The 52,053-nt window shown below is 72.8% G+C and carries 50 protein-coding genes and 1 pseudogene; 22 read left to right on the top strand and 29 right to left on the bottom strand.

Going from position 1 to position 52,053, the window contains the following annotated elements; translation table 11 throughout:
- Positions 1 to 1,233 (top strand): molybdopterin-dependent oxidoreductase (locus tag GJQ66_RS10815; RefSeq protein ID WP_155049381.1); only part of this gene is annotated, 1,233 nt, incomplete at its 5' end.
- 9 nt (positions 1,234 to 1,242) lie between these two features.
- On the opposite strand, the gene hemB is transcribed toward GJQ66_RS10815, so the two are convergent.
- The 10 genes from hemB to GJQ66_RS10765 form a co-directional block, all read right to left on the bottom strand.
- A complete protein-coding gene (gene hemB / locus GJQ66_RS10810) occupies positions 1,243 to 2,226 on the bottom strand; it encodes a porphobilinogen synthase (RefSeq protein ID WP_155049380.1) in 984 nt (327 codons plus the stop codon).
- A complete protein-coding gene (locus GJQ66_RS10805) occupies positions 2,223 to 3,071 on the bottom strand; it encodes a uroporphyrinogen-III synthase (RefSeq protein WP_155049379.1) in 849 nt (282 codons plus the stop codon). Before GJQ66_RS10805 ends, hemB begins: the two co-directional genes overlap by 4 nt.
- Entirely contained in the window at positions 3,068 to 4,105 is a 1,038-nt protein-coding gene (gene hemC / locus GJQ66_RS10800) for a hydroxymethylbilane synthase (RefSeq protein WP_155049378.1), read from the bottom strand. The genes GJQ66_RS10805 and hemC overlap by 4 nt, the downstream gene beginning before the upstream one ends.
- A 6-nt stretch (positions 4,106 to 4,111) precedes the next feature.
- The gene (gene hemQ / locus GJQ66_RS10795; RefSeq protein WP_230379530.1) at positions 4,112 to 4,789 is read right to left on the bottom strand and encodes a hydrogen peroxide-dependent heme synthase; all 678 of its coding nucleotides are present in this window, start codon (positions 4,787 to 4,789) and stop codon (positions 4,112 to 4,114) included.
- 57 nt (positions 4,790 to 4,846) lie between these two features.
- Positions 4,847 to 5,113, bottom strand: coding sequence for a hypothetical protein (locus GJQ66_RS10790; protein WP_155049377.1), 267 nt, complete (start codon positions 5,111 to 5,113; stop codon positions 4,847 to 4,849).
- The gene (locus GJQ66_RS10785) at positions 5,103 to 5,522 is read right to left on the bottom strand and encodes a phage holin family protein (protein ID WP_155049376.1); all 420 of its coding nucleotides are present in this window, start codon (positions 5,520 to 5,522) and stop codon (positions 5,103 to 5,105) included. Before GJQ66_RS10785 ends, GJQ66_RS10790 begins: the two co-directional genes overlap by 11 nt.
- A complete protein-coding gene (locus tag GJQ66_RS10780) occupies positions 5,522 to 5,839 on the bottom strand; it encodes a hypothetical protein (RefSeq protein ID WP_155049375.1) in 318 nt (105 codons plus the stop codon). The genes GJQ66_RS10785 and GJQ66_RS10780 overlap by 1 nt, the downstream gene beginning before the upstream one ends.
- 80 nt (positions 5,840 to 5,919) lie before the next feature.
- A complete protein-coding gene (locus tag GJQ66_RS10775) occupies positions 5,920 to 7,398 on the bottom strand; it encodes an NAD(P)/FAD-dependent oxidoreductase (protein WP_155049374.1) in 1,479 nt (492 codons plus the stop codon).
- On the bottom strand, positions 7,398 to 8,435 hold the full coding sequence (gene hemE / locus GJQ66_RS10770) for a uroporphyrinogen decarboxylase (RefSeq protein ID WP_155049373.1): 1,038 nt from the start codon (positions 8,433 to 8,435) through the stop codon (positions 7,398 to 7,400). The genes GJQ66_RS10775 and hemE overlap by 1 nt, the downstream gene beginning before the upstream one ends.
- Before the next feature lie 39 nt (positions 8,436 to 8,474).
- Positions 8,475 to 9,572, bottom strand: a complete 1,098-nt coding sequence (locus GJQ66_RS10765; RefSeq protein WP_155049372.1) for an AI-2E family transporter — start codon at positions 9,570 to 9,572, stop codon at positions 8,475 to 8,477.
- Positions 9,573 to 9,690: 118 nt separating this feature from the next.
- Between GJQ66_RS10765 and GJQ66_RS10760 the strand changes: the two genes are divergently transcribed.
- The gene (locus tag GJQ66_RS10760; protein ID WP_368732890.1) at positions 9,691 to 10,977 is read left to right on the top strand and encodes a glutamyl-tRNA reductase; all 1,287 of its coding nucleotides are present in this window, start codon (positions 9,691 to 9,693) and stop codon (positions 10,975 to 10,977) included.
- A 32-nt stretch (positions 10,978 to 11,009) separates the two neighbouring features.
- Positions 11,010 to 11,585, top strand: a complete 576-nt coding sequence (locus GJQ66_RS10755) for a molybdenum cofactor guanylyltransferase (RefSeq protein WP_155049371.1) — start codon at positions 11,010 to 11,012, stop codon at positions 11,583 to 11,585.
- 20 nt (positions 11,586 to 11,605) lie between these two features.
- On the opposite strand, the gene GJQ66_RS14775 is transcribed toward GJQ66_RS10755, so the two are convergent.
- Positions 11,606 to 11,779 carry a DUF86 domain-containing protein gene (locus tag GJQ66_RS14775; RefSeq protein ID WP_368732889.1) on the bottom strand — a complete coding sequence of 58 codons (174 nt, stop codon included), beginning with the start codon at positions 11,777 to 11,779 and terminating at the stop codon, positions 11,606 to 11,608.
- A gap of 8 nt (positions 11,780 to 11,787) precedes the next feature.
- Positions 11,788 to 11,955 carry a hypothetical protein gene (locus tag GJQ66_RS14770; RefSeq protein ID WP_230379529.1) on the bottom strand — a complete coding sequence of 56 codons (168 nt, stop codon included), beginning with the start codon at positions 11,953 to 11,955 and terminating at the stop codon, positions 11,788 to 11,790.
- Between the two features lie 63 nt (positions 11,956 to 12,018).
- Between GJQ66_RS14770 and GJQ66_RS10745 the strand changes: the two genes are divergently transcribed.
- The gene (locus tag GJQ66_RS10745) at positions 12,019 to 12,594 is read left to right on the top strand and encodes an HhH-GPD-type base excision DNA repair protein (RefSeq protein WP_155049370.1); all 576 of its coding nucleotides are present in this window, start codon (positions 12,019 to 12,021) and stop codon (positions 12,592 to 12,594) included.
- 78 nt (positions 12,595 to 12,672) lie between these two features.
- Here GJQ66_RS10745 and GJQ66_RS10740 read toward each other — a convergent pair whose 3' ends face one another.
- The 4 genes from GJQ66_RS10740 to GJQ66_RS10725 all read right to left on the bottom strand — a co-directional run bounded on the left by GJQ66_RS10740 (position 12,673) and on the right by GJQ66_RS10725 (position 18,157).
- Positions 12,673 to 14,058 (bottom strand): glycine--tRNA ligase, encoded by a 1,386-nt coding sequence (locus GJQ66_RS10740; RefSeq protein ID WP_368732888.1) that lies wholly within the window; start codon positions 14,056 to 14,058, stop codon positions 12,673 to 12,675.
- Positions 14,059 to 14,163: 105 nt separating this feature from the next.
- The gene (locus tag GJQ66_RS10735; RefSeq protein WP_155049368.1) at positions 14,164 to 15,537 is read right to left on the bottom strand and encodes an LLM class flavin-dependent oxidoreductase; all 1,374 of its coding nucleotides are present in this window, start codon (positions 15,535 to 15,537) and stop codon (positions 14,164 to 14,166) included.
- A 20-nt stretch (positions 15,538 to 15,557) separates the two neighbouring features.
- Positions 15,558 to 16,883: an MFS transporter gene (locus tag GJQ66_RS10730; RefSeq protein WP_155049367.1), complete on the bottom strand. Its 1,326-nt coding sequence runs from the start codon at positions 16,881 to 16,883 to the stop codon at positions 15,558 to 15,560.
- Positions 16,880 to 18,157, bottom strand: coding sequence for an acyl-CoA dehydrogenase family protein (locus tag GJQ66_RS10725; RefSeq protein ID WP_155049366.1), 1,278 nt, complete (start codon positions 18,155 to 18,157; stop codon positions 16,880 to 16,882). The genes GJQ66_RS10730 and GJQ66_RS10725 overlap by 4 nt, the downstream gene beginning before the upstream one ends.
- Before the next feature lie 204 nt (positions 18,158 to 18,361).
- Here GJQ66_RS10725 and GJQ66_RS10720 point away from each other — a divergent pair, with 204 nt between their 5' ends.
- A complete protein-coding gene (locus GJQ66_RS10720) occupies positions 18,362 to 19,789 on the top strand; it encodes an MFS transporter (protein WP_368732887.1) in 1,428 nt (475 codons plus the stop codon).
- A gap of 4 nt (positions 19,790 to 19,793) precedes the next feature.
- Here the strand turns inward: GJQ66_RS10720 and GJQ66_RS10715 are convergent, their stop codons facing one another.
- Complete coding sequence (locus GJQ66_RS10715) at positions 19,794 to 20,474, bottom strand: GNAT family N-acetyltransferase (protein WP_155049365.1); 681 nt, start codon at positions 20,472 to 20,474, stop codon at positions 19,794 to 19,796.
- Between the two features lie 93 nt (positions 20,475 to 20,567).
- Between GJQ66_RS10715 and GJQ66_RS10710 the strand changes: the two genes are divergently transcribed.
- Both GJQ66_RS10710 and GJQ66_RS10705 read left to right on the top strand, forming a co-directional pair.
- Entirely contained in the window at positions 20,568 to 21,200 is a 633-nt protein-coding gene (locus tag GJQ66_RS10710) for a Pr6Pr family membrane protein (protein ID WP_155049364.1), read from the top strand.
- 115 nt (positions 21,201 to 21,315) lie between these two features.
- Positions 21,316 to 21,603 carry a WXG100 family type VII secretion target gene (locus GJQ66_RS10705; protein WP_196215849.1) on the top strand — a complete coding sequence of 96 codons (288 nt, stop codon included), beginning with the start codon at positions 21,316 to 21,318 and terminating at the stop codon, positions 21,601 to 21,603.
- A 68-nt stretch (positions 21,604 to 21,671) separates the two neighbouring features.
- Here GJQ66_RS10705 and GJQ66_RS15310 read toward each other — a convergent pair whose 3' ends face one another.
- From GJQ66_RS15310 to GJQ66_RS10690, 3 genes are read right to left on the bottom strand one after another with little or no spacing between them, the layout of a single operon-like run.
- On the bottom strand, positions 21,672 to 23,099 hold the full coding sequence (locus tag GJQ66_RS15310; RefSeq protein ID WP_155049363.1) for an FAD-dependent oxidoreductase: 1,428 nt from the start codon (positions 23,097 to 23,099) through the stop codon (positions 21,672 to 21,674).
- A 36-nt stretch (positions 23,100 to 23,135) separates the two neighbouring features.
- Entirely contained in the window at positions 23,136 to 23,888 is a 753-nt protein-coding gene (locus tag GJQ66_RS10695; RefSeq protein WP_155049362.1) for a M56 family metallopeptidase, read from the bottom strand.
- Between the two features lie 32 nt (positions 23,889 to 23,920).
- Entirely contained in the window at positions 23,921 to 24,280 is a 360-nt protein-coding gene (locus GJQ66_RS10690) for a BlaI/MecI/CopY family transcriptional regulator (RefSeq protein ID WP_368732886.1), read from the bottom strand.
- A gap of 279 nt (positions 24,281 to 24,559) precedes the next feature.
- On the opposite strand from GJQ66_RS10690, the gene GJQ66_RS10685 reads away from it, so the two are divergent.
- From GJQ66_RS10685 to purU, 4 genes are all read left to right on the top strand, one after another.
- Positions 24,560 to 26,143: a cytochrome ubiquinol oxidase subunit I gene (locus GJQ66_RS10685; RefSeq protein WP_368732885.1), complete on the top strand. Its 1,584-nt coding sequence runs from the start codon at positions 24,560 to 24,562 to the stop codon at positions 26,141 to 26,143.
- Positions 26,144 to 26,167: 24 nt separating this feature from the next.
- On the top strand, positions 26,168 to 27,205 hold the full coding sequence (gene cydB, locus GJQ66_RS10680) for a cytochrome d ubiquinol oxidase subunit II (protein WP_155049360.1): 1,038 nt from the start codon (positions 26,168 to 26,170) through the stop codon (positions 27,203 to 27,205).
- Between the two features lie 107 nt (positions 27,206 to 27,312).
- The gene (cydC, locus tag GJQ66_RS10675) at positions 27,313 to 30,957 is read left to right on the top strand and encodes a thiol reductant ABC exporter subunit CydC (protein ID WP_155049359.1); all 3,645 of its coding nucleotides are present in this window, start codon (positions 27,313 to 27,315) and stop codon (positions 30,955 to 30,957) included.
- Between the two features lie 35 nt (positions 30,958 to 30,992).
- Positions 30,993 to 31,871, top strand: a complete 879-nt coding sequence (purU, locus tag GJQ66_RS10670; RefSeq protein WP_368732884.1) for a formyltetrahydrofolate deformylase — start codon at positions 30,993 to 30,995, stop codon at positions 31,869 to 31,871.
- Positions 31,872 to 31,926: 55 nt separating this feature from the next.
- On the opposite strand, the gene GJQ66_RS10665 is transcribed toward purU, so the two are convergent.
- The gene (locus tag GJQ66_RS10665) at positions 31,927 to 33,888 is read right to left on the bottom strand and encodes a M13 family metallopeptidase (protein ID WP_196215863.1); all 1,962 of its coding nucleotides are present in this window, start codon (positions 33,886 to 33,888) and stop codon (positions 31,927 to 31,929) included.
- A gap of 74 nt (positions 33,889 to 33,962) precedes the next feature.
- Between GJQ66_RS10665 and GJQ66_RS10660 the strand changes: the two genes are divergently transcribed.
- On the top strand, positions 33,963 to 35,285 hold the full coding sequence (locus tag GJQ66_RS10660) for an MATE family efflux transporter (RefSeq protein WP_155049356.1): 1,323 nt from the start codon (positions 33,963 to 33,965) through the stop codon (positions 35,283 to 35,285).
- Positions 35,286 to 35,298: 13 nt separating this feature from the next.
- Here the strand turns inward: GJQ66_RS10660 and GJQ66_RS10655 are convergent, their stop codons facing one another.
- On the bottom strand, positions 35,299 to 35,931 hold the full coding sequence (locus GJQ66_RS10655; protein ID WP_368732883.1) for a TrmH family RNA methyltransferase: 633 nt from the start codon (positions 35,929 to 35,931) through the stop codon (positions 35,299 to 35,301).
- Positions 35,932 to 36,001: 70 nt separating this feature from the next.
- Between GJQ66_RS10655 and GJQ66_RS10650 the strand changes: the two genes are divergently transcribed.
- Positions 36,002 to 37,246, top strand: a complete 1,245-nt coding sequence (locus tag GJQ66_RS10650; RefSeq protein ID WP_155049355.1) for an Nramp family divalent metal transporter — start codon at positions 36,002 to 36,004, stop codon at positions 37,244 to 37,246.
- On the opposite strand, the gene GJQ66_RS10645 is transcribed toward GJQ66_RS10650, so the two are convergent.
- Both GJQ66_RS10645 and GJQ66_RS10640 read right to left on the bottom strand, forming a co-directional pair.
- Positions 37,236 to 37,871 (bottom strand): metal-dependent transcriptional regulator, encoded by a 636-nt coding sequence (locus GJQ66_RS10645; protein WP_155049354.1) that lies wholly within the window; start codon positions 37,869 to 37,871, stop codon positions 37,236 to 37,238. The two genes, GJQ66_RS10650 and GJQ66_RS10645, sit on opposite strands and share 11 nt — an antisense overlap.
- 23 nt (positions 37,872 to 37,894) lie before the next feature.
- The gene (locus GJQ66_RS10640; protein ID WP_368732882.1) at positions 37,895 to 38,881 is read right to left on the bottom strand and encodes an SDR family NAD(P)-dependent oxidoreductase; all 987 of its coding nucleotides are present in this window, start codon (positions 38,879 to 38,881) and stop codon (positions 37,895 to 37,897) included.
- Between the two features lie 116 nt (positions 38,882 to 38,997).
- Here GJQ66_RS10640 and GJQ66_RS10635 point away from each other — a divergent pair, with 116 nt between their 5' ends.
- A complete protein-coding gene (locus GJQ66_RS10635) occupies positions 38,998 to 39,786 on the top strand; it encodes an HAD-IIA family hydrolase (protein WP_155049353.1) in 789 nt (262 codons plus the stop codon).
- Positions 39,779 to 39,913, top strand: coding sequence for a hypothetical protein (locus tag GJQ66_RS15200; protein WP_268866083.1), 135 nt, complete (start codon positions 39,779 to 39,781; stop codon positions 39,911 to 39,913). The genes GJQ66_RS10635 and GJQ66_RS15200 overlap by 8 nt, the downstream gene beginning before the upstream one ends.
- Positions 39,914 to 39,921: 8 nt before the next feature.
- Here the strand turns inward: GJQ66_RS15200 and GJQ66_RS10630 are convergent, their stop codons facing one another.
- On the bottom strand, positions 39,922 to 40,839 hold the full coding sequence (locus GJQ66_RS10630) for an ROK family protein (RefSeq protein WP_155049352.1): 918 nt from the start codon (positions 40,837 to 40,839) through the stop codon (positions 39,922 to 39,924).
- Between the two features lie 53 nt (positions 40,840 to 40,892).
- Positions 40,893 to 41,471: an orotate phosphoribosyltransferase gene (pyrE, locus tag GJQ66_RS10625; protein WP_155049351.1), complete on the bottom strand. Its 579-nt coding sequence runs from the start codon at positions 41,469 to 41,471 to the stop codon at positions 40,893 to 40,895.
- Between the two features lie 167 nt (positions 41,472 to 41,638).
- Here pyrE and GJQ66_RS10620 point away from each other — a divergent pair, with 167 nt between their 5' ends.
- Together GJQ66_RS10620 and GJQ66_RS10615 are read left to right on the top strand one after the other, a co-directional pair.
- Positions 41,639 to 41,788: a hypothetical protein gene (locus tag GJQ66_RS10620; RefSeq protein WP_155049350.1), complete on the top strand. Its 150-nt coding sequence runs from the start codon at positions 41,639 to 41,641 to the stop codon at positions 41,786 to 41,788.
- A gap of 31 nt (positions 41,789 to 41,819) precedes the next feature.
- A complete protein-coding gene (locus GJQ66_RS10615) occupies positions 41,820 to 42,662 on the top strand; it encodes an exodeoxyribonuclease III (protein WP_155049349.1) in 843 nt (280 codons plus the stop codon).
- Here the strand turns inward: GJQ66_RS10615 and GJQ66_RS10610 are convergent.
- Together GJQ66_RS10610 and GJQ66_RS10605 are read right to left on the bottom strand one after the other, a co-directional pair.
- A complete protein-coding gene (locus GJQ66_RS10610; protein ID WP_155049348.1) occupies positions 42,659 to 43,303 on the bottom strand; it encodes a response regulator transcription factor in 645 nt (214 codons plus the stop codon). The two genes, GJQ66_RS10615 and GJQ66_RS10610, sit on opposite strands and share 4 nt — an antisense overlap.
- Entirely contained in the window at positions 43,300 to 44,598 is a 1,299-nt protein-coding gene (locus tag GJQ66_RS10605) for a sensor histidine kinase (RefSeq protein ID WP_155049347.1), read from the bottom strand. Before GJQ66_RS10605 ends, GJQ66_RS10610 begins: the two co-directional genes overlap by 4 nt.
- A 130-nt stretch (positions 44,599 to 44,728) precedes the next feature.
- Between GJQ66_RS10605 and GJQ66_RS10600 the strand changes: the two genes are divergently transcribed.
- The 3 genes from GJQ66_RS10600 (at position 44,729) to GJQ66_RS10590 (ending at position 47,080) form a co-directional block, all read left to right on the top strand.
- Positions 44,729 to 44,932, top strand: coding sequence for a hypothetical protein (locus tag GJQ66_RS10600; protein WP_155049346.1), 204 nt, complete (start codon positions 44,729 to 44,731; stop codon positions 44,930 to 44,932).
- A 175-nt stretch (positions 44,933 to 45,107) separates the two neighbouring features.
- Positions 45,108 to 45,992 (top strand): ABC transporter ATP-binding protein, encoded by an 885-nt coding sequence (locus GJQ66_RS10595; protein WP_155049345.1) that lies wholly within the window; start codon positions 45,108 to 45,110, stop codon positions 45,990 to 45,992.
- Positions 45,989 to 47,080: an ABC transporter permease gene (locus GJQ66_RS10590; RefSeq protein WP_155049344.1), complete on the top strand. Its 1,092-nt coding sequence runs from the start codon at positions 45,989 to 45,991 to the stop codon at positions 47,078 to 47,080. Before GJQ66_RS10595 ends, GJQ66_RS10590 begins: the two co-directional genes overlap by 4 nt.
- 57 nt (positions 47,081 to 47,137) lie before the next feature.
- Here GJQ66_RS10590 and GJQ66_RS10585 read toward each other — a convergent pair.
- Positions 47,138 to 48,014 (bottom strand): annotated as a pseudogene (locus tag GJQ66_RS10585) (sugar-binding transcriptional regulator); the annotation flags it as partial.
- Positions 48,015 to 48,241: 227 nt separating this feature from the next.
- On the opposite strand from GJQ66_RS10585, the gene GJQ66_RS10580 reads away from it, so the two are divergent.
- Both GJQ66_RS10580 and GJQ66_RS10575 read left to right on the top strand, forming a co-directional pair.
- Complete coding sequence (locus GJQ66_RS10580) at positions 48,242 to 49,960, top strand: glycerol-3-phosphate dehydrogenase/oxidase (RefSeq protein WP_155049343.1); 1,719 nt, start codon at positions 48,242 to 48,244, stop codon at positions 49,958 to 49,960.
- Between the two features lie 80 nt (positions 49,961 to 50,040).
- A complete protein-coding gene (locus GJQ66_RS10575) occupies positions 50,041 to 51,885 on the top strand; it encodes a S9 family peptidase (protein ID WP_196215862.1) in 1,845 nt (614 codons plus the stop codon).
- Positions 51,886 to 52,053 lie beyond the last annotated feature (168 nt).

Genomic DNA, 52,053 nt, shown 5'->3' with positions numbered 1-52,053 from the left:
GCGGCCGCCGTCACCCGGCCCGGCGCGCCCGCGTGGGCGTGGGTGCCGGGCACCGTCGGCACGATCGTCGGCGCGGTCGTGCTCATGCTGCTCATCGCGCGCCTGCGCGCGTGGCGGGCTGCCCCCACCGTTCCCGAGGATCCGGCCGCGCCGCGCGGGCTCGACCGCCGCGCGTTCTTCCGGGCCACCGCCGTCGCCGGCGCCGCGGCGGTGCTCGTCGGGGTCGGCGCGCGCCTCGTGGACGCGGCGACCTCGAGCGCCGAGGCGCTGCGATCCGAGCTCCGTCTGCCGTCCCCCGGGCGCACGGTCGAGGTCCCCGCCGGCGCGGACTTCGAGATCGAGGGGCTCGCGCCCATCGTCACCCCCAACGCCGATTTCTACCGCGTCGACACGGCGCTCGTCGTGCCGACCGTCGACCCCGCGACCTGGACGCTCCGCATCACGGGCCGGGTCGAGGAGGAGGTCGAGATCACGTTGCAGGACCTGTTCGACATGGGCCTCGACGAGTACGGCGTGACCCTCACCTGCGTCTCGAACCCGCTCGGCGGCGACCTCGTCGGCAACGCGATCTGGCTCGGGGTTCCGGTGCGCGACGTGCTGGCCCTCGCACGCCCCCACGCCGACGCCGACATGGTGCTCTCGCGGAGCGTCGACGGCTTCACGACGTCGACGCCCCTCGGCTCGCTCACCGACGACGGGATCGACGCCATCATCGCCGTCGGCATGAACGGCGAACCGCTCCCGCCCGAGCACGGCTTCCCCGTTCGCATGGTGGTCCCGGGCCTGTACGGCTACGTCTCCGCCACGAAGTGGCTGACCGAGCTGAAGGTCACCACCTTCGCCGAGGACGAGGCCTACTGGACCCCGCGCGGGTATTCCGCGAAGGCGCCGATCAAGTTCTCGTCCCGCATCGACACGCCGCGCACGGACACCCCGGTCACCGCGGGGCGCGTGCCGATCGCGGGAATGGCCTGGGCGCAGACCGTCGGCATCGAGCGCGTGGAGGTCTCGGTCGACGACGGCGCGTGGCAGGAGGCCGAGCTGTCGAACCCCATCAACGACGACTCGTGGGTGCAGTGGCGCCTGGAGTGGGATGCCTCCCCCGGCACCCACTACGTCGCCGTCCGCGCGATCAACCGTGACGGCGAGACGCAGATCGAGGAGAGCGCCCCGATCTATCCGAACGGATCCTCCGGCTGGCAGCGCCTCCTCGTCACCGTGAACGAGGGGTGAGCGCGAGCCTCAGAGCCCGGAGCGGATCCAGCCCGCCGCCTCCACGGCCCAGTAGGTAAGGATCGCGTCGGCGCCCGCCCGGCGAATCGCCATCAGCGAGTCGAGGATCGTGGCCCGGCGGTCGATCCAGCCCTTGCCGGCCGCGGCCTCGACCATCGAGTACTCCCCCGACACCTGGTAGGCCCACACCGGCACGTCCACGGCCTGGCGCACGTCCGCGAGCACGTCGAGGTATGGCAGCGCGGGCTTAACCATGACGACGTCGGCGCCCTCCTCGACGTCCAGGAGCGCCTCCACAAGGCCCTCCCGCGCGTTGGGCGGATCCATCTGGTACGTGCGCCGGTCGCCCGTCAGCTGCGAGTCCACGGCCTCGCGGAACGGCCCGTAGAACGCGCCCGCGTACTTGGCGGAGTAGGCGAGGATCAGGGTGTCCGTGAAGCCCTCGGCGTCGAGCGCCTCGCGCACCGCCTCGACCTGGCCGTCCATCATGCCGGACAGCCCGAGCAGGTGCGACCCGGCGCGGGCCTGGGCGAGGCCCATCGCGCGGTAGCGCTCGAGCGTGCGGTCGTTGTCGACGGTTCCGCCGGGCGTGAGGACGCCGCAGTGGCCGTGGTCGGTGAACTCGTCGAGGCACAGGTCGGTCTGCACGACGAGCGCGTCGCCGACCTCCTCCGCGACCGCGGCGGTCGCGACGTTGAGGATTCCCTCCGGGTCATCCGCGCCGGAACCGACCGCGTCGCGCACGGCCGGCACGCCGAAGAGCATCAGCCCGCCGATCCCGGCCTCGGCGGCCTCGGCGGCCGCGCGGCGCAGGGAATCGAGGGTGTGCTGCTCCTGGCCGGGCATGGACGTGATGGGCTGGGGCTCCGCGATGCCCTCCCGCACGAACATCGGCAGGACGAGCTGAGACGGCACGAGGTGCGTCTCGGCCATGAGGCGGCGCACGGCCGCCGAGGACCGCAGGCGGCGCGGGCGGCGGGCGGGAAAGCTCATGAGGCGTGCCCCCGCCGGGTCGCGGCCACGTCGAAGGTCCCCGTCTCGGGCACCGCCATCGCCTCGGGCGTCGGCGGCGGCACCGGCAGGTCGGCGAGCGCGTCGATGAGGGATCCGACCGAACGCCGCGGCGCGACGACCTGGATCGGCAGGCCCGCCTCGTTCGCGTCCTGCGCCGTGCGCGGGCCGATCGCCGCGATCACGGTCTGGTCGGGAATCTCGGGGAACTGCTCGCGCACCTGCTGGGCGACGGATCCGCTCGTCACGAGGATCGCGTTGACCCGGCCGTTCAGCACGTCTCGCGAGGCGCGCTCCGTCGCGGGCACGCCGACCGTGCGGTACGCCACGACGCTGTGCACGTCGTGCCCGGCGGCGCGCAGGCGGTCGCTCAGGACGGGCTTGGCGATCTCGCTGCGGAGCGTCAGGACGCGGCGCGGCTCGGTCTCGAGCGCGATCATCTGGTCGGCGAGGCCCGCGGCCGAGTTGTCGCGCTCCGGCACGAGGTCGACGGGGTACCCGACGGCCTTGAGCGCGGCCGCTGTCGTTTCGCCGACCGCGGCAATGCGCGTGGACGCCGGGACCTTCGCGCCGTAGGCGTGGAGGACGTCGACGGTCGTCGCGCTCGTGACCGTCACCCACGCGAAGCGGCCCTCCGCCAGCTCGGCGAGCGCGGCCTCCAGCGGGGCCGGGTCGGCAGCCGGGGCGAAGTTGATCAGCGGCGAGACGACGGGAATCGCGCCCTGCGCGCGCAGGCTCGCGGCGACGCTATCGCCCCAGGGGCCGCCCCGCGGCACGAGCACGCGCCATCCGGTCAGGGGCTTGTCGGTCTTGGTCTCGTTGATCATGAGGTGGGGGATGCCTCTCTCGTCACGATGTCGGCTGCCCCGTTGTCCAGCAGCCGACGCGCGAGGTCGCTTCCGATCTCACGGGCGCGCCCCGAAAGGGCCGCGCTGTCGACAGCTGCTCCGCTGCCACGCCCCCGAATATACTCCTCGATCAGGCGCGCAAAACCCGGGATGCGCAGGCCGTTGTCGACGCTCACGTCGCCGGCCTGATCCGCGGCGTACACGCTCGCGCGGATCCGCACGTCCTCGCCCGTCACGGCCACGTGGACGCCGACGGGTGCGTGGCACCCGGCCTCGATGCCGCCGAGCGCCTCGCGCTCGACCGTCACCGCGAAGCGCGTGACCGGGTCGTCCAGCTCGGACACCCAGGCGCGCAGCTGCGGATCCGCGTCCTGCCGGATCTCGACGGCGAGCGCCGCCTGGCCGGCGGCCGTCGGCCAGCGCGCGAGCCCGCGCGGCTCGATGTGGAGGCCGTCGGCGGTGGGAACGGACGCGCCGCCGGCGTCGACGCGGCCGAGGCCGGCGGCGGCGAGGATCACGGCGTCGAGGTCGCCGTCGCGCACGCGGCCCATGCGGGAGTCGATGTTGCCCCGCAGGTCGTGGGTCGCCACCCGCGGGTTCGCCCGGACGACCTGCGCGATGCGGCGGGGGGACCCCGTGCCGACCCGCGCGCCCTCGGGGAGCGCGTCGAGCGGCATGCCGTCGCGCGTGATGACGACGTCGCGCGCGTCGGCGCGGGCCGGGAGCGCCTGGATCACGAGGCCGGGCGCGGGCGCGACGGGCAGGTCCTTGAGCGAGTGCACGAGCACGTCGCACTCGCCGGCGGCCAGCGCCTCGCGGAGCCGGGTGGCGAACACGCCCGTGCCGCCCAGCGAGGCGAGCGAGGCGCGGTTGGTGTCGCCCTCCGAAGTGATCTGCACGAGCTCGACGGGCCGGCCGGAGACGCGCTCGAGTGCCCGGGCAATCATGCCCGACTGGGCCATCGCGAGGCGGCTGCGGCGCGTGCCGAGGCGCAGGGGGATCGTGGTGCTCATGGCGACCTACCTGAGGACCTCGGGGACCTCCTCGAGAGGGATCCGCCGGCCCGTGTAGAACGGCACCTCCTCGCGCACGTGTCGCCGCGCCTCGGTGTAGCGCAGCTCGCGCATCATGTCGACGAGCTCGGTCAGCTCGTCCGATTCCATCGGCAGCATCCACTCGTAGTCGCCGAGCGCGAACGACGCCATGGTGTTCGCCACGACACCGCGGAAGGCGGCACCCTTGCGGCCGTGGTCGGCGAGCATCGCTCGGCGCTCGCCGTCGTCCAGGAGGTACCACTCGTAGCTGCGCACGAACGGATACACGACGAGCCAGCGGCGGGCGTGCTCGCCGCGCAGGTAGCCCGGGACGTGGGCCTTGTTGAACTCCGCGTCGCGGTGCACGGCCATGCCGCTCCACGTCGGCAGGAGGTGCGAGAGCAGGCCGGTGCGGCGCAGCTCACGGGTCGCGCGCTGCAGGTCCTCCGGCACCTTGCCGTGCAGCCAGATCATGAGGTCGGCGTCGGCGCGCATGGCGCTGGCGTCGTAGAAGCCGCGCACCGTGACGCCGGTCTCCGCCAGCGCGTCGATCACGCGCTGCGCGCCGGCGGTGTCTTCCTCGGCGAGGGGGCGGTGCGGGTCACGCCGCCACACGGTCCAAAGGCTGTATTCGTCACCCGTGGGAGCAGAGATCTCGGACATGCCTCCCATCATGCTCCCCCGACGGCTGGGAGAGTAATCGCGCAGGCGCTGGAAGCGTCAGCGCGACGCGATGCGGGCGATCGCCCAGACGGCGGTCCCGATCGCGGTCGCCCCGACGACGAGGGCGGCGAGCGCCGCCGCCGGCTTCTCGTCGGCGACCGCGCGCGCCTTCGTCACCGCGCGATCCGCGGCCTCGCTGATGCGCCGCGGGTAGTTCGCCTTGATCTCGATCGCGGCGAGCGCCGCCTGCAGCTCGACGCGCGCGAGCTGCACGGGGTCGTGGATCCCGCTCGGGACGATCGTCGACTTCTGCTCAGAACTCATCCGCGAACTCCTTCACGATGGCGGCGTCGGCCTTCGCGGCCGCGCCCGGGCTCTCGAGCCGCTTGATCGCCCGGACGTGGACGAGGTAGGCGTACGCGGCACAGGCGACGATCATGACCACGCCGATGCCGAGGACGATCAGCGCGCTCGCCCAGAGCGGCATCCACAGGTCGAGCAGGATGATCAGGAACGCGAGGAACGCCGGGATCGTCCAGAACAGGAAGAACAGCGCCGCGACCGCCATGATCGCCGTCCACCCGCCGTGCTTGACGAGCTTGCCGACGTAGGTCTTCACGGCGCCCAGCTCGGCGCGGATGAGGTTCTTCACGAGCTCCGGCAGGTCGCCGAGCAGCGTGAACAGGCTGTCGTCGGCGCGATCGCGCACGGGCGACGCCGCGTGACGGGCCATCAGCTGGTCGCCTTCCGGATGTCCTCCGCGGCGTCCTCGACCTCGTCGATGGCGGCGTCCAGCTTCTGCCCGGGCGTCGCGCCCGACGCCGTCGTGGTGCGCACGACCTTCACGACGCCGTTCCACGCGATGCGCGGGACGGCCATGGCGCTCGCCTGCATGAAGCCCTTGGCCTTGCCGACCTGCTTCTGCACCGGCTCCAGCGCCCAGACGCGCTCGGCCTGCGTCTTGATCTGCTCGTAGCGCGCCCGCCCGGCGCGCGTGCCGAGCACGTATCCGACTCCCAGGCCGACGACCAGCCCGATCTTTCCTCGCATGGGGTACCCCTTCGTGATCTCGATCAGCTGCAGCGGTCTCTACGTTAGGGGATGCATTCCCAAACGGGAATCTCTCCCGGTCAGTCCCCGGCGAACAGCAGGGCGCGGCGCACCCGGTCGGCCTCCGCGACCGCGTCCGGTACGACCTGCGCAAGCCCCGTGCCCGACAGCCACGCGCCGACGGCGCCGAGCCCCGCCACCCCGCGGATCGCCTCGCGTGCGGCGGCGGCCTGGCCGCGCTGGCCGATCGTCGCGGCCGGCTGCGACTGGGCGTAGCGCTCGCGGCGCGCCCCGAGGACCCGGTCCGGCGGGATCGGGACCCCGAGCAGCGCCTCCGCCTCCTCGCGCGCGAGCTGTGCCACGCCCGCCTCATCCAGCCCGTCCGTCGCGGGGGGCTCCGCCGCGGATCCGAACGACACGCGAATCACGTGGACGCCGGGCCCGGCCGCGTCGCGCACCCAGCCCCACTTGACGCTGGCGTGCGTCAGGGCCTTGGCGCGGTGGGATCCCGGCACGGTGAGCACGCCGGTGCCGCGCGGCGCGGCGTCGAGCTCGGGCGCGCGCACGACGAGCGTGACGATGTCGACGACGGGCCCCGGGGCGGGCGGGTCGGCCTCCAGGTCGGCGGCGAACGGCGCGGCGAGCGCGCGGGCGGGGCCCTCCTCCGTCGCGAGCACGACGGCGTCCGCGTCGAGCGGATCCGCGCCGGGGTCGGACAGGACGACGCGCCACGCGTGCTCGGCGTCCTCCGCGCGCTCCAGGCGCGCAACGGGCGCGGAGGTGATGACGGCGGATCCGAGCTCCTCGAGCCGGCGTAGGAGCGCCGCCACGAGCGCGCCCATGCCGCCGCGCAGGCCCTCGACCGCGCCGCCCGGGGCGCTCCGGCGCTCCGCGGCGAGCGCCGCGACGGCCCCCGTGAGCGAGCCCGCGCGCGTGACGGCCGCGTTCAGGCCGGGGGCGGCGATGTCCGGGTCGATAAGATCCGCCGACGCCGAGTACACGCCGGACGTCACGGGCGCGACGAGCCGGTCGAGCGCGCGCGATCCGAGGCGGGTGCGCACGAGCTGGCCGAGGGAGTCGGCGTGCCCGATCGTCAGCACGGGGCGGATCCGGTCGAGGTACGCGCGCCACGCGCCCGGCCAGCCGAGGATGCGCCGGACGTCGTCCGCGAACGGGTTCTGCGGGATCCCGAGGATCCCCCCGCGCGGCAGTGGGGCCGCGCCCACGCCGGGCACGCCCGCGACCCACGCGCCGCCCGCGCCCGCCTCGGGCGCGACGACCTCGCCGTCGAGCCCCAGCTCGTCGACCAGGCGGCGCACGTGCCCGCCGCGAGTCGCGAAGCTCTCGGCGCCCAGGTCGAGCGTGAGGCCCGCGACCTCGCCCGTCCGGATCGCGCCGCCCGCGCGCGGGGCCGCCTCGACGACGACGGCGCGCATCCCCAGGCGGGCGAACTCGAGCGCGGCGACGAGGCCGCCGACGCCCGCGCCGACGACGACCACCCGGGTGGCCTCGGCCCGCTCGTGCAGGGCGGCGAGGTCGACGGTGCCCTCGCCCGCCATCACAGGGAGTGGACGAGCTCGACGACGCGCGTGAGGACGTCCGGGTCAGTCTCGGGCGGGACGCCGTGCCCGAGGTTCACGACGTGCGCGCGCGCCGCGCGGCCGCGGCGAACGACGTCGCGGACGTGCTCCTCGAGCACCTCCCAGGGCGCCTGCAGCATGGCGGGGTCGATGTTGCCCTGCAGCGTGACGTCCGGGCCGACGAGCGCGGCGGCCTCGTTGAGCGGCAGGCGCCAGTCCACGCCCACGGCCTCGGTCTGCCCCTGGAGCGTCATGTCCGCGAGGATCGGGCCCGTGCCGACGCCGAAGTGGATCCGCGGGACGCCCGTCACCCCGCCCAGCGCGGCGCGCGAGTGCGGCTCGACGAAGGCGCGGTAGTCGGCGGGCGAGAGGGAGCCGGCCCACGAGTCGAACAGCTGCACGGCGCTCGCGCCCGCGCCGACCTGGACGCCGAGGAAGGCGGCCGACAGCTCCGACAGCCACCCGGCGAGGCGGTGCCAGGCCTCCGGATCCGCGTGCATCATCGCTCGGGCGCGGAGGTGCTCCTTGGACGGGCCGCCCTCCACGAGGTACGCCGCGAGCGTGAACGGGGCGCCCGCGAAGCCGATGAGCGGGATCCCCTGCGGCGCGAGCTCCGTGACCGTCAGCGCGACGGCCTCCCGGATCGGCTCGGCACCGTCGAGGATCGATGCGACGGGGATGCTCGTGACGCGGGCGACGTCGTCGGCGGTGCGGATCGGATCCGCGAACACGGGCCCGCGGCCCGGCTCGATCTCGACCTCGACGCCCGCGATCTTCAGCGGCACGACGATGTCGCTGAAGAAGATGCCCGCGTCTACGCCGTGGCGGCGCACGGGCTGCAGCGTGATCTCGGCCGCCGTCTCGGGGTCGAGGCACGCGTCAAGCATCGCCGTCCCGACGCGCAGCTTCCGGTACTCGGGCAGCGAACGGCCGGCCTGGCGCATGAACCACACGGGGGTCTGGTCGGGGCGGTCGCCGCGCAGGGCGCGGAGCAGGGGCGCGTCGGTGAGAGACATGCGCCCATCATGGCACCCCCTCCCCTGGGCCGCCCCTGGCTACGGCGTGCGGGGACGAATCGCGGGCGGATCCTCCTCGGTCGCCGCATCGTCGTCCCCGGAGAGCCAGCGCAGCCAGCGGGCGGACGGATCCGGTTCGAGCACGAGCGCGCGCGCGAGGAGCGTCAGGGGGATGGACAGGATCGCGCCGAGCGGGCCGATGACGAACGTCCAGAAGATGACGGAGAAGAAGCTCAGCGTCAGGCTCAGGCCGACCGCATCGCTGACGAACTTCGGCTGGATGAGGACCTGCAGCGTGACGTTGACGACGATGTAGACCCCGACGACGATCAGCGCCGTGACCCAGTCGTTCGCGACGAGCGCGAGCGCGGCGGGCGGAACGAGGCCCAGCACGAAGCCGATGTTCGGCACGAAGTTCGTCACGAACGCGAGGATCGCCCACACGAGCGGGGCCGGTACGTCGAGGATGTACAGCGCGATGCCGTCGATGACGGCGACGATGAGGCCGAAGGAGGCGTTGACGACGAAGTAGCGCCGCACGCCCGCGCAGTAGGTCCGGATCCGGTCCATTGTGGGGCGGATCCGCGGGCCGAACACGCGCTCCGCGCCCGCGTAGCGCGAGACGTCGACGCCCATGAAGATGACGTAGGCGAGCACGAAGAAGAACGCCGTGCCGACGGACACCGCGCTGCTGGAGAGCGAGGTGGCGATGCCCAGGAGGTTGGAGGCGCTGAGGAGGGAGGAGAGCTGCGCGCCGATCTGCGCGCTCACGCCGAGGTCATCGAGCCAGGCCGTGACCTGGCTGGTCATCGCCGACACCTCGGGGAGCAGCTCCGTGACCAGCCGGATGAACTCCACGATCGCGAACGACATCAACAGCGCGAGGACCGCGAGGACGACATAGGCGACGAGGATCACCGCCGTGCTCCCGACCCACCGCGGGGCGCCGCGGCGGACGACGGCCGGGCCGACGGGATAGCAGATGATGACGATGATTACCGCGAGCGCGAGGGGCCCGAAGATGTCGCGCGCGAGCCACAGCCCCGCGAGGACGAGGACGGTGCCCGACAGGACGACGAGGATTCGGATCGCGGGCGGCATGCTGCCCGGAGCCGACGCGGCGCGGTCGGTAGTCATTCGCTCAATATACGGGTCGCCCCGCCCCCCGCCCCGCCGGCGGTCGCGCGGGTAAGGCTCCCCTATCTTCTCTGGAATCATTCAGATCTGGCTTCGACAACCTGTAGAATGACGGATTGTGCTTCTGTGTGTGTCCGCGAGTCATCAGACCGCCCCGTTCGAGCTCCTCGAACGGCTGAGCGCGCACACCGAGGCGATCGCCCCCCTCATCCCCTCGGAGACCGACGGGATCGTGGGCGCCGTCGTGCTCTCGACCTGCAACCGCGTCGAGGCGTACGTCGACATCGACCGCGCAACGCCGGATGCCGGCATCGACGCGGCCCAGCGCGCGATCGAGCAGGCCACGGGCGTCTCGGTCGACGAGCTCGGCGGATCCTGCGAGGTCTCGGTCGGCGGCCGCGTCGCCGAGCACCTGTTCGCCGTCGCGTCCGGCCTCGAGTCGGTCGTCGTCGGCGAGGGCGAGATCGGCGGCCAGGTGCGCCGCGCGCTCGCCGAGGCCCGCGAGCTCGGCACCACCTCCCGCGACCTCGAGCGCCTGTTCCAGCGCGCCACCGAGACCCAGAAGAGCGTCAAAAACGCGACGGCCCTCGGCCGCGCCGGCCGCTCGCTCGTGCGCCTCGCGCTCGACCTCGCCGACAGCCGCATCGCCGACTGGTCGGCGCTCACGGTCCTGCTCGTCGGGACGGGCGCGTACGCCGCCGCCACGCTCGCCGCCCTACGCGACCGCGGCGCGGGCGAGGTGCTCACCTACTCGCCGTCCGGCCGCGAACAGTTCGCGCTCAAGCACGGCCTGGAGCGCGTCGACACCGCGTCCTACGCACAGACCGCGGCGAGCGTCGACATGATCATCACCTGCACCTCGCAGGAGGAGCCCGTGCTCGACGCGGGCGTCCTCGCCGCGGGGGGCTTCGCGGGGCGCGCCTTCGTCATCGACCTCGGCCTGCCGCGCAACGTCGCCCCCGACGTCGCCGACGTGGAGGGCGTCACGCTCCTCGACCTCGAGACGATCCGCCTGCACGCACCCCTCGAGGAGCTGCAGGCGACCGACGCGGCGCGCGAGATCGTGCGCGACGCGGCCGCCAAGTTCGCCCAGGTCGGGCGCCAGGAGTCGGCGCAGCCGGCCGTCGTGGCGCTGCGCACGCACGCGTTCTCGCTCCTCGAGCGCGAGCTCGAGCGGGGTCGCAACCACGAGCACGCCGAGGCGATCGAGCAGGCGCTGCGCCACTTCACCGGCATGCTCCTGCACACGCCCACCGTGCGCGCGCAGGAGGCCGCGGTCGACGGCCGCGCGGACGATGTCTTCCAGGCGCTCGAGACGCTGTTCGGCGTCGACGCCCGGCCCGCGGCGAGCGCGCAGACGCCGCCCGCGGAGTGCCCGGCCAGCGCAGACTACCGCGCGAGCTGAGCCCGCCGCCGCCCGCGGATAGGGTGGCGCGCATGGGCATTGCCGCGATCATCCTCGCCGGCGGGCGATCCGCGCGCCTCGGCGGGGTGCACAAGCCGGCGCTCGAAGTGGGCGGCGCGTCGATCCTCGACCGCGTCGCGGGCGCCGTCCGGGGCGCGGCGCCGGGCGCGGCGATCGTCATCGCGGGCAGCGCCGAGGGGCTCCGCGACCCCGGCTCGACGACCGTGGTCCGCGAGGATCCGCCCTTCGGCGGGCCGTTCGCCGGCGTCGCGGCCGCGCTGCCGGCCGTCGACCCGGACGCCCGCACCGTCCTCCTCCTCGGCGGCGACATGCCCCGGCTGACCCCCGCGCTCCTCACCGCCCTTCTCGCCGCGGCGGACGAGCGGCCCGCCCTCGCCCGCGACGCCGCGGGCCGGCTGCAGCCCCTGTGCTCCGCGTGGCCCGCGACCGTGCTGCGCGCGCGGATCCGCGCCGCCGGCCCCCCGGAGAATCTCCCGCTCCGCGCCCTGCTGGAGGGGGCGGATCCCGTCGCCGTCGACGCGCCGGCCGGCGCCCTCGAGGACGTGGACACCCCGGGCGACCTCGCCCGCGCGCGCCGCGACGCGTGACGCGCGGACCGGACCCGCAGTCACACCCCGGGAAGGTCGGCGATGACGGATGCGACCGCCGCGCGCACGCGGGGAAGGTCGATGGTGATAGTCGCCCACACCACGTCGTAGTCCGTCGCCTCATAGTGGTGCGCGAGCCGATCGCGCATGCGCGTGATGCCCGACCAGGGCACGCGCGGGTGCGCGAGGATCACGGCATCGCTCAGCCGCGCGACGTCCCCCCGATCTTGATGATGAGGGACTCGGCCGCGAGGCCCGGCGTGTTCAGAGCATCCGAGACGTACCAGTCGTGGCCACGATCGGCGAGGCGCCCACCGTCGTCGCAGAGCCGGACGATCTCCCGCAGCGCCCGTTCGTCTCGTTCTCTCACGCGGCCACCGCGGAGCGGAGGACGGTCGCTCCGTGGTGTGCGCACCGATGCGAAACTGGATCCATGGCCCTCCACATCACCGGCGACGCCGACGCCGACGCGCTGCTCTCGAACGACCCGCTCGCGCTCCTCATCGGGATGCTGCTGGACCAGCAGGTCGCCATGGAGACCGCCTTCGCGGGGCCCGAGAAGATCCGGCAGCGCACGGGATCCGTGAGCGCGACCGCGATCGCCGACTACGACCCCGAGGCGTTCGTCGACGCGTTTCGGCAGACGCCCGCCGTGCACCGCTACCCCGGCTCGATGGCGGAGCGCGTGCAGAAGCTCTGCCGCGAGGTGGCGGACGCCTGGGGCGGCGACGCGGCGGCCATCTGGACCTCGGGCGACCCGAGCGGATCCGAGGTGCTCGCGCGCCTGAAGCGCCTGCCCGGCTTCGGCGAGCAGAAGGCGAAGATCTTCCTCGCCCTGCTCGGCAAGCAGGTCGGCTTCGCGGGCGCGGGGTGGCGCGAGGCGGCCGCGCCCTACGGCGAGGACGGGTCCTTCCTCTCCGTGGCCGACATCACGAGCCCGGAGTCGCTCGCGCGGGTGCGCGAGAACAAGAAGGCGATGAAGGCCGCCGCGAAGGCGCGGAAGGCCTGACCCCGCCCGCGCCCCGGCGGGAGACCGCGGGGACGACGAGGGACCCCGACGACGCGTCGGGGCCCCTCGTCGTGTGCGTCAGGCGCCGCGGAGGCGCTCGGCCAGGTAGCCGTAGAGGCCATCGAGCGAGACGCGCTCCTGGCCCATCGTGTCGCGGTCGCGCACCGTCACGGCGTCGTCCTCGAGGCTGTCGAAGTCGATCGTGACGCACAGCGGCGTGCCGATCTCGTCTTGGCGGCGGTAGCGGCGCCCGATCGCGCCGGCGTCGTCGAAGTCGACGTTCCAGGATCCGCGCAGGTCGTCCGCGACCTTCCGCGCGAGCGGCGAGAGCTTCTCGTTGCGGCTCAGCGGGAGCACGGCGACCTTGGTCGGCGCGAGGCGCGGGTCGAGCTTCAGGACGGTGCGGGTGTCGGTGCCGCCCTTCGCGTTCGGCACCTCCTCCTCGGTGTACGCGTCGACGAGGAACGCCATCATCGAGCGCGTCAGGCCGAAGGACGGCTCGATCACGTAGGGCACGTACTTTTCGCCCGAGGCCTGGTCGAAGAAGTGCAGGTTCGCGCCCGACTTCTCGATGTGGTTCGTCAGGTCGAAGTCGGTGCGGTTGGCGATGCCCATGAGCTCGCCCCAGCCCTTGCCGGCGAAGCCGAAGTTGTACTCGACGTCGATCGTGCGGTCGGAGTAGTGCGCGCGCTCGCCGTCCGGAACGTCGAAGCGGCGCATGTTCTCGGGGTCGACGCCGAGGTCGACGAACCAGTTCCAGCAGGCCTCGACCCAGCTGTCGAACCACGCCGGGGCCTCGTCGGGCGCGACGAAGAACTCGATCTCCATCTGTTCGAACTCGCGCGTGCGGAAGATGAAGTTTCCGGGCGTGATCTCGTTGCGGAACGCCTTGCCCACCTGGCCGATGCCGAACGGCGGCTTCTTGCGCGCGGCCGTGACGACGTTGGCGAAGTTCACGAAGATGCCCTGCGCCGTCTCGGGGCGCAGGTAGTGCAGGCCCGACTCGTCATCGACGACGCCGAGGTAGGTCTTCACGAGGCCCGAGAACGACTTGGGCTCGGTCCACTTGCCGCGGGTGCCGCAGTCGGGGCAGACGATGTCGGCCATCCCGCCCTCGGGCTCGCGGCCCTTCTTCGCGACGAAGGCCTCGATCAGGTGGTCCTCGCGGTGGCGCTTGTGGCACTGCAGGCACTCGACGAGCGGATCCGTGAAGGTCGCCACGTGGCCCGACGCCTCCCACACCTTGCTCGGCAGGATGATGGAGCTGTCGAGACCCACCATGTCGCCGCGGCCGCGGACGAAGGTCTGCCACCACTGGCGGCGGATGTTCTCCTTCAGCTCCGTGCCGAGGGGGCCGTAGTCCCACGCCGACCGCGACCCGCCGTAGATCTCACCCGCTTGGAACACGAACCCGCGGTGGCGGGCGAGGGCGATGACTTTGTCGAGGCGAGACTGCTCGGCCACGGTGGCTCCAATGGTCGTTTCGGGGATGTGCGGGCGCGTCCGAGAGCCGGCACGCCGATGCCCCAATCCTAGCCGTGGGGACGGCGCCCGGTTCCAGGCCGCCGGTCAGCCGGCCGCGCGGTATCCGGCGCCCACGTGATCGTCCGCGAGGTGCGGCCCGCGCCCGCCGATCCGCTCGCGCAACGTCAGCCCCTCGCGGTCGTCGTCGAGGAGCCCCCGGCGGCGCAACTCGGGCGAGACAAGGCGCGCGAAGCGCTCGAGGTCGGCCGGGCGCACGGCGGCGCACACGTTGAAGCCGTCGACGCCGGCCTCCCGGACCCACCGCTCGAGCTCGTCCGCGACCGTCTCGGGGGATCCGACGATCACGGGCCCGCGGCCCCCGATCGCGACGAACTCGGCGAGGTCTCGCACGGTCCAGGTCTTCCCGTCCGCCAGCGTCGTGAACGACGCGAGCGCCGACTGGCTGGCCTCCGTGACGACGTCGACCAGCTCCTGGTCCGGGTCGAGGCCCGCGAAGTCCACGCCGGTCCAACCGCTGAAGAGCGTCAGCGCGGCATCGGTGTCGACGAACGCGCGATACTCCTCGAGCCGCGCCTCGGCCGCGGCGTCCGTCTCGTCGACGATCACGGTCGCGAGCGAGAAGACCTTGATCGCGTCGCGCGGGCGCCCGGCCGCCTCGAGCCCGTCCCGGACGCCGTCGACCCACCGCCGCACGAGCTGCGGCGTGCCGCCCGAGAAGAAGATCGCCTCTGCGTGATCGACAGCGAACTGCTGGCCGCGCTTCGACGCCCCCGCCTGGAACAGAAAGGGTGTGCGCTGCGGCCCGGGCGCCGCGAGCGCCGCCCCCGGCACGCGGAAGTGCTCTCCGTCGTGCGCGATCTCGCGCACGCGGGCCGGATCCACGAATACGTTTGCCGCGCGATCCGCCACGACGGCTCCGGGGGCGAAGGAACCCTCGAACAGCTCGTACATGACGTCCATGTACTCGTCGGCGCGGTCGTACCGCTCCGCGTGCGGGACCTGCGCGTCGCGCCCCAGGATGTTGCGCGCCGCCGAGTCCTGGTAGCTCGTGACGATGTTCCACGCGACGCGGCCGTTCGTGAAGTGATCCAGCGTCGTGAGGGTGCGGGCGAGCAGGTACGGGTGCTCGTACGTGACCGACGCCGTGACGCCGAAGCCCAACCGCTCGGTGACGGCGGCCATCGCGGGCACCGCGACGAGCGGATCCAGCAGCGGGAACTGCACGCCGTGGCGCGCCGCCGCGTCGCCGTTCCCGCCGTACACGTCGTAGACCCCCACGATGTCGGCGAGGAAGAGCGAGGCGAACCCGCCGTCCTCCAGCGTCCTCGCCAGGTCGGTCCAGTACCCGAGTCGCGTGTACTCCTCCGCGCGCGACTCGGGGTGGCGCCAGAGCCCCGGCGACTGGTGCACGGGGGTGATCATGTCGAAGGCGTTCAGGAGGATGCGGGGGCTCGTCATGGCGGGGTCCTTCGTCAGTCTCAGGCGCGGCGCGCGGCGCGCAGGGCGGATCCGCGCGGATCCTTCGCGAGCAGGGTGGCGGTCAGCGACAGGGCGCTGATGGCGGTGAGGTAGGCGCAGATGAGCCAGGGCGTGTTCCCGCCCCACGCGAACAGCAGCGCCGCGACGAGCGGCATGATGCCGCCGCCGATGACGGACCCGAGCTGGTAGCCGAGGGTCACGCCCGAATAGCGCACCTCGACGGGGAACTGCTCCGCGAACCAGGCGGCCTGGGGGCCGTACACGGCGTCGTGGGCGACGTTCATCCCGAAGATGACGACGATCGGCAGCAGCGCGAGGGATCCGTAGGTGAGCACCGCGAAGAACACCCACCCGAAGACGGCGATCGCGAGGAACCCGAAGGCGGTGGGCGGCTTGCGCCCGACGCGGTCCGAGACCCACCCCCACACGGGCCCCGTGAGAAGGCCCACGGCCGAGGCGATCATGACGGCCGTCACGCCCGCCTCGCTGTCGCCCCGCGTGGCCTGCAGGTAGCTCAGCATGTACACCGTGATGAGGAAGTAGACGCTGTTCTGCGCGACCCGCTGGGCGATCGTCACGAGAAGCGGGCGCCAGTGGTGCACGAGGATCTCGCGCACCGGCTGCGCCGCCGTGCGGCCCGCGGCCTTGAGCTCGCGGAACTCCTGCCCGTCGACGACCCCGAGCCGCACCCACAGGCCGAGCGCGACGAGGAGGGCCGAGGCGAGGAACGGGATCCGCCAGCCGTACGCGAGGAACTGCTCGTTCGTCGTCAGCGCCTGCACGATCACGAAGGCGCCCGTGGCGAGGAGCATGCCGGCGGCCGACCCCACCTGGGTGAACGAACCGAACAGCCCGCGGCGCGCGTCCGGCGCGTGCTCGACGGACAGAAGGGCGGATCCGCCCCACTCGGCGCCCGCTGCGAAGCCCTGCACGAGCCGGAGCGCCACGAGCGCGGCCGGCGCGAGCCCGCCGATCGCGGCGTACGTCGGCAGGAGACCGATGAGCGTGGAGGCGACGCCCATGAGCACGAGCGAGGCGACGAGCAGCGCCTTGCGCCCCACCCGGTCGCCGAGGTGGCCCGCGACGATGCCGCCCACGGGGCGCGCGAGGAAGCCGACCGCGAGCGATGCGAACGAGGCCACGGTGCTCGCGAACGCGCTCTCGGTCGGGAAGAACTGGGCGTTGAAGACGAGCGCGGCCGCCGTGCCGTAGAGGTAGAAGTCGTACCACTCGACGGTTGTCCCGGCGAAGGCCGAGACGAGCACGCGGCGGCGCATGCGCGCCGTCCCCGCGGGGGCGGCGGGGACGGGGGCCGTGAGCGTCATCGCTTCTCCTTCGCGGCGCGGGCGTCGCCGATCGCGTTGAGACCCTCGGGCAGCACGCCGTTGATCCAGTAGTCGCCGATCGCTCGCGCCCGGAACGCGATGGGGTTGTGGGTCGCGACCGTCTGCGCGTTGCGCCAGTGGCGGTCGAGGCCCTTGGCCACGGAGGTCGCGGAGGCGCCGACCGTGAGGAACAGGTCCTGCGCGGCGCCGAGCGCCAGCTCGGGCACGGTGACCTGCGCGTGTTCCACCGCGATCTCGGACGCGTGCACCTCGCGCGGCGTCTCCTCGGCCGAGGCCGGCCGACCCGCGGCGAGCGCGGCGGCCACGCCCTCGTCGAGCACCCGCGCGGTCTGGGCGACGATCGCCTCCGCGCTGTAGGCCTTCGCGGCGATCCGCCCGACGGCCTCCTGAATGAGCGGATCCTCCCGGAACGGCATCCCGAGCCCCGTGTTGAAGGTGCGCGCCCGGCCCGCCACGAGCGCGGCCGCGTCGCGGCGCGCGGCGCGGGCGATGCCGGCGAGGACCGCGAGGAGGATGAGCTGGAAGTAGGCGGCCTCGTGGGTCGCGTCCGCCGAGCGCGGCACGCGATCCAGCAGGCCGTCCTCCTCGACCGCGACGCCCGAGAACACCGTCGTCCCCGTGCCGGTGAGCTTCTGCCCGAACCCGTCCCAGTCGTCCCGGATCTCCACCCCGTCCGCGTCGGTCGCGACGACAGCGAACCGCCGCCCGTCGCCGCCGTCGACGGCGGCGGACACGCGGGTGTAGTCGGCGAAGATCGTGCCGGTGGAGTAGAACTTCGTTCCGGTGAGGCGCGGCCCGTCGGGCCCGGCCGTGACGACGGTCTGGAGTGTGCCCAGGCGGTTCCCGCCCTTCTCGGTCGACGCGTTCCCCACCGTCGCGCCGGCGAGGATCCGCTCGTACCAGCGCGTCCGCACCCGCTCGGGCTGGAAGATCAGGGAATCGACGAACCCCAGGTGCGAGCGGTACTGGTGCGCGACGTTCGAGTCGGCCTCCGCCAGCTCGACGAGAAGCCGCGTCGTCGTCTCGATGCTCGCGCCCGGACCGCCGTGCGAGTGCGGCACGCGCAGGGTTCCCCACCCGGCCTCGTCGAGCGCGCGGATCTCCTCGAACGGCAGGCGCCGCTCCCGCTCGCGCTCGAGGGCGCCCTCGGCGATCCGCTCGAAGATCGGGGCGAAGTGCGCGTGGAGCGACGGGTAGTCGCTCGGCAACGTGGGGCGGCGGGCGGTGGCCGGGGCCGGCAGTGACGTCGTCATCGTGGTCCTTCCTCGCGAGGCGCGGATCCGCCCATCCTGGCGCGCCCCCTCCGGCCCCCGCGGCCCGCGGCGCAACGCTCCGCAATGCTCCGCAATGCTCCGCAACGCGGCGTCATGCGCCGTCGCGGGGCGTCACACGCCGTGGCGCGGCCGCGGGAACGGGTGTAGCGGCCCCGACGCACAGCAGACCGATAGCATCGAGCGGTGAGCGACGATTCCGGAGACAGACCCACCCACGCCCCTCGCTCACCCGGCTGGGCGATCGTCGCCGCCCTCGCGTTCGCCGGCCTCAGCTCGGCCTTCATGTTCACACTCGTCGTGCCGCTGCAGTCCGAGCTGCCGCACCTGCTCGACGCCTCCCGCGAGGACACCACGTGGGTCGTGACCATCACGCTGCTCGTGGCGGCAGTCGCGACGCCCATCTCCGGGCGCCTCGGCGACATGTACGGCAAGCGCCGCGTGATCCTCTACCTCCTCATCGCGCTCATGATCGGATCCCTCGTCGCGGCGCTCTCGCAGGACATCGTGGGCGTCATCATCGGGCGCGGCCTGCAGGGCATCACGACCGGCGTCATCCCCCTCGGCATCGCGATCATGCGCGACGTGCTGCCGCCCGCGCGTCTCGGCACGGCGGTCGCGTTCATGAGCGCCACGATGGGCGTGGGCGGCGCCGTCGGCATGCCGGCCGCGGCATACATCGCCGAGAACTACGACTGGCACGCGCTCTTCTGGGCGTCGCTCGCGCTCGGGATCGTGGGCTTCGTCGCGATCCGCCTCATCGTTCCGGAGGACACGCTGTTGTCCCCCGGCCGCCTCGACCTCCTCGGTGCGCTCGGCCTCGCGGTGGGGCTCGCGGGCCTGCTCCTCTTCGTCTCGCGCGGCGCGGACTGGGGGTGGGGATCCCCCCTCGCGCTCGGATCCGTCACGATCGGCGTCGTCGCCCTCATCGCGTGGGGGGCGTATCAGCTGCGCACGCGCGAGCCGCTCGTCGACCTGCGCGTCGCCGCCCGGCCCGCGGTCCTCCTGACGAACCTCGCGGCGATCGGCATGGGTTTCGCGCTGTTCGGATCCAACGTGTCCTTCCCGCAGCTGCTTGAGCTGCCGGAGGCGACGGGCATCGGGTTCGGGCTCACGATGATGGAGGCGGCCCTGTGCATCATGCCGTCGGGCCTGATCATGATGCTGCTCTCGCCCCTGTCGGGCCAGCTCGAGCGCGCGTTCGGGCCGCGGCCGCTGTTCACGATCGGCTGCGCGTCCATCGTCGTGGCCTACGTCTTCGTGCTCCTGCTCTCGAGCGAGGTGTGGCACATCGTCGTCGCGAACTGCATCATCGGCGTCGGGATCGCGTTCAGCTTCGCGGCCATGCCGATGATCATCATGCGCGCGGTCCCCGCCGACGAGACCGGCGTGTCCAACGGCCTGAACGCGCTGTTCCGCTCGGTCGGCACCTCGAGCGCCTCCGCCGTGATGGGCGGGGTCCTCGCCGCGATGGCCGTCGAAGTCGACGGCGTCGGCATGCCGACGGCCGAGGCGTTCCAGACGTGCTTCTGGATCGCGATCGCGGCCGCCATCGTCGCGACGGCGCTAACGTTCTTCATCCCGCGCGCCGCGTCGGACGCCGCGCGCGGGTGAGGGATCAGGCCTCGACGAACAGGTAGCCGCGCTCCGTGTCGAAGCCCGCGATCGCGAGGCCGCGGCCCGTGAGGACGGCCATCTCGCGGCGCAGTCGCATGCGCCACTCGTGCGCCTCGGGCGGCGCCTCCTCGCGCATGCGCTCAACGTCGGCGGGGATCGCGACCGTCGCGACGACGGCGGACGCCTCGGGCGCCTTCGCGACCTCGGCGAGCGACCACTTCACGTCCAGCCGGTCGCTCTCGTCGCCCGCGTCGCCGCCGCCGAAGATGCCGTACTGGTTCACGGCGTACCCCGTCACGCGCGCGCCCAGCACAGTGAGGAAGAAGTGCGCGTTGCGCGCCACGAGCGGATCGAACGTCCAGGTCACGTGGCCGACGCCGTGCGCGAGCGCCCACTGGCGCTGGTGCTCCTTGAGCTCGCGGCCCCAGCCTCGGCCCCGGAACTCCGGCAGGAGGGCCGTGATGTGCGAGTGCATCGATCGCGAGGCGGGTGCGCCGAAGAAGGCGACCGACGCGCCCACCATGCGGCCCTCGTCGAACAGGCCCACGGCGTAGTTGCCGGCCTGCTGCAGCGCGCGCAGGGTGCCGGCGTCGACGACGCGCTCGGGACCGCGGATCGCGTCGAGCACCCCCTGCGCCTCGAGGATGAGTTCGACAGTGTCCAGGTCGCGGATCTCACGCATGCCCCCCAGCGTATGCCCCCGGGGCGCGCCCCGCCCGAGCGCCCCACCCTCCCCCTTTCGTAGACTCGGGCCACGGCGGGAGGAGGCCGGTCGGTGACGAGTCGCACGTGGTTCGCGTACGCGCGCCTCGCCGCCGCCGCGCTGTGCGGCACGGCCCTCGTCCACCGGCTGTTCTGGGGGCTCGGCTCGCAGACCATCGCGGGCCAGAACTTCTTCGCCTACCTGACGATCCAGTCGAACGTCGCCTTCCTCGCCCTCGCGGCGACGGGCGGGATCATCGCGCTCCGCCGCGAGACGGATCCAGGCTGGCTCACGGACCTGCGCACGACGGTCCTCAGCTGGACCATCACGGCGGGGCTCGTCTTCGGCCTGCTCGTGTGGCAGGCGGGCGCGCGCGGGATCCCCATGACGGTGCCCTGGTCCGATCACGTGCTCCACTTCGTCCTGCCCGTGCTCTCCCTGATCGCGTGGATCCTCGGCCCGGGCGGGGGCGTGGCGCACTGGCGTCTCATTGCGTACGTGCTCGCCTTCCCGGTCGTGTGGGGGATTTTCACGCTCTGGCGCGGCGCGCAGATCGGCTGGTACCCGTACTACTTCCTCGACCTGCGCCAGGTCAGCGGCATCGGGGAGTTCGTTGCGACGTGCGCGTTCGCGCTCGGGGTGTTCGCGGGCGTCGCGAGCGGGCTGATCGCGCTCAGCCGGTGGCGCCGCGGCGCCGGACCCTGACCCCCCGCGCGCATGGGGACTTCTCCCCATCGCGACCGCGCGCGTCTGGCCCTAGCGTGTGTGGTGGGCGGTCCGGCCGGGCCGACGACACACGAGAAGGTGGGGGTGGATACCGATGAGCGATTTCGGTGCAACCTATGACGAGATGGAGTCGACGGCCACGAAGCTGGACGACGGCAAGGAGTCGATCGACACGCTGCTGGACGAGCTGCAGGGCCATGTCGACGACCTCGTCGAGGACGGGTTCAAGACGGAGAAGGCGTCAGGCAAGTTCCGCGACGGCTACGAGGATCTCACGAACGGCATGAAGGATGCCGCGGACGGGGTGTCCGAGATGGCCACGGCGCTGCGCGACATGGCGCAGGCGGTCCGCGACCTCGACGACCAGCTCGCCGGCGGCTGAACCGCCGCACGCGAGAACCGCGAGAGGGGAGCCGGGCACGCGCCCGGCTCCCCTCTCGCGTCGAGGCCTCAGGCCCCGACGAACGGCGCGAGCGACTCGGCCGCGAGCGTGAGGAGCTCGTCGTCGCCGAGGTCCGCGACCGCCCGCGCGGCGGGCCCGCCGACGATGCCGACGAGGATCGGCTCGCCCGTCGCGGGCATCAGGTTGACCCACGAGCGAATCGTCCGGTCCACAGCCGCCTCGGCCCCCGGCGTCGGGGTCGGCGTGGGAGACGCGGTCTCCTCCGGGGTGAGCGGCCCCACGACATGCCAGAGGCCCGCCTCCGTCTCCCAGAACGGCTCGTCGAAGCGGAGCCAGACGACCTCGATCGCGCCCATCTCGAGCGCGGAGATAGCGCCGCGATGGGCGAACGGCAGGGGCGGATCGAAGGCGATCGCGTCGGTCTGCAGCACCCCGATCGGCACCGTGACAACGACGCGGTCAAAAGTGAGGGCCTCGCCCGTCGCCAGGCGCAGGCTCACCCCCGTGTCGTCGTAGATGACGCCGGACACGGGGGTCGAGTAGGTGACCGTAAGCCCGTCCAGCGGATCCGAGACGACCGCCGACACGTCCGCCGTCGCGGCTTCGAACTCCCCGCCCGGGAGCTCGGGCGCGAACCACGTCGACGCCGTCTCGGGGTCGATGCCCGTGAGCGCCGAGAGCCACGCGAGGTAGGCGCCCAGCGCGTCCGAGTCCGGCACGCCGGTCTCCGCGATCGCGTCGGCGAGCGCGACGTCGGTCGGCGCGCCCGACGCCTCCGCGATGGCCTCCGCGACGACCGTGCCGTCGGAGAACGTCTCCTCGCCCGCGGCGCCGCGGGCCGCGGACGCCGCGACGGTCGCGAACGTCGCGCCGCCGAGGGCCATCTCGGTCGTCACGCCCGCGTCTTCGGCGCCGAACAACCAGGCGCCGCGCTGCGGCGGCACGGGCCAGTCCTCGTCCGCGGCCGTGGAAAGCCGCCCGCCCGCGGCGTGGCGCGCTTCGATCACCGTGACGTCATAGCCGGCGTCGGCGAGGGTGCGCGCGGCGGTCGCGCCGGCGATCCCCGCCCCGATGACCGCGACGCGCTCGTCGGTCGTCGCGAACGCGCTCAGATCGATCGCGACGCGCTCGCCCGAGGCCCGCGCGCCGGCCACGGTGCCCGGGCGGTCCGGATCCGTCGCGTCGCCCGCGAAGAACACCCGCTCCGCGACCGGCTCCGCGAGCGTGCGGAGGTCGGCGTCGGTCGCCCCGACGGGGCGCGTGACGCGCGAGCCCCAAGCGAACGGATCCGTCGCCCACTGCGAACGCACGAACGCGGCGGCCGCCGGGACCTCGCCCACGGGCGTCGGCGTCGCGCTCGGGGTGGCACTCGCGGAGGGATCCGGATCCGTCGTGCGCGGCGTGCAGGACGCGAGCAGCACGGCGAGGGCGCCCGCCCCGGCGCCCCGCAACAGCGTGCGGCGCGTGAACCTCATGCGCGCCAGACTACCCGCGACGCGGGCCTCGGCGCCTCAGCCCGCGAGGCGTCGGAACCGATCGGCCGCGCGGTTGCGGCGGCTCGACGCGCCCCCGCCGTGCACGCGCCCGACCGCGAGAATCGCGCGGGCCAGCACCTCGTCCGGCTGCGTCTTGCGCGCCTGGTCGTCGGCGAGCATCTCCACGAGCGCCTCGACCTCGCTCTCGGCGCGCGCGGCCATGGGGAACCAGGGCAGCGCGCCCCGCCAGGCCTGGAACGACACGCGCAGCACCTCGTGGCGCTGCTCGACGTGGGCCCGCTCGTGGGCGACCACGGCGGCGAGCTCATCGTCGTCGAGCGCCTCGAAGAGGCCGCGGGACAGCACCGTGACGGATCCGACGCCCCGCGGCAGGCAGTAGGCGACCGGCGCCTGGTCGTCGAGGACGAGCGTGCGCTTGCGGTCGGGGTCGGGCTGGCTGAGCAGCAGGAGCAGTTGCAGGTGGCGGCGGCGCTGCCGCTCGAACACGACGACGGTGACGACGAGGTGTCCCACGAGGTACGCGGCGAGCGCCGCAGCGGGGATCCCCGCGATCCACGGGTGGCGCGGGAAGAACGCGGTGCCGATGAGCCACAGCGCGCCGACCATGCTGAGCCCCCCGGCCAGCGCAATCGCCTGCCACAGCAGGAGGGCGCGCACGGGGGCGCGCGCCGGCCAGGCGGCGCGCGAGAGCACGATCGGCGCGGGCCACGCGAGGATCACGGCGACGACCGTGAGGGCGAGGCCCGCCGCGAGCGCGCCGAACGACATGGATCCAGCCTAGGCGCGCGCCGGTCGCGGGGTTACGAGGCGCGGGCGAGGAGGTCGCGCAGGTAGGCCGCCTCCTCGGCGGACACGCCGCCGACGAACCGGGCGAGAACGGCCGTGCGGTCGCCGGCGTCGCCGAGGACCTCGTGCATGAGCTCGGCCTGGTGCTCGGCCCGCGAGCCGACGGCGCGGTAGCGGTGCGGGCGCACCGACTTGTCGGGGGCGACAAAGCCCTTCTTCTCCAAGCGCGAAAGCACCGTGAGGACCGTGGTCGCGGCCATGTCGCGGCCGCGGTCGGCGTCGATCGCGTCCTTGATGTCGTACGCGGTGAGCGCCTCGTCGGCGTCCCACAGCACGTCCATGACGCCGCGCTCCAGGTCTCCCAGCGTGCCCACGGCACCCCCCTCTGAGTCGTCGGACCCGCGTCCCGCCATCCGCAAAAGCGGGCGTCAGCGGTCCTTTCCGCGGGTCTCGCGCGGCGCGTATGCGCGGGCGACACCCCCTGGTGCGGGCGATGAAGTCCCCCTATTCTACCGCTCGTCGAGAAAAATCTACGACGCGTCGAAAAACTTCTACATTCTATCGAAATTGCTTCTACACTCTGTAGAAGCGGTCAGCCTCATCGCCCGCCCCGCCGCCGGAGACCCGGCCCCCCGACACACGAAGGAGCCCGCGTGGACGTTCTCGATATCGCCCGCTGGCAGTTCGGCATCACCACCGTCTACCACTTCCTCCTGGTCCCGCTCACGCTGGGGCTCGGCATGAGCGTCGCGATCCTGCAGAGCGCGTGGGTCCGCACGGGGAACGAGAAGTTCCTGCGCGCCACCAAGTTCTGGGGGAAGCTCTACCTCATCAACTTCATCCTCGGCGTGGCCACCGGCCTGGTCCAGGAGTTCCAGTTCGGCATGGCCTGGAGCGAGTACTCGCGGTTCGTCGGCGACGTCTTCGGCGCCCCGCTCGCGCTCGAGGGCCTGCTCGCCTTCTTCGCCGAGTCGACCTTCCTCGGCGTCTGGATCTTCGGGTGGGGCCGGCTGCGCAAGGGGATCCACCTCATGGCGCTCTGGCTCGCCGTGGCCGGATCCTGGGTGTCCGCATACTTCATCATCGTCGCGAACTCGTGGATGCAGCACCCCGTCGGCGTCGAGCTCGGTGACGACGGCCGGCCCGTCATGACGGACATCTGGGCCGTGCTGACGAACAACACCGCGATCGCCGCCTTCACCCACACGATCTTCGGCGCGCTCGTCGTGGCCGGGATGTTCCTCCTCGGGATCTCCTGGTACCACCTGTGGCGCCGCCGCCACGACGGCATCGACACGGTCGACGAGGCGGGCCGCGTCATCGTCGGCGAGGGCGCCGCGCCCGGCCGCGATCGCACCGACCACGGCGTCTGGATCTGGTCGCTCCGCTTCGGCGCGGTCGTCGCGGTCCTCGGCTTCCTCGGCACGGTCGTCACGGGCGACGTGCAGGGCAAGCTCATGTACGAGCAGCAGCCGATGAAGATGGCCGCCGCCGAGGCCGCGTGCCACACGGGCGGATCCTTTTCGGTCCTTTCGCTCGGCGACCCCGGCGGGGACTGCGACGACGTCATCACCCTCATCGAGGTGCCCGGCATCCTCGGCTTCCTCGGCACGGGGGAATGGGGCGCGGACATGCCGGGCATTACCGACCTCGAGCCCGAGTACGTCGACCAGTACGGCGCGACCATCCCCGACGAGGAGATCTACGGCGACCGGGCCGGCAGCGAGGTCGACTACGTGCCCGTGATGTGGATCACGTACTGGGGCTTCCGCCTCATGATCGGCCTCGGCGGCATCGTCGCGGGCGCCGCGGTCATCGCCCTGTGGCTCACGCGCCGCGGCACCGTGCCGCGCTCGCCCTGGATCATGCGCCTCGCGATCCTCGGCATCATCGCGCCGTTCGCCGCGAACATCGCGGGCTGGATCTTCACCGAGATGGGACGCCAGCCGTTCGTCGTGGCGCCGAACCCGGATCCGTCCGGCATCGACGGGGTCTTCATGTTCACGGCGGCCGCGGTCTCGCCCGGCGTCACGGTCGGGGAGCTGCTCTTCTCCGTGATCTCGCTCACCGCCGTGTACGGGGTGCTCCTCGTCGTCGAGCTGTTCCTGCTCGTGCGGTACGTCCGCGGCGGTGTCGCGGCCGCGATGCCCGAGCTCACCCCCCACGAGGATCCGGACGATCCCGGATCCGGTTCCCACCCCCGCCCCGGCGGCGACGTGCTCGCTTTCGCGTACTGACCCGGCTGACAAGGAGACATGCTCATGGACGTTCTTCCCGTCGTCTGGTTCGTCGCCATCGCGGTGCTCTGGGTCGGCTTCCTCGTGCTCGAGGGCTTCGATCTCGGCGTCGGCATGCACCTGCTCTTCTCCACGAAGGACGAGAAGGAGCGCCGCACGATGCTCAACACGATCGGCCCCGTGTGGGACGGCAACGAGGTGTGGCTCATCACGGCCGGCGCCGCGATCTTCGCGGCGTTCCCGCTCTGGTACGCCGCGCTGTTCTCGGCGCTCTACGTACCGCTGACGATCACCCTCATCGCGCTGATCCTGCGCGCCGTGTCGATCGAGTACCGGGGCAAGGTGCACACCGAGAAGTGGGCGCGGTTCTGGACCTGGACCCTCGGGCTCGGATCCCTCGTCACGGCGTTCTGCATCGGGGCTGCCCTCGCCATCACCTCGACGGGCCTCCCGATCGACGCGAACGGCGATCGCGTGGGGCACCCGTTCGTGTGGCTCACCGTCCCGGCCATCCTCGGCGGGCTCGGCGTCGTGGGCTTCGCGCTCGTGCACGGATCCACGTTCCTCGCACTCAAGACCGAGGGCGCCATCCGGGACCGAGCCGCGCGCTTCGGCGGCACCTGGGCGCCGCTCCTGCTCCTCCCGGCCGCGGGATGGGCGCTCTGGGTGCAGTTCCTCCACGGCGGCACGATCTGGTCGTGGGCCCTCGTCGTCCTCGCGGTCGCGGGCGCCGCGTTCGGGTGGGCCTCCGCCCGCGCGCGCCGCGAGAAGCGCGCCTTCGCCGGCTACAGCGCGTTCATCGTCGCGGGCGCGGGCTCCATCTTCGCGGGCATGTTCCCCTACGTCCTGCCGTCGACGCTCGACGAGGCGTTCGGGCTCACCGCGTTCACCGCGTCGAGCGGCGACTACACGCTCACCGTCATGACCATCGTCGCTGCGATCGGACTGCCGATCATCATCGGCTACCAGGCGTGGTCCTACTGGGTGTTCCGCCAGCGCCTGACTCCGGGCATGATCCCCGAGGCGCACATCGTGCTCCCCGCGATCCTGCGCGCGAAGTAGCCCCGGGTGCGGGCGCGGGCGGATCCGTGGATCCCGCCCGCGCCCGCTCGCATATCGGCACGGCGTGAGTGCGTCGTCCAGACCCATCCGGTAGGCATGGAAGCACTATGAGCATCGACCCCTGGCGTATCGAGGCCGCCCGCCCGAAGGAGCCGGCCCGCCGGCCGGACCTCGGGCCCCTCGGGAAGATCACCCTCTTCGCCCTCGGGGTGCTTGCCGCCCTCAAGGCCGTCGGCCTGGTCCTCGTGGCCGGCGCCGTCGCGGCGGGCGTCGTGGGCGTGCAGTCCGGATCCTTCGACGTGCGCCAGGTGCTCTGGCTCGGGTGCGGGGGCGCGATCCTCCGCGCGGTGGCCGGGTGGGGCACGCGCGTGCTCGCGCAGCGCGCCGCGATCGACCTCAAGCGGACGATGCGGGGCCAGCTCTGGTGGCGCATCGCGCACGGCGACGCCGAGGGCGCCGCCGCGGCCGAGACCGCGGGCGGCGAGCGGCCCACCGCGCCGGCGCGCATCTCGACGAGCCGCGAGGGCGAGGGATCCGTCGCCGTCCTGGCCACGGACGGGCTGGACGACCTCGACGAGTACTGCACCTCCAGCCTGCCCGCGACGGTGCAGGCGGCCGTCGTGCCGCTCGTCGTCGGGGCGTGGATCCTCGGCGCCGACTGGGTGAGCGCCCTCGTGATCGTCCTCACGATCCCCCTCGTGCCCCTGTTCATGGTCCTCATCGGCCGGCACACGCAGGCGCGCACGGACGAGGCGCTCGGCGCGCTCACGACGCTCGCGAACCACATGACCGAGCTCGCGCGGGGCCTGCCCGTGCTCGTGGGGCTCGGGCGCGTCGACGAGCAGTCCCGCGCGCTCGAGGGGGTCCAGCGCGCCTATCGACAGCGCACGCAGGAGACGCTCCGCTGGGCGTTCCTCTCCGCGCTCGCGCTCGAGCTCATCGCGACGATCTCCGTCGCGATCGTCGCCGTGTTCCTCGGCCTGCGCCTGCTGAACGGTACGGTCGGCCTCGAGGCGGCGCTCGTCGCGCTCATCCTGGCCCCCGAGTGCTTCGCCGCCGTCCGCGAGCTGGGCACGGCGTTCCACGCGTCGCAGAACGGCCTGTCGGCCCTCGCCCGCGTGCGGGAGATCCTCGCCGGCGCCCGCCGGTCGGACGTGCGCGGATCCGAGCTACCCGTCGTGGCCGACATCACGCAGCCGATCGACCTGCCGCTGACGAAGGACCTCCCGGAGCGCTTCGAGGCGCCGAAGGACTTCCCGACGCTCGAGGAGATCGCCGCGGGCACGGCGTGGGCCGACGAGCCCGCGCCGGCCGAGGAACAGGATCCGCCCCCCATCGTCGTGCGCGACCTCACGGTGCACTACGCGGGGCGCGCGGAGCCGACGCTATTCGGCTTCAGCGCCGAGATCGGCGAGATCACAGCGATCACCGGCCCGTCCGGCGCGGGCAAGTCGACGCTGCTGGGGGCGCTGACGGGCACCCTCCCCGCCGATGCCGAGTCCTCGGGCTGGGTCGTGGGCATCGACACGGAGCGCGTCGCGTGGGCGCCGCAGGCGCCGCACGCGTTCACCGCGACGCCGTGGGACGAGCTCGCGCTGTTCGGCGCGACCAACCCCGAGGCGTCCCTGCGCGAGCTGGGCCTCGCCCGCGTCGCCGACAGCTCGATCGCGGAGCTGAGCCCGGGCGAGCTCCGCCGGCTCGCCGTCGCGCGCGCCCTCGCGCGGGTCGACCAGGGCGCGAGCGTGCTCGTGCTCGACGAGCCGACGGCGCACCTCGACGCCGCGAGCGCCGACCGCGTCCGCGCCGCGATCCGGCGGCGCGCGGGCGAGGCGACCATCGTGCTGGCGACCCACGAGCCCGAGACGCTGGCCCTCGCCACGCGGCGCCTGGCGGTCGACGCGGCGCGCGGCAGGCGCGAGGCGGCACCGGCCGCGGTGCCCACCGCGCGCGGCGGATCCGTCACGGTGACCTCCTCAGACGACGAGCCGGCGGTCGCGGCGGCCGAGCCCTCCACGACGACGGTCGGCATCCCCGTCATCACCGACCAGATCCGCCTCGTCGAGCCCGCCCCCGAGAAGCTCCCCGCGCTGCGGGGCCCGCGCCACCGCGTGCTGCACGGATCCGCGACCCCGTCGCCCTGGCGCGCCCTCGCGCGCATCCTGCGGCCCGCGCGCGGGCGCTGGGCGCTGGGGATCCTCCTCGCCTTCGCGACGATCGCGATGGGCCTGTCGCTCACGGCGGTCTCGGGCTGGCTCATCGTGCGGGCCAGCGTCGAGGAGTACATCATGTACCTGCTCGTCGCGATCGTGGGGGTGCGGTTCTTCGGGATCGGGCGGGCCGTCTCGCGCTACGCGGAGCGGCTCGTCACGCACGACGCCGCCTTCCGCGCGACCGACGCCCTTCGGCTGCGCCTGTGGCGGTCGATCGCCGCGCGCGGCGCGGGCTCGCGACGCCTCCTGGAGGGCGGATCCCCGCTCGACTACCTCGTGACGCTCGCCGACGACCTGCGCGACCAGCTGCCCCGCACGCTCCCGCCGCTCGCCGCCGGGACCCTCGCCATCACGGGGATCGCCGTCACGACGGCGATCGTCGCCCCGCACCTCGCCTTCCTCGTCGCGGCCACCCTCGTGGTCGCGGCCGGCCTCGGCGTCGCGGCGGCGCTCGTCGCAGCGCGCGGCGCGAGCCGGGCCCGCGTCCGGGAGCGCTCCGCGCTCGTGCGCGGTACGGCCGCCCTCGCGAGCGCCGCGGACGACCTGCGCGCGAACGGGATCGCGGGGAGCGCCGTGGCGCGCCTCGAGGTGGCGGGGGCGCGCCTGGCGGCCGCCGAGCGCCGAAACGCCTGGTCGGCGGGCCTCGGCAGCGCGATCGTCGTGCTGGCCGCGTCCGCCCTCGCCGTCGTCGTCCCGGCCGTCTCGGTCGGCGCCCCGGCCGAGCTCGTGTGTGTCGTCGCGCTGCTCGCGCTCGCGGCCGTCGAGCCGCTGGAGGGGCTCGTCGCCGCCGCGCACCGCCTCCCGACGCTGCGCGAGGTCGTGCGCCGGCTCAGCCCGCTCATGGCCGCCCCGACCCCCGTCTCGAGCGGCACGGCCGAGGCCCCGCGGCCCGTGCGCGAGGTGGCGCTCGCGGGGGTCGCCGCGCAGTACCCAGGGCAGGCGGATCCGGTCTTCCGCGGCGTCACGGGGACCGCGCGCGCCGGCGCGTGGCTCGTCGTGTCCGGGCGATCGGGCACGGGCAAGTCGACGCTGCTGTCGGTCGTCATGGGCGCGCTGCCCGCGACCGAGGGCGCCGTGACGGCCGACGGGGTTCCCCTCACCGACCTGTCGCTCGCCTCCTGGCGGCGACGCATCGCGTGGTGCCCGCAGGACGCGTACGTGTTCGACTCCTCGATCCGCGCCAACCTCCTCCTCGCCCGCGCGCGCGAGGACGCGCCGAGCGACGCGGACATGGCCGACGCGCTCCGTCGCGCGGGCCTGGGGCGCCTGCTCGAGGCGCTCCCGGGCGGGCTCGACGCGGGCGTGGGGGCGGGCGGATCCGCCCTGTCCGGCGGCGAGCGCCAGCGGCTCGCCGTGGCGCGCGCGCTGCTCACGCGCGCGGACGTCATTCTCCTGGACGAGCCGACCGCGCACCTCGACGCGCCGACCGCGGCCGACATGATGGCCGACGTGCGCGCCGCGACCGCCGATCGCGTCGTGCTCCTCGTCAGCCACCGCGCGGACGACGTCGCCCTCGCGGGCGCCGAGCGCATCGCGCTATGACGGGCCCCGCGGCCCGCGTGCGGCATGATGGGCGGGTGAGCTCGCCAATCCCGACCCAGCCCGACCACGCCTGCCTCATCGTCCAGGGGCCCGACCGGCCCGGGCTCGTCGCGGCGATCACGAAGCTCATCGAGCGCGGATCCGGCAACATTGTCTCGCTCGACCAGTTCTCCTCGGATCCGTCCGGCGGCGACTTCTTCCAGCGCGTCGTCTTCCACCGCCCGGAGCTCGCGGCCGCGAAGCTCGACATCGAGGCCGACCTCGAGCGGACCTTGACGCCGCTCGGCATGACGTGGACGCTGCGCGACATGGGCACGCCCAAGCGCATGGCGATCCTCGCCTCGCAGAGCGACCACTGCCTGCTCGACCTCCTGTGGCGCTACCGCCGCGGCGAGCTGCCCGTGTCGATCCCCATGGTCGTGTCGAACCACACCACGTCGGCGGAGGACGTGCGCGCGCTCGGCGTGCCGTTCTTCCACGTGCCGTCGCAGGCGGGGCCGGACAAGTCCGCGTCGGAGGCGGAGATCCTCTCGTTGCTGCGCGGCAACGTCGACTTCGTCGTCCTGGCGCGCTACATGCAGGTGCTCTCGAACGACTTCCTCGAGAAGGTGGGGGTGCCGGTCATCAACATCCACCACTCGTTCCTGCCGGCCTTCATCGGGGCGAACCCGTACAAGAAGGCGAAGGAGCGCGGGGTCAAGCTCATCGGCGCGACGAGCCACTACGTGACGGAGGACCTCGACGAGGGCCCCATCATCGAGCAGGACGTCGCGCGCGTGACGCACGCCGACTCGGCGGCCGACCTGCGCCGCCACGGCGCCGACGTCGAGCGCGCGGTTCTCAGCCGCGCCGTGCTCTGGCACGCGCAGGATCGCGTGATCCGGCACGGCAACCACACGATCGTCTTCGCGTAGCCCGCCGGACGTCGTCGGCCCGGGGCGAGGGTTCGCCCCGGGCCGACGCCTGGCGTCACCAGATGGTCACGCGCGCGCTGGGCTCGAGCCACAGCGCGTCGGCGTCGGTCACGCCGAACTCCTCGTAGAACGCGTCGATGTTGCGCACGATCTGGTTGCAGCGGAACTCGTTCGGCGAGTGCGGGTCGACCGCGAGGAGGCGGATCGTCTCGGCGTCGCGGCCCTTCTGCTGCCACACCTGCGCCCACGAGAGGAAGACGCGCTGGAGGCCCGAGAGGCCGTCGATCGTCTCGGGCTCCGCTCCCTCGAGCGACAGCGCGTAGGCCTTCAGCGCGATCCCGAGGCCGCCGAGGTCGCCGATGTTCTCGCCGATCGTGAGGGCGCCGTTGACGTGGTGCTCGGGGTCCAGCCCCTCCGGCGTGAGGACGTCGTACTGGGCGATGAGGCTCGCCGTGCGCTCCTCGAACGCCGCGCGGTCGGCATCGGTCCACCAGTTGTTGAGCGCGCCCGTGCCGTCGTACTGCGACCCCTGGTCGTCGAACCCGTGCCCGATCTCGTGGCCGATCACAGCGCCGATCCCGCCGTAGTTGGCGGCCGCGTCGCGCTCGGGGTCGAAGAACGGGTACTGCAGGATCGCCGCGGGGAACACGATCTCGTTCATGAGCGGGTGGTAGTACGCGTTGACCGTCTGCGGCGTCATGAGCCACTCCTCGCGGTCGATCGGCTGGCCGACCTTCGCGAGTTGGCGATCGTGCTCGAACGCGCTCGCCCGGCGGACGTTTCCGACCAGGTCTGCCGGGTCGATCTCGAGCGCGGCGTAGTCGACCCACTTCGTGGGGTAGCCGACCTTCGGCGTAAACGCGTCGAGCTTTTCCAGCGCCCGCTCTCGGGTCGCGGGGCTCATCCACTCCAGCGTCTCGATCGAGCCGCGGTAGGCCTCGATGAGGTTCGCGACGAGCGCGTCTATCTCGGCCTTGGCCTGCGGCGGGAAGTGCCGCTCGACGTACACCTTGCCGATGGCCTCGCCCATGGCGCCCTCCGCGAGGCTGACGCCGCGCTTCCAGCGCTCGCGGTTCTCCGGCACACCCTGCAGCGTCGTCCCCACGAAGGCGAAGTTCTCGGCGACGATCTCGTCGGTCAGGTACGGCGCCGCGGCGCGGACGACCTTCCAGCGCAGCCACGCCTTCCAGTCCTCGAGCCGCTCGGCGGTCAGGAGCGTGCCGAGGCCCTCCAGGAAGGAGGGCTGGTAGACCGTCACCGCGTCGAACGCGGCCGCCGAGCCCCCGCCGAGGAGGCCCTCGAGCCACGGGGCGAGGTCGACGCCCACGAGCTCCTGCGCCTCGGCGAACGTCATGGGGTTGTAGGTCGCGACGGCGTCGCGGCTGCGCACGTTGTCCCAGTGGTGGCTCGCCACCTCCGTCTCCAGGGCGAGAATCCGCTCGGCGTCGCCGGCCGGATCCGCCATGCCCGCGAGCGCGAGCATCCGCTCGACGTGCGCGCGGAAGGCGTCGCGGGTCTCGGCGAAGCGCTCCTCGCGGTAGTACTGCTCGTCCGGCAGCGAGATGCCCGACTGCACGAGGAAGGGGATGTACCGCGTGGGGTCGCCCGGGTCCGGCTCCACGAACACCCCGATGACGTTGCTGACGCCCTCGCGGTCGAGCGCGCCGACCGTGCGCAGGAATCCGGGCAGGTCGGTCACGGCCGCGACACGCTCCAGCGGCTCCCGGATCGGGTCGAGGCCGCGGCGGGCGATCTCGGCCGTGTCCATGAAGCTCGTGAACAGGTCGCCGACCTTGCGCGGCTCGGAACCCTCGTCGGCGGAACGCGATTCCTCGACGATCTGCCGCACGTCCTTCTCGGCCTGCTCGGCGAGCTGATGGAAGGCGCCCCAGCGCGCCTTGTCGCTGGGGATGTCGGTGCGCTCGATCCAGGATCCGTTGACGTACCGGTAGAGGTCGTCCTGCGGGCGGATGGAGTCGGAGAATTCCTCGGTCGCGAGGCCAGCGGGAAGCGTCATGGCCTCCATCGTAGGTTCGCCCACCGACGTCGGGGCGCGCGGGCGGCGTCGGACGCCCGCCCTACGCTTAGACCATGGCCCCGCAGCGCACGCTCAACCGCGACATCCTCTGGCTCGCGGTGCCCGCGTTCGGGTCGCTCGTCGTCGAGCCGATCTTCCTCGCGCTCGATTCGGCCATGGTCGGCCACCTCGGCGTAGCCGAGCTGGCGGGCCTCGGCATCGCCTCGAGCGTGCTCCAGACCCTCGTCGGCCTGATGGTCTTCCTCGCCTACGCGACGACGCCGGCGGTCGCCCGCCTCCACGGCGCGGGCGACGACGCGCGGGCGGTCTCCCGCGGGATCGACGGGATGTGGCTCGCGGTCGGCATCGGCGCGGTCCTCGCGGTCGCGGGCTACGCCCTCGCGCCGTGGGCCGTCGGCCTGTTCGGGCCCACGCCCGAGGTGGCGGCGGAGGCCGAGGCCTACCTCGGTCTCAGCATGTGGGGGCTGCCCGCCATGCTCGTCGTCTTCGCCGCGACCGGGCTCCTGCGCGGGCTCCAGGACACCGTGACGCCGCTGTGGATCGCGGGGCTCGGCTTCGCCGCCAACGCGCTCCTCAACTGGCTGTTCATGTACGGCCTCGGCTGGGGCATCGCCGGATCCGCCGCCGGCACGGTCGCCGCGCAGTGGGGCATGGTCGTCGCGTACGCCGGCATCGCGGCGCGGCTCGCCAAGCGGCACGGATCCGCCGCCCTCCCCTCGCGCGCCGGCCTCGGCGGGACGGCCCTGACGGGCGGATGGCTGCTCCTGCGCACGGTCGCGCTGCGCGCCGGCCTGCTCCTCACCGTCGCAGCCGCGACGGCGCTCGGGACGGAGGAGCTCGCGGGGTGGCAGATCGTCTTCACGATCGGATCCACGGCGGCCTTTGCGCTCGACGCGCTCGCGATCGCCGCGCAGGCCCTCATCGGCAAGTACCTCGGCTCGGGCGACGAGGCGAGCGTGCGGTACGTGCTCCGTCGCACCGTCGCCTGGGGCGCGTGGTGCGGCGTCGCGATCGGCCTGCTCATCGCGGGCCTCGCACCCGTTCTCGGCGTCGCGTTCACGGGTGAGTGGGACATGTCCTGGCTAACCCTCCCCGCGCTCGTCGCGATGGGTGCCCTGCAGCCGCTCGCGGGCGTCGTCTACGTCCTCGACGGCGTGCTCATGGGCGCGAACGACGCGCGCTATCTCGCCCTCGCGGGGGCCGTGAACCTCGTCCCGTTCCTCGCCTACCTGCTGATCCTGCTGATGGCGCGGCCGGCGGGGTCCTGGGGCCTCGTGGGCGTCGCGATCGCGTTCTTCGGCGTGCTCATGGGGATGCGGGCGTGGACGCTCGGCCGCCGCGTGCGCGGCTCCGCGTGGCTGCGCCAGGCGGGGTGAGCCCCGACCGGGCCTAGGCCCAGCGGCGGCACCACTCGTACATGACGACGGCGCCCGCGGCCGAGGCGTTGATGGACCGGGTCGAGCCGTACTGCGTGATCTCGATGTGGCTCGTGGCGGCCGCGAGCGCCTCCTCGGTGAGCCCCGGCCCCTCCTGGCCGAAGAGGAACACGCAGCGCTCGGGGAGGTCCGCGCGGTCGACGGGCACGGCGTCGCCGACGTTGTCCACCGCGACGATGGGGATCCCTTCCGCCGCCGCCCACTCCCGGAAGTCCGCGACACTCGCGTGGTGCACGACGTGCTGATAGCGGTCGGTGACCATGGCTCCGCGGCGGTTCCAGCGCTTCCGGCCGACGATGTGGACGGTGTCGGCGAGGAACGCGTTCGCGCTGCGCACGATCGAGCCGATGTTCATGTCGTGCTGCCAGTTCTCGATCGCGACGTGGAACGGGTGCCGGCGCGTGTCGAGGTCCGCGACGATCGCGTCCATCCGCCAGTAGCGGTAGCCGTCGACGACGTTGCGGCTGTCGCCGCCCGCGAGCAGCTCGGGATCCCACCAGTCGCCGTCCGGCCACGGCCCCGGCCAGGGGCCGACGCCGTGGGTCGACTGCTCGCGGTGGGGCTCGGGCGCGGGGGTCTCGCTCACTCCCCCATCGTCCCACTCCCCCGGCGATTCGAACTTTTCGGCACACCGAAAAATGTGTCACACTGGCCGCATGACGCCCGCGACCGGCACCGCCGCCCCCCGATCCGCCTGGCTGCTCGGCCCCGCGCTCGTCGCCGGCGTCGCCTACCTGGATCCCGGCAACGTCGCGACCAACATGTCCGCGGGCGCGCGGTTCGGCTACCTGCTCGTGTGGGTCGTCGTCCTCGGCAACGCCATGGCGTGGCTCATCCAGTACCTCTCCGCGAAGCTCGGCGTCATCACGGACCGCAGCCTCGCGGAGACGATCGGGGCGCGGATCCGCTCGCCCTGGGCGCGCCGGGCGTACTGGGCGCAGGCCGAGCTCGTCGCGATGGCGACCGACGTCGCGGAGGTCATCGGCGGCGCCGTCGCGCTCTGGCTCCTCTTCGACGTGCCGCTCCTGGCCGGCGGCCTCATCACGGGCGCCGTATCGATGGCGCTCCTCGCGATCCAGTCGCGCCGCGGGGCCCGGCCGTTCGAGACGGTCATCATCGGGCTCATGGCGATCATCGCGCTCGGCTTCACGGTCGGGGTCTTCGTCGGGCCGCCCGACGGCGCCTCCATCCTCGCGGGGCTCGTGCCCCGCTTCGAGGGCGCGGACTCCGTGCTGCTCGCCGCCTCGATCCTCGGCGCCACCGTCATGCCCCACGCCATCTACGCGCACTCCGCGCTCGCGCGCGACCGGTTCGCGCGCGACGATCTCGGGGGCACCCCGCGGCCGGCGCGGATCCGCCGCCTCCTCCGCGCCACCCGCTGGGACGTCACGATCGCGCTGGCGATCGCCGGCACCGTCAACCTCGCGATCCTCCTCCTCGGCGCGGCGAACCTCCCCGGCGTCCCGGGCACCGACAGCCTCGAGGGCGCGCACGCGGCGCTCGCCGACAGCCTCGGGGCCGCGATCGCGACGCTGTTCGCCGTGGGGCTCTTGGCCTCGGGCCTCGCCTCGACGTCGGTCGGCGCCTACGCCGGCTCCGAGATCATGCAGGGGCTCCTGCACGTCCGGATCCCCCTGCTCGCGCGCCGCGGCATCACGCTCCTGCCGGCGCTCGGGATCCTCGCGATCGGCTACGACCCGACGACGGCCCTCATCCTCAGCCAGGTCGTGCTGTCGTTCGGGATCCCGTTCGCGCTCGTCCCGCTCGTCGTCATCACGGCGCAGCGGCGGACGCTCGGCGACCACCGCAACCGCTGGTGGACCACGGGCCTCGGCGCGCTGTTCAGCGCGTTCCTGATCGCGCTGAACGGGGTGCTGCTCTGGCTCACGTTTACGCCGTGAGCCAGACCGCCTCCCGCGCGCCCTCGGGAATCTCAATGACCCGGTCGCCGAGCGCGGGGCCGGCGACCGTCACGGTCAGCTCGCTCCCCACGTCGATGCCGCAGCTCGTGATGGCGCGCAGCAGCATCGGATCCCGGTCCAGGACCCGCAGCACGCGGCCCGTGTGCCCGGGCCGCGCGTCTCCCAGGAGGACGAACGGCTCGCGCTCGACGGATCCGTCGGGGCGCGGGATGGCGTCGCCGTGCGGGTCGAACCGCGGGAACCCGAGGCGCTCATCGACGCCGGCGAGAAGCCGGTCACTGACCGCGTGCTCGAGCACCTCGGCCTCGTCGTGCACCTCGTCCCACGTGTATCCGAACTCACGCACGAGCCACGTCTCGATGAGGCGGTGCCGCCGCGTCATCGCCACGGCCCGCGCGCGGCCCGCATCCGTCAGCGTGACGGCCCGATACGGCTGATGCGAGACGAGGCCCGACGCGGCGAGCTTCTTGACCATCTCCGTCACGCTCGAGGGCGCGACGCCCAGCTTCGCGGCCAGCACCGACGGCGTAATCGGCGCGTCCTGCCACTCGGTGTGGGCGTAGATCGTCTTGAGATAGTCGTCGGCCGCGGGGCTCGTGGGCATGCCCCCAGCGTACGCGGGGCGGTTTAGCGGGTCGCCCTGGCGGCCTTGTCGAACGGCCAGGTCAGCCCGGCGAGGTGCTCGCACGCCTCCCACAGCCGCGCGCGCACCTCCGGGTCCGAGGACGTCGCCGAGGGGCGCTGCCGCGCCGGCTCGCCGCGCGTGAGAAGCCGCGGCCCCCAGTACTCGCCGCCCTCGATCGCAGGGTCCAGGAGCGCGCGCACGATCGGATCCGCGCCCGTGTCCTTGCCCTGCGCGATCGGCGCCTGCAGCCCGTCGCGCAGGCGCTTGAGGAGCCCGGGCTCGCTCACGCCCGTGACCCGCGGCGAGCGCCCGCCGATCGAATAGCCGGGGTGGGCGACAACGCTGTCGACGGGAACGCCCGCGTCGCGCAAGCGCGCGTCGGCCTCGAACCCGAGGGCCTGGACGGCGACCTTCGACTGCACGTAGGCCTTCCACCCGCCGTATCCGTTCTCGAGCTGCGGATCCTCCGGCGCGTGCCGGCCGAGCAGGGTCGAGACGCTGCCGAGCCAGACCATGCGGGGGCGGTGGCGCGGGGTGGCGGCTTTCGCGAGCTGCGTGAGCAGCTCGGCCCCGAGCACGAAGTGGCCGAGCGCGTTCGTGGCGAAGACGAGCTCGCGGCCGTCACGCGTGGTCTCGCGCGCGTGCGGGGTGTGCACGACGCCCGCGTTGAACACGACGCCGTCGAGGCGCGCGCGCTGGAAGAGGCCGCCCCGGACGCTGGCGGCCGCGGCGCGGATGGATCCGGGGTTCGCCACGTCGAGGAGCAGCGTCTCGACCGACGCGCCCGGCACGCGGGCCTCGAGCGCGTCGTGCGCCGCCTGGAGGCGGTTGGGATGGCGGCCGCTCATGATCACGTGGGCGCCGGCGCGGGCGAGCTTCTCCGACGTGAAGAACCCGAGCCCCGCGTTCGCGCCGGTAACGAGGTAGCTGCGCCCGTCCTGGGGCGGCAGGTCCCGCGGATCCCAGGCGTCCGCCGCGCGTGTGCTCACGATGCGAGCGTAGGCCCGTCGTGTGTCGGGGGCGTTGCGGCACGCGGCGCGGGGCGCCCCCGGCGCGACACGCGGGGCGTTCCCCACACCGGCCCCCGACGACCTACGCTTCAGTCATGGCGAGTCATGACGAGATCGAGTGCTGGCTGACCGACATGGACGGCGTGCTGGTGCACGAAAACCGGGCCATCCCGGGCGCCCCCGAGCTGCTGACCCAGTGGCGCGAGGACGGCACCCCGTTCCTCGTCCTCACGAACAACTCGATCTTCACCCCGCGCGACCTCTCCGCCCGCCTCCGCGCGAGCGGCATCGAGGTGCCCGAGGACCGCATCTGGACCTCCGCGCTCGCGACCGCGACCTTCCTCAAGAGCCAGTCCCCCGGCGGGACCGCGTACGTCGTCGGCGAGGCGGGGATCCTCACCGCCATGCACGAGGCCGGCTTCATCATGACCGAGTCGGATCCCGAATACGTCGTCATCGGCGAGACGCGCAACTACTCCTTCGAGGCGATCACCAAGGCGATCCGGCTCATCAACAACGGGGCCCGCTTCATCTCGACGAACCCCGACGCGACAGGGCCGTCGGCCGAGGGCCCGCTGCCCGCGACGGGCGCGATCAACGCGCTCATCACGAAGGCCACGAACCGCGAGCCCTACGTCGTCGGCAAGCCCAACCCGATGATGTTCCGCTCCGCGCTCAACCGGATCGGTGCGCACAGCGAGAACACGGGGATGATTGGCGACCGCATGGACACCGACATCGTCGCGGGCATCGAGGCCGGGCTGCACACGGTCCTCGTCATGAGCGGGATCAGCGACCAACGCGAGATCGACCGGTACCCGTTCCGGCCGAGCGAGACGGTCGCGAGCGTGGCGGACCTTTTGCGGAAGCCCGCCGATGGGTGAGGCCTTTCTCGTCGTCGTCGCGCTGAGCTGCGTCGCCGCGATCGTCATGGGGATCCGGGCGCTCGGCCGCCTGAAAAACGGCCGCGACGACGACGACGCCTTCGGCCCGCGCCGCCCGCCGGAGTAGCGCGCGGCCTACGCGCGGAGCGCGAGCGCGGCCGCGCCGACGAGCGGGCCGTCGGGCCCGAGGCCGCTCCGTACGACGCGCGTGCGGGCGGCGTACGGCAACACCGCCCAGTCGGCGAGCGAGGCCGCGACGAGCTCGACGTAATCGTCGCTCGCGAACGAGAAGCCGCCCGAGATCGCCACGACCTCGAGGTCGAGGAGGGTCGAGGCATCGGCGAGCGCCCGCCCCACCGCGCGCGCCGAGCGCTCGATCGCCTCGCGCGCGACGCGGTCGGCGCGGCGCGCGTCGGCCGCGAGCTGCTCCCCCGTCGTGCCGCGCCAACCCGCCAGCTGCGCCCACGTGACGCTTGCCGGGCCGGAGGCGATCTCCTCGAGCGTTAGCTCTCCCCCGTGCTCGGCCGCGTGCGTCTGACCGAGGTGACCGGCGTTCCCCGAGGATCCGCCCACGGGGCGGCCGTCGACGACGATTCCGCCGCCCACGCCCGTCGACACGACGATCGACAGCGACGCGCGCGCGCCGGCGGCCGCGCCGAGCCACGCCTCGGCGAGCGCGAGCGCCCCGCCGTCGTGGCGGAGGACGACCCGAGGATCCGCCTGCCCCGTCGCGACGACGACGGCGTCGCGCACCGCCTCGGCGAGGGGAAAGCCCGAAAGGCCCGGCATGTTCACGGGCGCGATCGTGCCGGCGACGAGGTCCACAGGGCCGGCGGATCCGATGCCCGCCCCCGCGAGAGCGGCGCCCCGCGGGAGCGCGTCGAGGGCGTGCGCAACGACCGCGCTGACGGCCTCGCGCATCCCCGCGGGGTCGATCGCGCGCCCGGTCGGCTGTCGCGTGCGGCTGGCCGCGAGCACGGCGCCGGCCTCGTCGACCAGGGCGGCCTCGATCTTCGTGCCGCCGACGTCGACGGCGAGGGCAAAACGGGTCATGACGAGAAGCGTATCGACCGCGGGGCGGTCCGCCGCGCGCCGGGCGGAGCGCGCTACTGCGGCGCGAGGCCCAGGTCGTCGAGGTCGATCGCGGCGCGCCACTCGAGGCCCTCGGCCTCGATCGCGGCCTGCGCCCCCGTCTTCCGGTCGACGATGACGGCGACGGCCACGACCTCGGCGCCCGCGCGCCGCAGGGCCGCGACGGCCGTGAGGGCGGACTGGCCGGTCGTGGACGTGTCCTCGAGCACGACGACCCGCTTGCCCTCGACCTCGGCGCCCTCGATCTGGCGGCCGCGACCGTGGTCCTTCGGCTCCTTGCGGACGACGAACGCGTCCAGCGGGCGCGGCGTGGCCGCGGTCGCGTGCAGGACGGCGTTGGCGATGGGGTCCGCGCCGAGCGTCAGGCCGCCGACCGCGACCACGCCGTCGATGTCGGCGATGAGGTCGCTCATGATGCGGCCAATCGCGGGGGCAGCGCGGTGGTCGAGGGTGAGCTTGCGCATGTCCACGTAGTAGGTGGCCTGCTTGCCGCTCGAGAGCGTGAAGTCGCCGTGGAATACCGCCTCGTCCGTGATGAGCTCAATGAGCTTCTGGCGGTCGTTCTCGGCAGCGGGCGTGGATGCGATGGCCATGCGGCCCAGTCTAGGTGGCCTCCGCCTCGTCGCCCGCGCCGTGCCCGTAGGCTGGCCGCACGGCAGAGCAGCCCCTCGAGGACTGGCTGGAGCGCCGCGCGTTCCCCCGGCCCGGCCTCTTTTCGGACGGATACGACCGCGATCACGTCAACCGGCGCCTGGACGAGGTGATCGCCCGGCTCCGCGCCGGCCGCGCCCTCACCGCGCTCGTCGACCGCCCCGACTTCCCCGCCGCGCCCCGCGCACGGGCCTACGACCGGCGGGCCGTGGACGATCTCTTCGACAACCTCAAGTGGGGATCCGACCCGCGCGACTGAGGCGGATACGCGAGCCGCCTAGGCTGGGGGTATGCGGATCGCGACCTGGAACGTCAACTCCGTCCGGGCGCGCGTCGACCGCGTCGTCTCCTTCGCGGAGCGCGCGGGCATCGACGTGCTCCTCATGCAGGAGATCAAGTGCAAGCCCCACCAGTTCCCCTTCGCGCCGTTCGAGGACGCGGGCTTTCACGTCGAGGCGCACGGGCTCAACCAGTGGAACGGCGTCGCGATCGCCAGCCGCCTGCCGCTCGAGGACGTGCAGTATTCCTTCCCCGGCATGCCCGGATTCCAGAAGGGGTATGAGGGCGACGACGCGCCGCTCGAGGCCCGCGCCATCTCGGCGCTCGTCGACGGCGCCCGGCTGTGGAGCCTCTACGTGCCCAACGGCCGCGGCCTCGACGACCCCCACTACGCCTACAAGCTGCACTTCTTCGAGAAGCTGCGCGACTACGTGCGCGACACGCTGCGGGCGGATCCGGACCTCCCCCTGGCGCTGACGGGCGACTTCAACGTCGCGCCGCTCGACGCCGACAACGGCGATCCGTCGATCGTCGAGGGCCAGACGACGCACGTCTCCCCCGCCGAGCGCGCCGCATTCCGCTCCCTCGAGGAGGCCGGGCTCACCGACGTCGTGCGGCCGATCGTGCCGGACGGGTACACCTTCTGGGACTACAAGCAGCTGCGTTTTCCGCGCAACGAGGGGCTGCGCATCGACTTCATCCTCGGCTCGCGCGCCTTCGCGGACGCCGTGGAGGGCGCGTCGATCGAGCGCGACGAGCGCAAGGGCGAGGCCCCGAGCGACCACGTCCCGGTCGTCGTCGACCTGAACCTCGACGGCGAGGACGAGGACGACCTGCCGATGATCTTCGGCTAGCCGAGCCCCCGTCGGTGGGCCCAGACGACCGCGGCGACGCGGTCTCGGGATCCGGTCTTCTGCAGGATGTTCGAGACGTGGGTCTTCACCGTGGCCTCGCCGATGAACAGCCGCGCCGCGATCTCGGCGTTGCTCAGCGCGCCCGAGACGAGTCGCAGGACCTCGCGCTCCCGCTCGGTGAGATCCACCGCGAGGGTCGGCTCGCCGGCGACCGCGCCCGCCGCGTCGCCGTGCCGCGCGATGACGCGGCGGGTCACCTCGGGGGCGAGCAGGGCGTCGCCCGAGGCCGCCACGCGCACCGCCTGCACGAGATCCTCGGGGCGCGCGTTCTTCAGGAGGAATCCGCTCGCGCCGGCGTCGAGCGCCGCGAACAGGTAGTCGTCGCGGTCGAAGGTCGTCACGATGACGACGCTCGCGGCGGATCCGGCCCGCACGATGCGGCGCGTCGCCTCGATGCCGTCCATGTCGGGCATCTGCACGTCCATGAACACGACGTCGGGGGCGAGGTGCGCCGCCCGCTCGACGGCCTCCGCCCCCGTCGCGGCCTCCCCGGCGATCTCGATGCCCGAGGCCTCGAGGATCATCCGAAAGCCCGCGCGCATCGTGGCGTGGTCGTCGACGAGGAGAACGCGGGGACTCATGCGCTCCATCCTCCCCCGCCGGGCGCCTCCGCGATCGGGACGCGGACCCGCACGAGGTACCCGCCCCCGTCGCGGGGCCCGGCCTCGAGGCGCGCGCCCATGGCTGTCGCGCGCTCGCGCATGCCGAGGGTACCGAGCCCCGCGCGCGACGCGAGCACGACCCGCCCCGTGTTCGCGACCTCGAGCTCGACGGCCCCCGGCTCGTACCGCACGCGGACGTCGGCGCGCACGTTCGGGCCGCCGTGGCGACGCGCGTTGGTCAGCGCCTCCTGGGCGATGCGGAACAGGTTCACCTGCACGAACGCGGGCACGCTCGCCTGCTCGCCCACGACCCGGAGCGTCGCGGGCGTGCCCGCCTCGTCGACGCTCCGCACGAGCGGATCCAGGCTCTCAAGCCCCAGCGTGGACGGCGCCTCGTCCTCCTCCGCGTCGCCCGAGCGCAGCGTGTCGAGGAGGTGCCGTAGCTCGCCGATCGCCTCGCGCGCGGAGGCCTCCACCGCGGCGAGCGCGCGCTTCGCGGCGGCCGGATCCGTGTCCACGACGGCGCGCGCGGCGCCCGCCTGCACGCCCATGGCCGAGACGTGGTGCGCGACCACGTCGTGCAGCTCGCGCGCGATGCGCACGCGGTCGAGGGCGACGGCCTGCGCGGCGGCGAGCTCCTGCTGTTCCTCGAGCTGGCGGGTCCGCTCGGCGAGCGCCTGGCGGTTCAGCGCCGCGTCGTATGCCCGATCTCCCATATAGAACGCGCCGCCGAAGAAGACGACGTTCACGAGCCACATGATGAGCATGTAGGCGAGCACGGGGGAGAGGACGCCCACGGCCGCCACGTCAGAGTTCGGGGCGTCCGTCGCCGCGCGGAACGTGGCGACGAGCATCCACACGAACATCGCCGCGATGATGCCGAGACGCGCATATAGCGCCCGGCGCCGGTTCTGCGACCACGCGCCGATCGTGTACATCGTGAGGAACAGCGCGACCTGCCCGACGTAGAGCTCGGGGACCCCCGCCTCCATCCCGACGATGTAGACGACGTTCACGACGATCGCCACGGCGATCGGGAAGCGCCTGCGGACGACGAACGGGAGCGCGATGAGCGCGCCATAGAGGACGCCCCAGCGCGCGTCGAGGCTCTCGGTTCCCATCAGCTGCGCGAAGAACCCCAGAACCGAGCTGAGGATGGCCGCCGCGAAGAGCCCGAGCCCGAGCCACACGTCGTTTCGCAGCTGCGCGGGGGTCGGCGGCTCGCGGATAAGCTCGGGGCGGGCGACGGCGGATTCGCCGGGGGACGAGGACATTCCCCCAGGCTAGGCGGGGCGGATCCCGAGCGCCTCCCTCTCCGGGGGGACCCCTTGTGCGCGCGGGGGGAGGGGGTCATCCTGGCAACGCGGAGGTGCGCACCGGACCATCGGACACAGGGAGGTCGCCATGGCCGCCACCATTTTCGTGAATCTGCCCGTCGCCGACGTCGAGCGGACGAAGGCGTTCTACGCGGCGCTCGGCGCCGAGATCGTTCCGGGGTTCTCGGACGACTCGAGCTCGACGAACTCGACACCCACCGGCACGAAGCCCACGAGCGCTCCGGCGAGGCTACGGTTGAGCGACTTCTCGGCGATCGAGCCGACGCTGTAGCCAATCTCGGTCACGATAACTTCTCCTCGCGTTGCGGTGGCGGCGCTGCGGCGCCGGTGAGCCCAACGGCGGATCCGCGCGGTGTACTCCCGCGCATGCTCCGACTGGGGGCGGATCCGCGTTCTCCGCCCCCAGTCGGATGTGCGCCGCGGGCCGGATCCGTAGCGTCGGACCCATGCTCAATCTCACGGAAGTCACCAAGCGCTTCGGCGAACGCACGGTGCTCGACGACGTGTCCTTCACCGTCCCACGCGGCCGGCTGACCGGTTTCGTCGGCGGCAACGGTGCCGGAAAGACCACGACCATGCGCATCGTGCTCGGCCTGCTGCGCTCCGACGGCGGCGAGGTCGAGCTCGACGGCGCCCCGCTCTCGGCCGCCGCGCGCCGCTTCTTCGGCTACATGCCGGAGGAGCGCGGCCTCTACCCGAAGATGAAGGTGCGCGAGCAGATCGCCTACCTCGCGCGTCTCCATGGCTTCGAGGGCCGGGAGGCGACGGACCGCGCGACGCGGATCCTGGAGCAGCTCGGCCTGGGGGAGAGGCTGAACGACGCGGTCGAGGCGCTCTCGCTCGGCAACCAGCAGCGGGCGCAGATCGCGGCCGCGCTCGTGCACGACCCGGACGTCCTCATCCTCGACGAGCCCTTCAGCGGCCTCGACCCGATGGCCGTCGAGACGGTCGTCGGCGTGCTCCAGGAGCGCGCCGCCGCGGGCGCCGCGGTGCTGTTCTCCTCCCACCAGCTCGACGTCGTCGAGCGACTGTGTGATGACCTCGTGATCATCGCGGGCGGCGTCGTGCGCGCGCACGGGCCCCGCGAGGCGCTGCGCCAGGCGCACTCGGCCCCGCGGTTCGAGGTCGAGACGACCGGCGACGTCGGCTGGCTGCGCCACGAGCCCGGCGTGGAGGTCGTCTCCTTCGACGGCGGATCCGCCGTGTTCGACGTCGATGCGGACGAGACGGCGCAGCGCGTCCTCCGCCGCCTCGTGGGGGAGGGATCCGTGTCCCGCTTCGCCCCGCAACAGCCCACGCTCGCCCAGATCTTCCGAGAGGTCGTCCGATGAACGCCGCCCGCCCCGTCTCCCTCTCCCGCGCGACCGCACTCGTCGCGCAGCGCGAGATCGTCACCCGCGTGCGCAGCAAGGCCTTCCTCGTCTCGACGGGGATCCTGCTCGTCGGCATCGTCGTGGCCTTCGTCGTCATGCAGCTGCTCGGCGACCGGGAGCAGACGACCTCGGTCGCCGCGCCGGCGGCCATCGCCGCCGAGCTGCCGGACGGCGCCGGCATCGAGGTGACCACGACGGCGTCGGCCGAGGAGGCCCGCGCGCTCGTGGCGGAGGAGGAGGTCGACGCGGCGGTGGTCGCGGACGACGCCTCGCCCGCCGGCGTGACGATCGTCGCGCAGACGGAGGCGCCCGAGGCCCTCGTCTCGGCGCTCTCGCTCGCGCCCACGGTCGAGCTCCTCGACCCCGACGGCGCCTGGTCCGCCCTGCGCTACATCATGGGGATCGCCTTCGGGGTCATCTTCATGGGCGCGGCGATGTCGTTCGGGATGCCCGTGGCGACGAGCGTGGTGGAGGAGAAGCAGACGCGCGTCGTGGAGATCCTCATCACCGCGATCCCCGCCCGCGCGCTGCTCGCCGGCAAGGTCCTCGGCAACACCGCCATGGCCTTCGCGCAGATCGCGCTCGTCGCGATCACGGTCTCCGGATCCCTGCTCGCGACGGGGCAGACCGAGATCCTCGCGGGGCTCGGGTCGCCGCTGCTCTGGTTCGCGCTGTTCTTCGTGACGGGCTTCCTGCTCATCGCCACCCTGTTCGCCGCGACGGGGGCGATGGTCTCGCGCCAGGAGGACATCAGCCAGACGATCTCGCCGATCCTCTACCTGGTCATGGCCCCGTACATGCTCGTCATCTTCTTCAGCAACAACCCCCTCGTGATGGCGATCATGTCCTACGTGCCGTTCTCCTCGCCCGTGTCCATGCCGATCCGGATGTTCTTCGGCGAGGCCGAGTGGTGGGAGCCGATCGTCTCGATCGTCCTCTCCCTCGCGGCGTGCGTCGGCGTCGTCGCGCTGGCCGCGCGCATCTACGAGAACTCGCTCCTGCGCATGGGGGCGCGCGTGTCCTGGCGCGACGCCCTTGCGCACTAGAGCGGTGCGCGCGCGATCGGCGCGCCCGGTGCACGAACGTGCGGGGCGACAGCCGCCCACGAGCTGGCGCGCCAGCTCCTCGTCCAGCACGAGGTCGGTGACGACGCGCGCCGCCAGCGCACCGCGCACCGCCGGCAGCTTCGGGGTGCCCGAGACGACGCAGACGCGGCGCGGCACGCGGCGCAGCCGGTCGATGCCGGGACCGGTCGCCCGCGCGTTCAGCGCGATGTCCCGCCACGTGCCGTCGGCGCGGAAGAACACCGTCGCCACGTCGCCGACGGCCCCGTCCTCCCTCAGCCCGCGGTAGTCGGCCTGCTCGAGGTAGCCGCCCACGTACACGCGGCTCGGCACCTCGGCCAGCGGCGAGCCCAGACCGAAGATCGCGACGTCGATGCGATCCTGGATGCCGAGCACGCGGCGCGTGCTGCGCTCGCGCCACATCGCCTGCTTCGTGGCCGGGTCGTCGAAGAACGCCGGCACCGGGAACTGCTCCACCCGCGCGCCGAACGCCTGCCCGAAGCGGTCGAGGATCTCGCTGGCGTACTCGATGCCCGATGTCTGGGTTGTTGCCCGCGCCGTTGAGCTGCACGACGGTCGTGCCGTGCGTGTCGCGCGTGGGCAGGTGGCGGCTGATCGCCCCGATCGTCGATCCCCATGCCACGCCGATGGCCATGTTCGAGTCGACGACCCCCGAGATGAGGCGCGCGGCCGTGAACGCGACGCGCTCCAGCCGGTCGACCTCGCTCACCCCGGACCCGACCGGCACGACGTGCGCGGCGATGCCGAAGCGGTCGCGGATCTGCCGCTCCAGGGCGGCGCCCTTCTCGAGCGGCGAGTGGATGCGGATGTCGACCAGCCCGGTCTCGCGCGCGTGGCTGATGAGGCGCGACACCGAGGAGCGGGACGTGTGCAGCTCGCGGGCGATGGCATCCATCGTGAGGTCCTGCAGGTAGTACAGCTGCGCCGCGGTGAGGGCGCGGACGAGCTTCGGGTCGCCCGCGCGCGCCGGCGATCCGCCTCCCGCGCCGTCGATCACGTCCGTCATGCCCCACACCCTCCTGCACATTCGTGCACTCGCCTTGCGAATCCTCCCCGGCCCGCCCAGCCTAGTCCTGAGCGCGGTCAGCCGGCCGCGCGCTTCCCCCGAGCCGAAGGAGCCCGATGAGCACGCCTGCAGCCACGCACCGCCGCGAGGAGACGATCGCCGCGATCCGCGAATCGGGCCGGGCCCAGGTGCTCATCATCGGCGGCGGCATCAACGGCATCGCGACGTTCCGCGACCTGGCGCTGCAGGGCGTCGACGTGGTGCTCGTCGAGCGCGGCGACTTCGCCTCGGGCGCCTCGGCGGCCTCCAGCCACATGATCCACGGCGGCATCCGCTACCTCGAGAACGGCGAGTTCCGCCTCGTGCACGAGTCGGTGCAGGAGCGCAACGGCCTGCTCGCCACGGCTCCCCACTACGTCAAGCCGCTGAAGACGACCATCCCGATCTACTCGTTCTTCTCCGGCCTGCTGAACGCGCCCATGAAGTTCCTCTTCAACCGCTCAGGCAAGCCCTCCGAGCGCGGCGCGCTCATCATCAAGGCCGGCCTCGTGATGTACGACCTCTTCGCCAACTCGGGCCGGGCCACGCCCTGGCACGCGTTCCGCGGCCGCTCGCGTTCGCTGCGCGAGCTGCCCCGCCTGAACCCCGGCGTGAAGTACACGGCGACGTACTACGACGCCTCCATGCACGACCCCGAGCGGCTCGCGCTCGACGTGCTCGGCGACGGCGTGCGCGCCGGCGGCCGCGCGCTCAACTACGTCGAGGCCGTCGGCCGCGACGGCCGGTCGATCCTGCTGCGCGACCAGGTCACGGGCGAGGAGCTCTCGCTCGCGCCCGACGTCGTCGTCAACGCGTCCGGCCCCTGGACCGACCTCACGAACGAGGCGCTCGGCGACGCGACGACGTACATGGGCGGCACGAAGGGCTCGCACATCGTGCTCGACAACCCGGAGCTCGTGAAGGCGACGGGCGGGCGCGAGATCTTCTTCGAGCACGAGGACGGCCGCATCGTGCTCATCTACCCGATCAAGGGCATGGCGATGGTCGGCACCACCGACATCCCCGCCGACCCGCGCGAGCCCGCCCGCTGCACGGACGAGGAGGTGTCGTACTTCCTCGACCTCATCGCCCACGTCTTCCCCGACGTGCCCGTCTCGCGCGACGAGATCGTGTACAAGTTCAGCGGCATCCGCCCCCTCCCGAAGAGCGACGCCACCGTCGCCGGGCAGATCTCACGCGACTACCGCGTGGAGGCCACGGAGCTCGGCGGTCTTCCCGTGCTGAGCCTGGTGGGCGGCAAGTGGACCACGTTCCGCGCACTCGGCGAGACGCTCTCGACGCGCGTGCTCGAGCGGCTCGGAGCGCCGCGCCGCGTGAGCACAAGGGGGCTGGCGATCGGCGGCGGCCGCGACTACCCGCGCACGCTCGGCGACCGTGCCGTGTGGCTGCGCCGGCACCTCGGCGGCGAGGACGACCGCACCCGCCTGCTGCTGGAGCGCTACGGCACCAGGGCCGCCGACGTGTGGGCGCACCTGACCGCGGGCGAGGACGAGACGCTGCTCGGCGGCGAGCTGTCGACGCGCGAGCTCGACTGGATGGTGCGCGAGGAGCACGTGGTGCATCTGGCCGATGTCGTGCTGCGCCGCACGTCGCTGGCGTTCACCGGCCGGGCCGACGTCGCCACACTCACCGTGATCGCCGACGCCCTCTCCCCCATCCTCGGGTGGGACGAGGACACGCGCGCCCAGGAGCTCGCGGACACGATCGGCCTGCTGCGCGAGGAGCACGGCGTCGATCTCCCCGACTACGCCACGCGCATGACGCCCGTGACGTGACCCACCCGTTCCATGCGGGCGGGTTTCTCGCGAGCGCTGCCGCTCGCATACCTTACACCCGATGAAGGAGTCCCCACCCCATGACAACGACGTCACGCCGTCGCAACAGCGCGCTCGTGATCCTGTCGCTCCTGCTCTGCCTGATCTCGGCCGTCGGCGCCGCGATCGTGCAGACCGGCGGCGGTTCGACCGAGGTCAAGGACCTGAAATGGGAGACGAGCTCGGGCCGCGCCATGAACGCGCTCCTGTTCGTCCCCGAGAACGCGACGGCCGATGAGCCAGCGCCGGCCGTCGTGGTGAGCCACGGCTGGTGGAACAACCGCGAGATGCAGACCGCGAACTACGTGGAGCTCGCGCGCCGCGGATTCGTGGTGCTGTCGATCGACATGTACGGCCACGGCAACTCCGACCCGCTGCCGGCCGATGAGCTGGCCGTGGGCGGCACCGGCATGTACGACGCCGTGAAGCTGCTCGCCGACCTGCCCTATGTCGACGTCGACCGCATCGGCGTCGAGGGGCACTCGAACGGCGCGCGCGCCGCGAACTTCTCCGTGCAGCTCGACAACGAGGCGGACGAGCAGCTCATCTCGTCGGTCATGCTCGTCGACAACGAGGCGTTCTACACGGACGAGGACGGCGCGTACACGAACATCTACGGCTCGCGCGACGTCGGGCTCGTCGCCGACCAGTACGACGAGTTCTTCTTCCGCTCGTACACCGCCGAGGGCGCCGTCGCGACCACGCCGCGCGAGTTCGCGGGCACGCCCAACGCGCAGTCGTTCCTGCACTTCGGCGAGGACCCCGAGGGGCTCGACGAGCGCGTGCCCGACGAGTACTACACCGAGACGATCGACGGCGAGGAGGCCGTGCGCTTCCTCAGCACGCCGGCGCAGACCCACCCGTGGAGCACGCAGTCGAAGTACACCACCGCGGATGTCGTGGGCTTCTTCGACACCACGCTGGGCGCCCCCAACCCCATCGAGCCCACCTCGCAGGTGTGGCAGTGGAAGGAGCTGTTCACGGCGCTCGGCCTGATCGGCTTCGGCATGTTCCTCGTCGTGTTCACGCGCGAGCTGCTGTTCACGCGCGCCTTCGCCGGCCTGCGCGACGAGGTGGCCCCGGCCGAGAAGACGACCGCGAAGGGCCTGGCCTGGTTCTGGGGCGGCCTCGTCGTGTCGGCCGCGATCTCGGCGCTGTCGTACGTGTGGCTGAGCCAGCAGTCCTGGCTCACGGGCATCGTCCACAACGCCGTGCCCAACCCGGTGCCCACCGGCTCGGTGTTCTTCATCGCCGTGTGGGCCGCGGTCAACGGCGTGGCGGCGATCGCCATCATGTTGCTGTCGTACTTCCTGTACGGCCGCAAGGCGGGCCAGAGCCCGCGCGCGCTCGGCATCTGGCCGGGCTGGAAGCGCCTGCTGCAGAGCGTGGGCCTCGTGGCCGTGGCGACGACGGCGACCTTCCTGCTCGTGTTCCTCGCGGACTACTTCTTCAAGACCGACTTCCGCCTCTGGGTGCTGGCCGTGAAGGTGTTCCCGCAGGACAAGATCTGGTACGGCCTGTTCCTGGTGCCGCTGTTCCTGATCTACTTCGTCGCGAACTCCGTGTCGATCAACGTGTTCAACCGGTTCACGCTGGCCGGCCGCGAGTGGGTGAACACCGCCGTGCTGGCGCTGTTCAACTCGCTCGGCCCGATCGTGCTCGTGCTGCTGCAGTACCTCACCTTCTGGGTGACGGGCGACCTCGTGCCCGGATTCGGCGGCATCTACAGCATCTGGCTGTTCCCGGTGGTCGTGATCCTGGCGTTCACGGCCGTCGTCACGCGCAAGATCTACCGCGAGACGAACAACCCGTACATCGCCGGCATCCTCAACGCCGTCGTCGTGTCGATCGTCTCCGTGTCGAACTCGCTCGTCATGACCTACTGATCTGCCCCGGCGAACGGCCCCGGAGTCTCACGACTCCGGGGCCGTTCGCGTTCCCCCGCTTCGCGGTCAACCGGCCGGGAGCGCCGCGCGCCTAGGGCGTGTTGATCAAGAGGTTCAGGCTCAGGATCGGCGAGTCTCGATGGTGTGACGCGTCAGGAGATCTCGGAT

The organism is Microbacterium sp. ZXX196 (genome assembly GCF_009709595.1).
Classification (GTDB): domain Bacteria; phylum Actinomycetota; class Actinomycetes; order Actinomycetales; family Microbacteriaceae; genus Microbacterium; species Microbacterium excoecariae.
Note: the sequence above shows the minus strand (reverse complement) of the source record. Positions and strands in the feature narration are given on the sequence as shown.

What these genes read in the sequence shown, in the direction of transcription:
- GJQ66_RS15310 (WP_155049363.1), bottom strand. Translation starts at nt 23,099, where the DNA reads ATGAGGTTCACGCGCCGCACGCTGTTGCGGGGCGCCGGGGCGGGCGCC.
- GJQ66_RS10630 (WP_155049352.1), bottom strand. Translation starts at nt 40,839, where the DNA reads ATGACCCGTTTTGCCCTCGCCGTCGACGTCGGCGGCACGAAGATCGAG.
- GJQ66_RS10790 (WP_155049377.1), bottom strand. Translation starts at nt 5,113, where the DNA reads ATGAGTTCTGAGCAGAAGTCGACGATCGTCCCGAGCGGGATCCACGAC.
- GJQ66_RS10590 (WP_155049344.1), top strand. Translation starts at nt 45,989, where the DNA reads ATGAACGCCGCCCGCCCCGTCTCCCTCTCCCGCGCGACCGCACTCGTC.
- GJQ66_RS10780 (WP_155049375.1), bottom strand. Translation starts at nt 5,839, where the DNA reads ATGCGAGGAAAGATCGGGCTGGTCGTCGGCCTGGGAGTCGGATACGTG.
- GJQ66_RS10610 (WP_155049348.1), bottom strand. Translation starts at nt 43,303, where the DNA reads ATGAGTCCCCGCGTTCTCCTCGTCGACGACCACGCCACGATGCGCGCG.
- GJQ66_RS10575 (WP_196215862.1), top strand. Translation starts at nt 50,041, where the DNA reads ATGACAACGACGTCACGCCGTCGCAACAGCGCGCTCGTGATCCTGTCG.
- GJQ66_RS10735 (WP_155049368.1), bottom strand. Translation starts at nt 15,537, where the DNA reads ATGACGAGCCCCCGCATCCTCCTGAACGCCTTCGACATGATCACCCCC.
- cydB (WP_155049360.1), top strand. Translation starts at nt 26,168, where the DNA reads ATGGACGTTCTTCCCGTCGTCTGGTTCGTCGCCATCGCGGTGCTCTGG.
- GJQ66_RS10650 (WP_155049355.1), top strand. Translation starts at nt 36,002, where the DNA reads ATGACGCCCGCGACCGGCACCGCCGCCCCCCGATCCGCCTGGCTGCTC.
- GJQ66_RS10805 (WP_155049379.1), bottom strand. Translation starts at nt 3,071, where the DNA reads ATGATCAACGAGACCAAGACCGACAAGCCCCTGACCGGATGGCGCGTG.
- GJQ66_RS10645 (WP_155049354.1), bottom strand. Translation starts at nt 37,871, where the DNA reads ATGCCCACGAGCCCCGCGGCCGACGACTATCTCAAGACGATCTACGCC.
- GJQ66_RS10580 (WP_155049343.1), top strand. Translation starts at nt 48,242, where the DNA reads ATGAGCACGCCTGCAGCCACGCACCGCCGCGAGGAGACGATCGCCGCG.
- GJQ66_RS10715 (WP_155049365.1), bottom strand. Translation starts at nt 20,474, where the DNA reads ATGCGTGAGATCCGCGACCTGGACACTGTCGAACTCATCCTCGAGGCG.
- GJQ66_RS15200 (WP_268866083.1), top strand. Translation starts at nt 39,779, where the DNA reads ATGGGTGAGGCCTTTCTCGTCGTCGTCGCGCTGAGCTGCGTCGCCGCG.
- GJQ66_RS10600 (WP_155049346.1), top strand. Translation starts at nt 44,729, where the DNA reads ATGGCCGCCACCATTTTCGTGAATCTGCCCGTCGCCGACGTCGAGCGG.
- GJQ66_RS10775 (WP_155049374.1), bottom strand. Translation starts at nt 7,398, where the DNA reads ATGGCGGGCGAGGGCACCGTCGACCTCGCCGCCCTGCACGAGCGGGCC.
- hemB (WP_155049380.1), bottom strand. Translation starts at nt 2,226, where the DNA reads ATGAGCTTTCCCGCCCGCCGCCCGCGCCGCCTGCGGTCCTCGGCGGCC.
- GJQ66_RS10660 (WP_155049356.1), top strand. Translation starts at nt 33,963, where the DNA reads ATGGCCCCGCAGCGCACGCTCAACCGCGACATCCTCTGGCTCGCGGTG.
- hemQ (WP_230379530.1), bottom strand. Translation starts at nt 4,789, where the DNA reads ATGTCCGAGATCTCTGCTCCCACGGGTGACGAATACAGCCTTTGGACC.
- GJQ66_RS10665 (WP_196215863.1), bottom strand. Translation starts at nt 33,888, where the DNA reads ATGACGCTTCCCGCTGGCCTCGCGACCGAGGAATTCTCCGACTCCATC.
- GJQ66_RS10755 (WP_155049371.1), top strand. Translation starts at nt 11,010, where the DNA reads ATGGGCATTGCCGCGATCATCCTCGCCGGCGGGCGATCCGCGCGCCTC.
- GJQ66_RS10695 (WP_155049362.1), bottom strand. Translation starts at nt 23,888, where the DNA reads ATGTCGTTCGGCGCGCTCGCGGCGGGCCTCGCCCTCACGGTCGTCGCC.
- GJQ66_RS10635 (WP_155049353.1), top strand. Translation starts at nt 38,998, where the DNA reads ATGGCGAGTCATGACGAGATCGAGTGCTGGCTGACCGACATGGACGGC.
- hemC (WP_155049378.1), bottom strand. Translation starts at nt 4,105, where the DNA reads ATGAGCACCACGATCCCCCTGCGCCTCGGCACGCGCCGCAGCCGCCTC.
- GJQ66_RS10745 (WP_155049370.1), top strand. Translation starts at nt 12,019, where the DNA reads ATGGCCCTCCACATCACCGGCGACGCCGACGCCGACGCGCTGCTCTCG.
- GJQ66_RS10605 (WP_155049347.1), bottom strand. Translation starts at nt 44,598, where the DNA reads ATGTCCTCGTCCCCCGGCGAATCCGCCGTCGCCCGCCCCGAGCTTATC.
- GJQ66_RS10730 (WP_155049367.1), bottom strand. Translation starts at nt 16,883, where the DNA reads ATGACGCTCACGGCCCCCGTCCCCGCCGCCCCCGCGGGGACGGCGCGC.
- GJQ66_RS10765 (WP_155049372.1), bottom strand. Translation starts at nt 9,572, where the DNA reads ATGACTACCGACCGCGCCGCGTCGGCTCCGGGCAGCATGCCGCCCGCG.
- GJQ66_RS10595 (WP_155049345.1), top strand. Translation starts at nt 45,108, where the DNA reads ATGCTCAATCTCACGGAAGTCACCAAGCGCTTCGGCGAACGCACGGTG.
- GJQ66_RS10725 (WP_155049366.1), bottom strand. Translation starts at nt 18,157, where the DNA reads ATGACGACGTCACTGCCGGCCCCGGCCACCGCCCGCCGCCCCACGTTG.
- hemE (WP_155049373.1), bottom strand. Translation starts at nt 8,435, where the DNA reads ATGTCTCTCACCGACGCGCCCCTGCTCCGCGCCCTGCGCGGCGACCGC.
- GJQ66_RS10705 (WP_196215849.1), top strand. Translation starts at nt 21,316, where the DNA reads ATGAGCGATTTCGGTGCAACCTATGACGAGATGGAGTCGACGGCCACG.
- GJQ66_RS10785 (WP_155049376.1), bottom strand. Translation starts at nt 5,522, where the DNA reads ATGGCCCGTCACGCGGCGTCGCCCGTGCGCGATCGCGCCGACGACAGC.
- cydC (WP_155049359.1), top strand. Translation starts at nt 27,313, where the DNA reads ATGAGCATCGACCCCTGGCGTATCGAGGCCGCCCGCCCGAAGGAGCCG.
- pyrE (WP_155049351.1), bottom strand. Translation starts at nt 41,471, where the DNA reads ATGGCCATCGCATCCACGCCCGCTGCCGAGAACGACCGCCAGAAGCTC.
- GJQ66_RS10615 (WP_155049349.1), top strand. Translation starts at nt 41,820, where the DNA reads ATGCGGATCGCGACCTGGAACGTCAACTCCGTCCGGGCGCGCGTCGAC.